56 protein-coding genes and 1 pseudogene (1 of these 57 running past the window's edge) are annotated in these 57,671 nt (G+C 41.5%); 18 read left to right on the top strand and 39 right to left on the bottom strand.

From position 1 onward, the window contains the following. The 11 genes from B151_RS0115175 to B151_RS18960 form a co-directional block, all read left to right on the top strand. Positions 1–4,559: the 3' portion of a LamG-like jellyroll fold domain-containing protein gene (locus B151_RS0115175; RefSeq protein WP_083909921.1), read on the top strand. It extends 2,074 nt beyond the left edge of the window; 4,559 of the gene's 6,633 nt are visible here — the last part of the coding sequence; its start codon lies off the left edge, out of view; its stop codon occupies positions 4,557–4,559. 13 nt (positions 4,560–4,572) lie between these two features. Beyond that, positions 4,573–6,234 carry a carbohydrate-binding module family 20 domain-containing protein gene (locus B151_RS0115170; protein WP_083909920.1) on the top strand — a complete coding sequence of 554 codons (1,662 nt, stop codon included), beginning with the start codon at positions 4,573–4,575 and terminating at the stop codon, positions 6,232–6,234. Continuing rightward, complete coding sequence (locus tag B151_RS19740) at positions 6,231–7,562, top strand: RHS repeat-associated core domain-containing protein (protein ID WP_020404502.1); 1,332 nt, start codon at positions 6,231–6,233, stop codon at positions 7,560–7,562. Before B151_RS0115170 ends, B151_RS19740 begins: the two co-directional genes overlap by 4 nt. Before the next feature lie 5 nt (positions 7,563–7,567). Continuing rightward, positions 7,568–7,834 (top strand): hypothetical protein, encoded by a 267-nt coding sequence (locus tag B151_RS0115160; RefSeq protein WP_020404501.1) that lies wholly within the window; start codon positions 7,568–7,570, stop codon positions 7,832–7,834. Positions 7,835–7,875: 41 nt separating this feature from the next. Next, complete coding sequence (locus tag B151_RS0115155; RefSeq protein ID WP_020404500.1) at positions 7,876–8,367, top strand: Imm26 family immunity protein; 492 nt, start codon at positions 7,876–7,878, stop codon at positions 8,365–8,367. A 105-nt stretch (positions 8,368–8,472) separates the two neighbouring features. After that, entirely contained in the window at positions 8,473–9,819 is a 1,347-nt protein-coding gene (locus B151_RS0115150) for an RHS repeat-associated core domain-containing protein (RefSeq protein WP_020404499.1), read from the top strand. A gap of 1 nt (position 9,820) precedes the next feature. Beyond that, positions 9,821–10,165: a hypothetical protein gene (locus B151_RS0115145; protein ID WP_020404498.1), complete on the top strand. Its 345-nt coding sequence runs from the start codon at positions 9,821–9,823 to the stop codon at positions 10,163–10,165. A 477-nt stretch (positions 10,166–10,642) separates the two neighbouring features. Next, positions 10,643–12,004 carry a hypothetical protein gene (locus tag B151_RS0115140; protein WP_020404497.1) on the top strand — a complete coding sequence of 454 codons (1,362 nt, stop codon included), beginning with the start codon at positions 10,643–10,645 and terminating at the stop codon, positions 12,002–12,004. Continuing rightward, positions 12,001–12,351, top strand: a complete 351-nt coding sequence (locus B151_RS0115135; protein WP_020404496.1) for a PulJ/GspJ family protein — start codon at positions 12,001–12,003, stop codon at positions 12,349–12,351. Before B151_RS0115140 ends, B151_RS0115135 begins: the two co-directional genes overlap by 4 nt. Then, entirely contained in the window at positions 12,336–12,824 is a 489-nt protein-coding gene (locus B151_RS0115130; RefSeq protein WP_020404495.1) for a prepilin-type N-terminal cleavage/methylation domain-containing protein, read from the top strand. Before B151_RS0115135 ends, B151_RS0115130 begins: the two co-directional genes overlap by 16 nt. Further along, complete coding sequence (locus B151_RS18960) at positions 12,824–13,954, top strand: type II secretion system F family protein (protein ID WP_020404494.1); 1,131 nt, start codon at positions 12,824–12,826, stop codon at positions 13,952–13,954. The genes B151_RS0115130 and B151_RS18960 overlap by 1 nt, the downstream gene beginning before the upstream one ends. A gap of 110 nt (positions 13,955–14,064) precedes the next feature. Here B151_RS18960 and B151_RS0115120 read toward each other — a convergent pair whose 3' ends face one another. From B151_RS0115120 to B151_RS20125, 8 genes are all read right to left on the bottom strand, one after another. Continuing rightward, positions 14,065–15,096, bottom strand: a complete 1,032-nt coding sequence (locus B151_RS0115120) for a PfkB family carbohydrate kinase (protein ID WP_020404493.1) — start codon at positions 15,094–15,096, stop codon at positions 14,065–14,067. Further along, entirely contained in the window at positions 15,086–16,237 is a 1,152-nt protein-coding gene (locus tag B151_RS0115115; protein WP_020404492.1) for a hypothetical protein, read from the bottom strand. Before B151_RS0115115 ends, B151_RS0115120 begins: the two co-directional genes overlap by 11 nt. After that, a complete protein-coding gene (locus tag B151_RS0115110; RefSeq protein ID WP_020404491.1) occupies positions 16,227–18,206 on the bottom strand; it encodes an ORC-CDC6 family AAA ATPase in 1,980 nt (659 codons plus the stop codon). The genes B151_RS0115115 and B151_RS0115110 overlap by 11 nt, the downstream gene beginning before the upstream one ends. Position 18,207: 1 nt before the next feature. Next, a complete protein-coding gene (locus B151_RS0115105; protein WP_020404490.1) occupies positions 18,208–19,332 on the bottom strand; it encodes a phosphoribosyltransferase-like protein in 1,125 nt (374 codons plus the stop codon). Then, entirely contained in the window at positions 19,332–21,254 is a 1,923-nt protein-coding gene (locus B151_RS0115100; RefSeq protein WP_020404489.1) for a hypothetical protein, read from the bottom strand. The genes B151_RS0115105 and B151_RS0115100 overlap by 1 nt, the downstream gene beginning before the upstream one ends. A gap of 422 nt (positions 21,255–21,676) precedes the next feature. After that, the gene (locus tag B151_RS20130; protein ID WP_157471070.1) at positions 21,677–21,823 is read right to left on the bottom strand and encodes a hypothetical protein; all 147 of its coding nucleotides are present in this window, start codon (positions 21,821–21,823) and stop codon (positions 21,677–21,679) included. 40 nt (positions 21,824–21,863) lie between these two features. Beyond that, positions 21,864–22,205, bottom strand: a complete 342-nt coding sequence (locus B151_RS20515) for a hypothetical protein (RefSeq protein WP_169332224.1) — start codon at positions 22,203–22,205, stop codon at positions 21,864–21,866. After that, positions 22,199–22,354 carry a hypothetical protein gene (locus tag B151_RS20125; RefSeq protein WP_157471068.1) on the bottom strand — a complete coding sequence of 52 codons (156 nt, stop codon included), beginning with the start codon at positions 22,352–22,354 and terminating at the stop codon, positions 22,199–22,201. The genes B151_RS20515 and B151_RS20125 overlap by 7 nt, the downstream gene beginning before the upstream one ends. A 281-nt stretch (positions 22,355–22,635) precedes the next feature. Here B151_RS20125 and B151_RS18955 point away from each other — a divergent pair. The 4 genes and pseudogenes from B151_RS18955 (at position 22,636) to B151_RS0115075 (ending at position 28,862) form a co-directional block, all read left to right on the top strand. Next, positions 22,636–25,878 (top strand): annotated as a pseudogene (locus tag B151_RS18955) (type ISP restriction/modification enzyme). A 60-nt stretch (positions 25,879–25,938) separates the two neighbouring features. After that, on the top strand, positions 25,939–26,814 hold the full coding sequence (gene tcmP / locus B151_RS0115085) for a three-Cys-motif partner protein TcmP (protein WP_020404485.1): 876 nt from the start codon (positions 25,939–25,941) through the stop codon (positions 26,812–26,814). A 1-nt stretch (position 26,815) separates the two neighbouring features. Further along, positions 26,816–27,547: a DUF5131 family protein gene (locus B151_RS0115080; RefSeq protein ID WP_020404484.1), complete on the top strand. Its 732-nt coding sequence runs from the start codon at positions 26,816–26,818 to the stop codon at positions 27,545–27,547. 79 nt (positions 27,548–27,626) lie between these two features. Then, complete coding sequence (locus tag B151_RS0115075; protein ID WP_020404483.1) at positions 27,627–28,862, top strand: three-Cys-motif partner protein TcmP; 1,236 nt, start codon at positions 27,627–27,629, stop codon at positions 28,860–28,862. A 2-nt stretch (positions 28,863–28,864) separates the two neighbouring features. Here B151_RS0115075 and B151_RS0115070 read toward each other — a convergent pair whose 3' ends face one another. From B151_RS0115070 to B151_RS0115060, 3 genes are all read right to left on the bottom strand, one after another. Beyond that, positions 28,865–29,542 carry a Fic family protein gene (locus B151_RS0115070; RefSeq protein WP_026166695.1) on the bottom strand — a complete coding sequence of 226 codons (678 nt, stop codon included), beginning with the start codon at positions 29,540–29,542 and terminating at the stop codon, positions 28,865–28,867. A 2-nt stretch (positions 29,543–29,544) separates the two neighbouring features. Continuing rightward, the gene (locus tag B151_RS19735; protein WP_020404481.1) at positions 29,545–30,153 is read right to left on the bottom strand and encodes a Panacea domain-containing protein; all 609 of its coding nucleotides are present in this window, start codon (positions 30,151–30,153) and stop codon (positions 29,545–29,547) included. A gap of 167 nt (positions 30,154–30,320) precedes the next feature. Next, positions 30,321–30,704 (bottom strand): DUF2513 domain-containing protein, encoded by a 384-nt coding sequence (locus B151_RS0115060; protein ID WP_020404480.1) that lies wholly within the window; start codon positions 30,702–30,704, stop codon positions 30,321–30,323. 91 nt (positions 30,705–30,795) lie between these two features. Between B151_RS0115060 and B151_RS0115055 the strand changes: the two genes are divergently transcribed. Both B151_RS0115055 and B151_RS0115050 read left to right on the top strand, forming a co-directional pair. Further along, positions 30,796–31,065 carry a hypothetical protein gene (locus B151_RS0115055; protein WP_026166694.1) on the top strand — a complete coding sequence of 90 codons (270 nt, stop codon included), beginning with the start codon at positions 30,796–30,798 and terminating at the stop codon, positions 31,063–31,065. Between the two features lie 97 nt (positions 31,066–31,162). Then, positions 31,163–31,984, top strand: coding sequence for a hypothetical protein (locus B151_RS0115050; protein ID WP_157471066.1), 822 nt, complete (start codon positions 31,163–31,165; stop codon positions 31,982–31,984). A gap of 63 nt (positions 31,985–32,047) precedes the next feature. Here B151_RS0115050 and B151_RS0115045 read toward each other — a convergent pair whose 3' ends face one another. The 28 genes from B151_RS0115045 to B151_RS0114900 form a co-directional block, all read right to left on the bottom strand. After that, positions 32,048–32,314 carry a hypothetical protein gene (locus B151_RS0115045; protein WP_020404477.1) on the bottom strand — a complete coding sequence of 89 codons (267 nt, stop codon included), beginning with the start codon at positions 32,312–32,314 and terminating at the stop codon, positions 32,048–32,050. Positions 32,315–32,345: 31 nt separating this feature from the next. Further along, a complete protein-coding gene (locus B151_RS18945; protein WP_040517166.1) occupies positions 32,346–32,633 on the bottom strand; it encodes a hypothetical protein in 288 nt (95 codons plus the stop codon). Continuing rightward, positions 32,590–33,165 carry a hypothetical protein gene (locus B151_RS0115035; protein WP_020404475.1) on the bottom strand — a complete coding sequence of 192 codons (576 nt, stop codon included), beginning with the start codon at positions 33,163–33,165 and terminating at the stop codon, positions 32,590–32,592. Before B151_RS0115035 ends, B151_RS18945 begins: the two co-directional genes overlap by 44 nt. Positions 33,166–33,169: 4 nt before the next feature. Beyond that, positions 33,170–33,403 carry a hypothetical protein gene (locus B151_RS0115030; protein ID WP_020404474.1) on the bottom strand — a complete coding sequence of 78 codons (234 nt, stop codon included), beginning with the start codon at positions 33,401–33,403 and terminating at the stop codon, positions 33,170–33,172. 20 nt (positions 33,404–33,423) lie between these two features. Further along, complete coding sequence (locus tag B151_RS20120) at positions 33,424–33,735, bottom strand: hypothetical protein (RefSeq protein WP_157471064.1); 312 nt, start codon at positions 33,733–33,735, stop codon at positions 33,424–33,426. 66 nt (positions 33,736–33,801) lie between these two features. After that, on the bottom strand, positions 33,802–34,263 hold the full coding sequence (locus tag B151_RS20510) for a transglycosylase SLT domain-containing protein (RefSeq protein WP_425402418.1): 462 nt from the start codon (positions 34,261–34,263) through the stop codon (positions 33,802–33,804). Between the two features lie 93 nt (positions 34,264–34,356). Beyond that, the gene (locus tag B151_RS0115010; protein WP_157471062.1) at positions 34,357–35,706 is read right to left on the bottom strand and encodes a hypothetical protein; all 1,350 of its coding nucleotides are present in this window, start codon (positions 35,704–35,706) and stop codon (positions 34,357–34,359) included. Between the two features lie 80 nt (positions 35,707–35,786). Beyond that, the gene (locus B151_RS0115005) at positions 35,787–36,365 is read right to left on the bottom strand and encodes a hypothetical protein (protein WP_020404469.1); all 579 of its coding nucleotides are present in this window, start codon (positions 36,363–36,365) and stop codon (positions 35,787–35,789) included. A gap of 1 nt (position 36,366) precedes the next feature. Next, positions 36,367–36,780: a hypothetical protein gene (locus tag B151_RS0115000; protein WP_020404468.1), complete on the bottom strand. Its 414-nt coding sequence runs from the start codon at positions 36,778–36,780 to the stop codon at positions 36,367–36,369. A 2-nt stretch (positions 36,781–36,782) separates the two neighbouring features. After that, positions 36,783–37,559, bottom strand: coding sequence for an O-fucosyltransferase family protein (locus B151_RS0114995; RefSeq protein ID WP_020404467.1), 777 nt, complete (start codon positions 37,557–37,559; stop codon positions 36,783–36,785). An 81-nt stretch (positions 37,560–37,640) separates the two neighbouring features. Next, a complete protein-coding gene (locus B151_RS0114990; protein WP_020404466.1) occupies positions 37,641–38,252 on the bottom strand; it encodes a hypothetical protein in 612 nt (203 codons plus the stop codon). Positions 38,253–38,345: 93 nt separating this feature from the next. Next, positions 38,346–38,849: a hypothetical protein gene (locus B151_RS0114985; RefSeq protein WP_020404465.1), complete on the bottom strand. Its 504-nt coding sequence runs from the start codon at positions 38,847–38,849 to the stop codon at positions 38,346–38,348. A gap of 28 nt (positions 38,850–38,877) precedes the next feature. After that, entirely contained in the window at positions 38,878–46,107 is a 7,230-nt protein-coding gene (locus B151_RS0114980; protein ID WP_020404464.1) for a helicase-related protein, read from the bottom strand. 3 nt (positions 46,108–46,110) lie between these two features. Then, positions 46,111–47,529, bottom strand: a complete 1,419-nt coding sequence (locus tag B151_RS0114975; RefSeq protein WP_020404463.1) for a P-loop NTPase family protein — start codon at positions 47,527–47,529, stop codon at positions 46,111–46,113. A gap of 1 nt (position 47,530) precedes the next feature. Beyond that, complete coding sequence (locus tag B151_RS0114970; protein ID WP_020404462.1) at positions 47,531–47,851, bottom strand: peptidoglycan-binding domain-containing protein; 321 nt, start codon at positions 47,849–47,851, stop codon at positions 47,531–47,533. Further along, a complete protein-coding gene (locus tag B151_RS0114965) occupies positions 47,851–48,243 on the bottom strand; it encodes a hypothetical protein (protein ID WP_020404461.1) in 393 nt (130 codons plus the stop codon). The genes B151_RS0114970 and B151_RS0114965 overlap by 1 nt, the downstream gene beginning before the upstream one ends. Next, entirely contained in the window at positions 48,240–48,923 is a 684-nt protein-coding gene (locus B151_RS0114960) for a hypothetical protein (protein WP_020404460.1), read from the bottom strand. The genes B151_RS0114965 and B151_RS0114960 overlap by 4 nt, the downstream gene beginning before the upstream one ends. 1 nt (position 48,924) lies before the next feature. Continuing rightward, a complete protein-coding gene (locus tag B151_RS0114955) occupies positions 48,925–49,194 on the bottom strand; it encodes a hypothetical protein (RefSeq protein ID WP_020404459.1) in 270 nt (89 codons plus the stop codon). A 2-nt stretch (positions 49,195–49,196) separates the two neighbouring features. Beyond that, positions 49,197–49,520 carry a hypothetical protein gene (locus B151_RS0114950; protein ID WP_020404458.1) on the bottom strand — a complete coding sequence of 108 codons (324 nt, stop codon included), beginning with the start codon at positions 49,518–49,520 and terminating at the stop codon, positions 49,197–49,199. Positions 49,521–49,532: 12 nt separating this feature from the next. Beyond that, positions 49,533–49,955, bottom strand: coding sequence for a hypothetical protein (locus B151_RS0114945; RefSeq protein ID WP_020404457.1), 423 nt, complete (start codon positions 49,953–49,955; stop codon positions 49,533–49,535). Positions 49,956–49,958: 3 nt separating this feature from the next. Further along, positions 49,959–50,972: a transglutaminase-like domain-containing protein gene (locus B151_RS0114940; protein WP_020404456.1), complete on the bottom strand. Its 1,014-nt coding sequence runs from the start codon at positions 50,970–50,972 to the stop codon at positions 49,959–49,961. After that, positions 50,972–51,193, bottom strand: coding sequence for a hypothetical protein (locus tag B151_RS0114935; RefSeq protein WP_020404455.1), 222 nt, complete (start codon positions 51,191–51,193; stop codon positions 50,972–50,974). The genes B151_RS0114940 and B151_RS0114935 overlap by 1 nt, the downstream gene beginning before the upstream one ends. Then, complete coding sequence (locus B151_RS0114930) at positions 51,190–51,618, bottom strand: hypothetical protein (RefSeq protein WP_040517164.1); 429 nt, start codon at positions 51,616–51,618, stop codon at positions 51,190–51,192. Before B151_RS0114930 ends, B151_RS0114935 begins: the two co-directional genes overlap by 4 nt. Then, positions 51,615–52,343 (bottom strand): hypothetical protein, encoded by a 729-nt coding sequence (locus B151_RS0114925; protein ID WP_020404453.1) that lies wholly within the window; start codon positions 52,341–52,343, stop codon positions 51,615–51,617. The genes B151_RS0114930 and B151_RS0114925 overlap by 4 nt, the downstream gene beginning before the upstream one ends. A gap of 153 nt (positions 52,344–52,496) precedes the next feature. Continuing rightward, positions 52,497–52,751: a hypothetical protein gene (locus B151_RS0114920; RefSeq protein ID WP_020404452.1), complete on the bottom strand. Its 255-nt coding sequence runs from the start codon at positions 52,749–52,751 to the stop codon at positions 52,497–52,499. A 386-nt stretch (positions 52,752–53,137) separates the two neighbouring features. Next, the gene (locus tag B151_RS0114910) at positions 53,138–55,453 is read right to left on the bottom strand and encodes a hypothetical protein (RefSeq protein WP_020404450.1); all 2,316 of its coding nucleotides are present in this window, start codon (positions 55,451–55,453) and stop codon (positions 53,138–53,140) included. After that, positions 55,453–56,217: a CHC2 zinc finger domain-containing protein gene (locus tag B151_RS0114905; protein WP_020404449.1), complete on the bottom strand. Its 765-nt coding sequence runs from the start codon at positions 56,215–56,217 to the stop codon at positions 55,453–55,455. Before B151_RS0114905 ends, B151_RS0114910 begins: the two co-directional genes overlap by 1 nt. Positions 56,218–56,229: 12 nt before the next feature. After that, positions 56,230–56,442 carry a hypothetical protein gene (locus B151_RS0114900; RefSeq protein ID WP_020404448.1) on the bottom strand — a complete coding sequence of 71 codons (213 nt, stop codon included), beginning with the start codon at positions 56,440–56,442 and terminating at the stop codon, positions 56,230–56,232. Between the two features lie 586 nt (positions 56,443–57,028). On the opposite strand from B151_RS0114900, the gene B151_RS0114885 reads away from it, so the two are divergent. After that, on the top strand, positions 57,029–57,412 hold the full coding sequence (locus B151_RS0114885) for a hypothetical protein (RefSeq protein WP_020404445.1): 384 nt from the start codon (positions 57,029–57,031) through the stop codon (positions 57,410–57,412). Positions 57,413–57,671: the final 259 nt, after the last annotated feature.

Here is a 57,671-nt window from a genome sequence, read left to right as displayed (position 1 = left end):
TTAACTTTTCTACAGGAGGAGAATATTCAAGGCAACCTGAAATCCCCCCAACTCATTGGTTTTCAAAGTTGACAAATCAAACTCCTATATATGGAAAAATAAAGGAAAACAGGCCTGATGGATCTTCTATTGAAAGGTATTATAATGTAAACCATCTGGATTTCGATTATGGAGTAAATACGGGGAAAACATCTCAACAGATTTTTGATGTAACGTTAAAAAAGAGTGGAGACTTAATTAAAGAAGAATGGTATAACGATAGTCAAGCTTTAGTCAAAAGAACCACACTTAACAGAACAAAAGAGTTACAAGATGATATTAGTACTTTTACTGGATTCGGTCTTTCTTACTGGTTATCCCTCCTTGAAGAAAAAGATGATATGTATTATTCGGGGATAACACTTACAAAATCTTGGGTAGAGAAAGAGTTTTATAATGGAAATGGTTTATTAAAAAACATTGAGGATAAAATATCTGGTAAAAAAACTGAATACGTTTACGCCTACGACCAACCTGTTCCATATAATGCTTATATAAGAAAAAACAATCAGGTAGATCTTTTAATGAGTGTAACCGAAAAAAATTGGCTTGCAGAAACTCAGTACTATGAATACAAGCAATATTATGTTCCATTTGATAGCACAGCACTTCTTAATTATATAAATGTAAGAGAAATAGGAGCTAGTTCTTCTTCTGAATTTAAGGTCGTTGATCTTAATGGCGATTATGACAAATATGGAAACCCATACAATTATACTAACGCAAATGGAATTAACAATTCTATTTACTCAACCTCGAAAGATGGCATTCCGAAAGGTATTTTTAAAAACGCAGATTATAGTAGTACTTTTCTAGAAGATTTTGAAGATAAAGATTATACAAATAACTATAGAGCAGAGCCGACAAGTAGCTTAAGCGGCTGGTACGTTGATTCGGGAACATGGTCAGCAAACAACGGATACTTGGAATACACTGGAGGAAGCAATGGTATAATTTGGCACAATCTGAACTCAGATTTAAATTCTGGCAATCAGGTCATTGAAATGGATATTCACCCAGCTTCAAATGGTATCTATGCACAAGCGATATTTAGATCTCATTCTAGTAATACTGACTACTATAGGGTGCAGATAAGAAATCTTTCTTCAGGTACAAAAGACCTAAAATTATATAAAGACCACACTTTGTTATCCAGTTCTAGTTTATCTTCGATTTTGCTAGACTTTGATGTGCCTGTTCACTTGAAAATTATTATTTCTGGTGGGAACATTAAAGCAATAATAAGTGGAAAAAAGTTAATTGATTACACTGATTCCTCTTATTATGCTAGTGGTGGTATTGGTTTATATGCGGCAAGTAGTTCACCAGATCAAAAATTTGATAATTTAAGAATCTATCCAAAAGATGCAGTAGCGCTTTCGCAAAGCATAGATGCTAAATTTTTGAAAATTTCTGGCGTATCAGATCCAAATGGGATTAGAAATTCTTATAGATACGACGATTTAGGAAGATTGAAACATACCAGGGACGAACAAAACCGGATTAATTCATGGATTGATTATTCTATTTCTGAAAATAATGAAGAAATAGTAACCTATAATGGTTCCTATTCGAGTAACTCTCATATAGGTACATGGAATTTTAGTAATAATTTGATAGGTAAAAGAGAAAATGGAGAATTGATTTATAGTTCTATGTATGATGATAATGGAACCCAATTGAGTGATTCATATTCTAGTCAGTTCAAAGGTGGGGGTATAATTGGGGGTGGATTGAGAATTGATGGGGATGATCCGTACAGCCTTAATCATACACTAAGTCTTGGTGACATTCCTGAATTGGATAGTCCCAACCAATTCTCGATTGTATTATGGTTTAAAAGGGATAAGACAAATTTCTCTGCAACGAATCATAGTATTAGAAATGTTTTAGTTGCCAATTCTTCTTCGGCAAGTAATGATAATATTGAGATAGGTAGCTTTGGCTCGAATATAGAAATTTACATTGATACACCTGCATATGAAGGGAAACAGTATATTTCGGCTGGTTTAGTAAATGATAAATGGTATCACCTGGCTTTAACTTATAACGGTAGTAGTAGTACTCCCACAAAACTTTATTTAGACGGTGAATTGATTAAAAGTTGGAGTAATTTGTATTGGAATGGGAGCTTAGATTATAGTGGAAGTTCTCCTTTAACTTTAGGTAAGGCACGTCCAACAACCCCTTGGGGAGATTTTACAGGCAATATTGATGAATTCCATGTCTTCAATGAAGCTCTAAGTGAAGCTGAGATTAAGGCTTTAGCCCACGTCAATGGATCAAAAAAGAATCTGGACGATAATGGAAACCTCTTGGATGAGGTTTCATTCGGCGGAAATGCTATCGGGGGTGAGTCGATAAATATATCTCACACTTATGACAATATGAACCGGAAGGTATCGACTACCCGACCAAATTCAACAGCTAAAACGGAAACCGATTATTACATTGATCCCCTCAGAAGACCTGAAGAGGTTCGTTTACCAGGTACTGGTGGAGATCTGCCTTCCACGAAAGTAACAAACTATACATACTTATATAACACAAGTTCGGAAACGTTCTCTTCTTTTAAATCATACGGAGCGAATACGTTACATAAAACGATAGTAAATGATCCGAATGGAAAGCAAAGATTAGAATATGTGGATGGGTCAGGTAGAAAAATTGCCTCTGTTGTTGATATGGATAATAATGGCATAAAAAGTTCTTCTGATCTTGTAACAGAGTTTGGTTACGATGATTTAGGAAATTTAAATAGAGTTAAAGATCCTAAAGGGTTTATAACGAAATATGAGTACAATGCATTATCACGTTTAACTCGAAAAAAATTACCTGACCAAGGTAATTGGATAGATTATAAATATGATAACATCGGTAATTTAAGGTTTGTTCAAACGGCTGAACATAAATTAAGTGGCTCTTATTCTTCCCAGGATTTAGGATATTATGGAAACCCTTCTGTTACTAAAACATTATCGGTTGCAAAAACAGGGCTTCTTAAATATCAGTTTTCTATAATTGATCTGTTTTATGATGGGTATGATATTACGCTAAGTGATGATGATCATAATGTTGCATTTTATGAGAAATCGCTACCCGGGGATACTTACGATGTAGAAAGCTCAATGACGGTGTCCTCTGGTATTTATCAATTTCATGGAGAAGCCCAGAATAGTCAGGACCAATACCACGCTACAAGTGGTAACTTCTCGTTTTCTCCATATAAATATACTTATAACAAGTATGATGACTTAAGTCGCATTATTGAAACTGGAGAGTACTTTGGAAGTACATCTTTTACGGCAGCAGAGGCTAATAGTTCCTCATTTCCTTCATCCGATAAGCGTAAATTAGTTGAATATAAATACGGGTATGAAAGTGGCTACAGTGGTGCGAGGTACCTATCTGGTAATCTGTCACAGGTAATTTATTATAATCCCAATAATTTTTCTCAAACCCCAAGTAAAACATATTATAGTTACAATGAAGATGGGTTGGTGGAATGGGTTGTTCAACAACTAAGGAGAGATGATGGCGTGATGCTTTCTAAAAGAATTGAATATGATTATGATGGAAATGGAAATTTGATTGAGCTAAGATTTGACCCTGGGGGGGCTGATAGCTTCTACCAGCGCTACACTTATGATGGGCTAAACCGAGTAATTAAAGCAGAAACAAGTCTAACAGGTAATTCAGGGGAATGGTTAACTTCAGCAGAATATACGTATCAGTCGGATGGTCAGGTTCAACAGTTTATTCTTGGCGAAAAAGCTCAGACAATAGATTACTCGTATGATACCAGAGGATGGTTGACAGGAATTAACAATACAGGAAGTGTTGGGTCAGATCCCCAAGAGGACCGGTTTTTCCAAAAATTGGAGTATTTCGATAGTTCAGTATCTAGCTCTTACAGGCAATATGATGGAACAATTGCCAAGCAAACTTGGGGTTTTGATACTAAATTAATTAATAAACCAGATCAGAGTTATTTATATAGCTATGATAATGTAAATCGTTTAATAGAAGCAGATAGATCTGGTAGCGGGTATTCCAGTTCGGCCTTTGATGTTTACTACATTCAGTATGACAAAAATGGAAACCTGAGAAGTTATATTAGGAATAATCAAAATGGTGATGCTGGTGCAACTGGTTACATGACGATGCAATTCCATTCTGGCAGTAATCGAATTAATTATTTAGAAGAAGGGGCTAGTTATATGCAGTTTGATGTTGATTACGATGCGAATGGAAACTTGATTAAAAATCAGCTTCATAATTTAAAGAAAATTACCTATAACTTAGCCAATATGCCTTTGCGTACAATTGCTGGGTCAAGCTTACTTCAATACCGCTATAACCCTGAAGGTCAAAGAGTGTCGAAAAGTGTATATGGGGGAACCGGAAACCTATATGTACGTGGAGCTAATGGGGAAACATTAGCGGTTTTTGATCAGAATGGTAGTCTACAGTTCCATAATGTTATAGTTGGCGGGGAAATAATAGGGAAAGCAAACTAAAGGGAATAAAGACATGAGAAATTCAAATAAAATATTACTACCAACGATGAAAAAAATATTAGTATGCTTCGCTATAAGTTGGTTTTCAATTGGTACTTTTTCAGCTCAGGCACAAACAGAGATTAATTTTTCTGTAAATCTTAAATATGCAGATTATCAGCAAGGTGATAAGATAGTTGTGAGAGGCAGTATTCCTCTTCTTGGAAATTGGACTGAAGATGGTCAATTAGTGCTTTCCCAGTTTTCGAAAAACGAATCAATTTTTGAAGGAACATTAGAAATACCGGATAATGAATTAGAAGCTCAATACAAGTTTTTGATTCTCAAAGGTGATGGTACTGAGATCTGGGAAGATAGAGCAAACAGGTCTTTATTAGGATTGGTTAATTCAGGACCGGAGACAGTATATTTTTCAGGTAGAAACGATCCGGGTTTAACCTCAACACTTACGCAGGTCACTTTTAGTTTAGATGCCTCAGATATGAAGTTTAACGGTGATGATCCTGAAGGTATTGCTTTAATGGGTAATCGGGGAGAGCTAAGTTTCGGGTTAAATGAAAGGAAAGTGATGCAGGAAGTTCGGCCGGGAGTTTGGTCCACAACGGTTATGCTTCCGTATGGGACTATTCGCGATTTAGAGTTTAAGTTTGCATGGCTCCTAGAAGACAAATGGGAGTGGGAATATATTCCCGGACATGCAAATCACATTGCCTTGTTAGAAATGGACGTTCCCGATCAACAAATTTCTATGAAATATGACCCGGCAAGTGGAAAAATTATCCCTACTGAGGATTTAAAAAGTATTGATAATTATACAGTAGTGCAGGAGCATTTGGGGGAAACTTTTTGGGCTACCAATTATGCTTATGGACTAGCCATGAAGGAACTCAATGATAATAATTTGGACCAGGCAATTAAAACCTATCAAAAATATAAAGCAGTTAATACATATGACTCAGGTATTGATGACTTCCATTTTCACTATGCGAAGCATATCAGTCAACGGGATGGTACAGAAGCTGCTATTGAGTTTATAGAGGCCAAACAAAATGAAGAAGGAATTACCGATAGTCGAAACAGTTATTTTGAATATTTAAAGGGTGAACTATGGCTCAATTCAGGCAAGAACTCAAAAGCCAGGGAATACTTTAGAAATGTTATGGCAAATTATGAAGGAGAAACAACTTTAGCCGGTACTTACAGCGAAGAAGCTTTAACTATAAGTTACCTGTATGATTCCGACGAGGATAGTATTCGTGTTGGAATCCAGCAGGCTCAGCAGAAAATCTATAAGGATAGTACTAAAGCTTATGGTTGGCTAAACCAAATTGCTAATGCCCATAAGCGTTTAAATGATCACTTTGATTATGAACAGACGTTATGGAGGATGTCGCAAACAGGAACACCAAATGAACGGTCAAAAGCAGCCATCAAATTAGCTCGTAAACAGGCTAAAGAACGCAGGTATGAAGAAGCATGGTCAACGATTAATGATATCGACTCACTTCAAGTTTCTCCAAAAGTATTAGAAAATCGTGATTTTTTAAAAGTTGTTGTGTTAGAGGGTAGCGGAAAAAAAGAACAGGCAAGTCAGCTCAAAACTAAATTAAAAGAAAAATATAAAGGCAACGAACGGTTAAAAACATTACACGAAGATGAGGAGGGACCAAAATGAAGTTCTCTTCCCTGCTAACGTTTAGTATATGCCTGCTTTTTCCTTCATTGTTGCTGGCCAACAATGTAACACCGATAGCGGTCATCACCCATGATATAAACCGGGATTTTTTCTTTGACGGGGAGTCGGTCACCTTTGACGGCACCGGCAGCTATGACCGCGATGAATCCGGAAGTTCCATCACCGCTTATAGCTGGACCATTGACGGTTCAATCTACACTTCGTCAACACCAACAGTAACGTTTTCCCTGACCAGTGGCCAGCAAAGCAAAACGGTGGCGGTAAAACTAAAAGTACGGGATGATGAAAATACCTGGTCTTCGGAGATTACCAAGACCTACACGGTTCGCCGCTCCCAGCAGCGATACTTTTATGTGAAAGACCACTTGGGAAGTGTGCGGGTGACAGTAGATGAAGAGGGGGAACCAATTGGCTACGATGACTATTATCCGTTTGGTCTGGTTATGCCCGGGAGGAGCTCAAATGTATCCAATCCGGATGATATGTATAAGTACACCGGCCATGAGCGGGATAACGAGATCGGTTTGGACTTAACCTATGCCGGGGCACGATATCTGGATCCGGTAACGGGAATTTGGTTGAGTATTGATCCAAAGGTAGATGACTACCCGGGATGGAGCCCTTACAACTACTCGTTGAATAATCCGGTTAATTTGATAGACCCTGACGGTGAGGCCCCTACTGATTGGGTGAGAAATTCAGATACAGGGGTTTATGAATGGAGAGATGATGTGTTTTCGGAAGACGATGCTCCTGAAGGGTATGAATATGTAGGAAAAGGACAAGCAGATATTCAGGCACACTACAATGAGAATACTTCATTCTGGGGTAAACTTTTTGGTTCAGGTCCAGAAATTGATGCTTCGAATTTAGGAGCGACAATAATTCAGTTTGATGCAATGAGACATACTACCTCATTGACTGTGGCTAAAAACCCAATGGCTTGGATAGCTGGTGGCCCGGCTGGTGCGGCAGCAAAAATAACTTCTGCTGGTAGGGGTGGGAGAGTGTTTTGGTCTGGAGGTGATATTGCAAAAAACTCAGCTATGAATTTTGCAAAATCTAACGGTATGAAGACCCTTGAAATGACAACAAGTGGGCGTATCATGAATACTATAAGTCCTTATCTACCTCGTTCAGTATCAAGTCCCATTTGGGATGGATTGTCAAGAAATTTTGCAAGAGGTGCAACAGGAAATATAAATGTGTTTCAGAATGCTGCTGGTGTAAGTTTAAGAAGTACTTGGAGGCGAATTGAATACCCGATCCTCAGAAATAACAATATCATCTTTCACACTGTAAAATAGCACAAATGATAACTGAAGATAAAATAAAGGTCTATAAACGATACGATGGCGATATAGATAGCTGGGCAAGAAGCGGCTCAAAGAAAGAAAAATCAATCATGACTGATGAAGATTGGTATGTGATTGATGGACTCATTCAAGATATCTCTTTGGTGAAAAAGGGACTAGCTTCTTCTGGTTTCAGTGAAACTTTAAATGTTAAACTCAAAGAAACGTGCAATAATGACTCCACTGTTAATCAACTTCAGAAATTAGCATTGACTTTATTATGATTGGACTTGAAGAGTTTATCTAAAGTTATGGTATAAAGTAAATGACAACAAGACAAAGAATAACAAAAGGTGATGTTTTTGAAGTACCTCTTAAAGGGAATATTAAAGGGTATTTTCAATATATGATGATAGACGAAACTCAATTAAATAGTGAGGTGATAAGAGTTTTTAAGGATAAATTCGAAATGAATCAAACAATTAATTTAGAGGATTTACAGAAAAGTAAAATTGATTTTTATGCACATGTGAATATTAAACTTGGTATAAAAATGAGTTTATGGTGTAAGATAGGAAATCTAAAAATCCCCACTAATTTAGAAAGACCCCGGTTTCGTGATAGCTTGGATTATGGAAATCCTGAGGTTACTACTTCAGAAGAATGGTATATATGGGAATTAAATAAAGATTTTGAAAAGGTAGGAATACTAAATGATGAACAGAAAGGATATGACATTGGTATAGTAGTCACACCCCCCGATATTGTAGAAAAGATGAATTCTGGCAAATATAGTTTTGTATATCCTACTTATTAGATTTTGATATTTGAGCTTGTCTTAAAAAGAGCATTAGACTACAAATAATTATTTAAATCAAGTATATCCCTATAAGGGTTTGATAACAATCATACATTACAAATAATGAGATTATACTCAACAATATTGATTAGTCTGTGCCTGTTTTTCCCGGCCGTTTTATTGGCCAACAATGTAACGCCGATAGCGGTCATCACCAATGATATAAGCCGGGACTTTTTCTTTGACGGGGAATCGGTCACCTTTGACGGCACCGGCAGTTATGACCGGGATGAATCCGGAAGTTATATTACCGCTTATAGCTGGACCATTGATGGTTCAACCTATACCTCATCTACCCCAACCGTTACATTTTCGCTTACCAGTGGCCAGCAAAGCAAAACGGTGACGGTAAAACTAAAAGTACGCGATGATGAATATACCTGGTCTTCGGAGGTTACCAAGACCTACACGGTTCGCCGCTCCCAGCAGCGATACTTTTATGTGAAAGACCACTTGGGAAGCGTGCGCGTGACGGTAGATGAAGAGGGGGAGCCTTTGGGCTACGATGACTATTATCCGTTTGGTCTGGTTATGCCTGGGAGGAGCTCAAATGTATCGAACCCGGATGATCTGTATAAATATACTGGCCATGAGCGTGATAACGAGATCGGTTTGGATTTAACCTATGCTGGGGCACGATACCTGGATCCGGTAACGGGGATATGGTTGAGTATTGATCCGAAGGTAGATGACTACCCGGGATGGAGCCCTTACAACTACTCGTTGAATAATCCGGTTAATTTGTGGGATCCAGATGGAAAAGCTCCTTCTAGTTGTTGTTTAACTTCACAGATGTTTGGTGGTATTGGTAGTATTGTTGATGTGGTACATGCTACCTTGGGAGACCGGGCGGCGCAAAGTCGGGTAACAGCAAGACTTGCCTATGCAACAACTACAACAGCAGTTACAGTTGGAGCTGTTTATGCAGCTCCGTATATAGGTTCAGGATTAGTAACTTCAAGTAATGCCGCGTTATCAAATCCCGGGACAACCACAACTGTAGTCGGTACAACATTAGGTGCTCTTGATCCTAATCCAGGAGCAGACTACATCCCGGGTCCTGTAGATAATGTAGGGAATTCTCTTGGCCAGGCGGTAAGAACTCTTGGCGATGATGCTACACGTATACCACTAAATCGTTTAAATCATATTTTTGGAAAATCAGAGCACGCGCTAGAAAGTTTAGTCATGAAGTTTGGTTCTCAAGAAGAAGCTTTTAAAGCAGTACAAACTGTTGCTAATGAAGCATTGAAAGCAGGAAAATTGACTCCAAATGCAAGAGGTATTCTACCGTCGGGAAATTTGGGAAATATTATTAATGTTAGGGGAATGGATGTTCGACTTATTGGTGGTAAAGTTGAGGATGGAAAGGTTATTCTGTCTTCATTTAGTAGAAAAGGATTAGAATAGAATGGACAAACTAAATAAACTTGAACTGGCAATTCTTGAAAGGCTTTCAAATAAGTATCCATTAATAAAGAATCACATTCCCTTTCTTAAAGTTGAGAGTAGAGAAAATACTGGTGTTGGAATGTATATAAATATTACTTATTGCATTGAAGCCGGAAAAACTTTGGACCTTGAAATAGAAGATGGTTCTTTAGGCTCTGATGAATCAGTACAAATGAATGGTTTAAAACATGGACTAGCATATGAAGTAGATGTAAAAAAAGGTAGGTTAAATTTTATAGAACTTGTTTCATATGGTGAAGAATGGGATGGGAAGGTACGTGATGATTTTATTTTTATAAAGTAATCACAAAACAAAAAACGTTCCATGTAAAGAGATATAGGAAATATAATCATATAAGAAACAACATATTAGAACATGAAGTTTAGGCAAACATTGAAGGGAGATGACGAGGGAATAAAATGAGATATTTATCCATTCTTATGATTAGTCTGTGCCTGTTTTTTCCGTCTGTTTTATTGGCCAACAATGTAACACCGATAGCGGTCATCACCCATGATATTGAGCCCCTCCCCATTTATGTACCAGTTAAAAGTAGAGAATCGGACGTTCCTAACGACCCCGTTGGGAATGCCTTAACGGACCTCCCGGTCCAAGTGAGGTGAATAGGGATACAGTAATGGAAACTTTCCTTCATTGCAGGTGGCTCCTCTTCGCAATGCCATATGAAGGCTATACAATGCCTTTGTATTATGATAAAACATTTTCTTAAAGCAACGGACCAAAAACTGCAATTCGGTAAATTTTTAGTACTTTCAGCCCATGAAGTACTTTTCTTTTCAAATACAAAATGAAGAAGGTTCGGCTCTGGCCTCTGTTCTCATAATCATCGTAATTATCAGCCTTTTTATCGGGGTAGTTCTTTCCGGCATTTATTTACAGAATAGGTTTATTCAACAAGACATCAATGAAGTCAAAGCACGGTATGCTGCTGAAGCTGGGGTTTACTCTTTTTTGAATGCGTATCCTTATCAGTCCGTAATAAATGATACTACATTTACATTCCAGGAGCAGGATAGCACAGAGATTACTATCAGAGCCAATGTTTATGGTGGTTTTATGGATATTCATTCTACTGCCGAAGTACAGGGAAAAAAGAAAATCATCCGCGTACTTGCAGGAGATGGGAAAATTGATGCATTTCAAAATGCGGTTGTATTAGGGGATACCAATTCGGTACTAATGCTGACCGGATCAACACAACTAAAAGGAGATGTCTTAACCGGGCAAGAAGGAACCCAAACTACTGATTTCAAAGGCAGTCCCTTCAGTGGAGATGTGGAAGGAGAATTAAATCGAGAATCCGGATCTTTGTTGCCGTTGTTTGATGCTAACTTTCTTGAGCACCAGAAAACACATTTTATCAAATTACTGGAAAACGGGCAATTACGGACTTTTCTAAGTAATTACGACGGGATGGCAGAAGTGAATGCAGAACCCAAAGACACGCTTTTTTTTGACGAAAGTATATCCTGGTCTTCCCGGGATTCTATATCCTTTCCCAGGGATCTTACGATCGTTATAAACGGGAATGCAACCATTAATGGGAAATATCACTTTGGAGTATTCTCAAAACTCATTGTCAGGGATACGTTAATGGCCGGAGGGAATATTTCAGGAGAAAACATGCTTATATACGCGGGAAAATCACTTCAAGTAGGAGGGGGTGCTGAATTAAGTACCCAGGCCATTTCCGGAAATGATATTATTATCCGTGACAACGCCTATTTAAGATATCCCAGTATGCTATACACCAGTCAGGAATTTTCAGCAGAACGACAGGAGCTAATTATTGATGTACGAGACCAAGCAAAAGTAGATGGCACGATTATATATCCGGTTCAATCCAGTAATTTTACTTCGGGCTTATTTCGTGTGAGAGTATCTGATCAGGCGGTGGTACGGGGAGGTATGTATACCCTGGGACAAACAGAACTTGAAGGGAAAGTATCAGGCAGTGTGCTTACACATCAGTTTTATTTTTACGAATCTCCTTCATCTTATATAAATTGGCTGAAGGATGCGGAAATAGATATTTCAGAAAGGCCGGAGAATTATGTAATCCCGCTTGGTTTTACAGAACAGCCCCAATATCACATCTTAGACTGGTTTGAGGTGCAATGATTAAAGAAGAACATGGTTATAGTTTGGTGGAAACATTGGTAGCATTGGCTATTCTGTTAGCCGTGTTGGTGCCGGCGGCCATGTTTCTGGGCGTAACCGGGAATAATCCATTAGCAAGAGAAAAAATCACTTCATTTAACCTGGCTAAAACCGCGATGGAACAGTCACTAATTACCCGGAAAGAGGCTTCTTTTACTGCATTGAAAGATTCAACATGGTGGGTAAGAACCACGGTAAGCTCAGAAAATGAAGTGTTATATACAATTGAAGTATCGGTTTTCAAAGAAGACACCTTGCGCTCACCGCATATAACACTGAAAACCAAACGGCTATGGTACGACGAATAATACATTCGGAAAAAGGATATACGCTGGTAGAAATAATGGTCTCGCTGGCTGTTCTGTCGGTAGTTGTGAGTTTGGTCTCAGTAACCTTTCTATTTGTAAGCGGAAGAATGGCTGCCTGGAGTGATCAAATATCTTTTTATAATGATTTTCAGATGGTAAATGATCAATTGTACAATGATTTAATGAGGACAGAATCTACGGTATATACCGATACAACATTAACCGTGTATCTTGAAAGAGGGGTTAGCAGACATTATGCCTGGAAGGAAAGAAAGTTAACCATCAACGGATCCACATTATTGGCTCCACAGGATAGTGTGGGCATTTTTATTTCCGAACGTCAGGACGGCGAATCGAATGTCATTGCCTATCATTTCTTTCTAAAAAAAGGTGCCAGGGAAATGCAAGATTCTGCATTTATTTATGTGCGAAAACCAACTTTGTGGAAGTCCATGAAAGGCGAGGAATTATAATGGCAAAATACCCAGCATCCATAGAAAAGCAATTATCCGGGAAGTCTTCCGACAAAAGCCTACTCAAAAAAGACATAGATATTCCCTTTATATCCAGGATCCCGGAAAAGGAAATCATTGATTTCACACGGAATTTAGGGGTAATGCTAAAGGCACGGCTGCCTCTTATGAAGGCTTTAGAGACGGCCGAAGCACAAACATCTCATACTAAATTTAAAGAGATCGTTTCGGGAGTTCGCAAATCGGTCAAAAAGGGGAATAGCCTGGCAAAATCATTTGAAAAACACCCCAGGGTATTTGACGATATCTACCGCCAGCTAACTAAAGTAGGAGAAGTCTCAGGTACTTTGGATGAGGTCATGCTGCGCCTCTCTTCTTACCGGGAAAAAGCCTACAAACTGAAGCAGCGCATTCGTATGGCCTTAGCCTATCCGGGGATGATAATTGGGGTAGCCATTGCAGCGGTTAGTTTTCTGCTTATTTTTGTCGTTCCCACGTTTGTGGATATGTACCAGGATTTCCAGGCGGAACTGCCCGTCCCCACCCAGTTAATTCTGGCAGTCAGCAATTTTCTGACAAATAATGGAATCGGTATCGGCATTGGACTTATTTTAATCGGGATAGGAATCAATTATGGGATCAAAACCCAAAAGGGTCGGACGTTTGTAGATCGCCTGCTTTTTCGAATCCCGTACTTTGGCGATTTGTATACCAAAAGTTTAGTCAGCCAGTTTACCAAAACACTATCGACGTTGCTGCATAGCGGAGTTACCTTGTCCGATGCGTTGAATATTTTAAAAGGATCATCCAATAACCTGATTCTTCAAAAAGAGGTGGGAATCATGTCTTCATCCATTCGTAAAGGAAAGAGTTTTAAACAATCCTTATCCGGGAGTGTCATTTTTCCGGAGATGGTTATTCAAATGATCAATGTAGGTGAAGAAACAGCCAATCTTGATGAAATGCTTTCCCAGGTGGCCGATCTTTATGAAGAAGAAACGGACATCATGGTGGAAGGGCTTACCTCAGTAATAGAACCCTTCTTGATCGTTTTTATCGGCTTGATTGTAGGTGGAATTATTGTGGCTCTATATCTACCAATTTTTGAGCTGGTGAATGTGATTGGGTAGGAGTGCAGTTAAAAATAATCGAATGACGTCTGCTAGTTGATATAAGGGCGTCGGCTTCCCCAAAATTGGGTCGTTATACTTTCAATCTCTAACAGGAAGGTAGCTACTTATCAATAGTATAAACTTTTAATACTAGTTTTTTTGTCAAGTTTAATCAACCTCTCCTTCTCGTATAAATTTAAATCATTAAGACTAAACTGTTCTTCTTTTAATAAAGTCTCATCGAGCTGATTTGAATTTAAAGAATACATTAGCCCCCTAGCTCCATCAAACATACAGTTTAATGCACCTAAAACTTGGCCAAATCTGATTGCCCTATCAATGCTATTACCGTTTAATTTTTTGATATTAAATTTATCTTCAGCGAATAATAGGCTGATTATACCAGCTGAACACCAATCACCTGATCCGGCACTATCTTTAAAATCTAATACTTTCATTGCTTTTTGAGTTATCCACCCGGAGGATTTTGTACCCCTTTTATATCTATAGATAATGCCTTGACTACCCCTTGTAATAATTTCTATAGGTACTTTTTGTTTTTTTTCTAAATGATCATCAATTCTATCTTCAGAAAATTTTAAGATATCTGCGACATCTAAACATTCGTTAAACATTTTAAGATTCCTACCATAAGAAGATGGTTCGAAGTAAATAACCGATCCTTGTTTTTTATAATGCTTAGCAAAATTAATTGTCGACCTACTTATCTTGTCAAAGAAAAATACTCTTGGGCTTTTTTCATTGTTCTTATTTACAATTCTTTCCACGTCTTTACTAAGGACAGGTTTATATCTGGGCAGCCAATTTCCGTTATCAGGATCTTTAAACTCAAACCTATGAGTAATTTTATTGTCTTTTTTTATAATTCTATGAATTATAATTGGTGTATTACCAGACTCACTAGCTTCCACTAATGTTGTGTCTACACCATTTTTTTTAAGATCCTCAAGAATTTTATTTGACGCATCATTTAAACCTAATCTGGCAATAGGAATTGTTTTCCAACCTAAGAAAGCTAGAATTGACAGAACATTTCCGCAAGTACCCCCTGTAGAGATTATAGGTTGTTTTTCTTTACTTCCATTTAAAATAATATCTAAGGCTACTAAACCAGCCCCGACACAAGTTTTATTGTTCATAGGGTGTTCCATCTACCCACAGTGTATTAAGTTTTTCATTTTCCTTAGAATAATTCTTGAGGTATTCAGAGTCGATATGGTATTGACTTCCTCCAACATGAATAAGGCCAACTGATTCATCATGTATCCGATAAGAATCGTAGCTAACTAATAATGCACCAATTGACAAGAGCTTACTTGAAAGTGATGATATAGCTATTTTACACCCTCCTAGGGATTTAAATGCATCGATATACCTTGTAATTGATCGAAATAGTAGTCTGTACAATTGAAATGGATTTGATTCACTTGCATAGATTAAATTCTCATATTCAACTCTGAATCTATCAAACAATAATTCTCTGTAATCTATTAATAAATCATCAGTCCTTCTTGGATTAATTGATGGAAATGGAATAACTGGGCTTATTTCATCAGGATTGACAGACTCATGGATTTTTTCGAGTTTTGGGTGTTGTTTTTCACCTAAAATTGGTATCCAAATTTTAGGAATGCTAATCCCAGCTTTTAAGCTAAAGTCTGATGACTTTTCTTCAAAGTGTCCTCCAAGTTGAGGAATGAATTCCGCTTTATCATCAACCCCCGAACTTGAAATTTTCCTATCTAACTCTGGGTTTTCAACAACATTTATAAAAACATTAACTCGATTGCCCTTTCTATTTTCCTTCCTTGTTAAGTCTAAAATAGCTGAAATTAAAGAAAAATATATAGCCCTTGGCATTGAACTGATATCAATAACAATTGTATCGTAATTATCAATTAAACCATTACCAACTATTTCTTTAACTTTTGTAGGTCCAATTCGAGTCTTTGAATTCTGCTGCGTTTTCCACATTTCCACAGGCTCAACATCAATCTCTATATTTTTTGAAGAAAGAATAGGCTCTAATTCATTCCAATTTTTATCTGTTAAGTCTTTATTAGGTCCATCTTTTCCTTCAATATCTAAAACATGAAACTTAATATTAGATTTTAAAATATCCTTTAGTTCAATAGGAAAAGAATTCATCCTTGGATCAAAACCCTTCGCCATTATGTAAATAATATTTTGGTTGTCATTTACTATATCATCCCAGAGCCCAGGAATACTCTCTCTATCCGCGTAGTAATAAGGGTCCCAATTCATCGAATCAATTTTCATATATACTCTTTGTTTGGGTGATTTCCCCATCATATCCATGTTTAACCCACCTACCCATTTGGTCTAAGTTAATCGTTCTCCATCCTGCGTATGAAAGAGGTAAGTCAAACTTTAAACATATCCACCTATTCAAATAAAAAAGTGTCTTTGGGGGGGCTCCTTTAGTACCCTGTTTTCTATTATTCACTACCTCTAACAAATTATTTGCAATTGCAACACTTAAGGTTTGAGTAATATCTTCATAAAAGGGGCTATTTTTCCAATTGTCTCTGTTTATTAGGTTATCTTTATCAATTTGCTCAATACCGATTCCAGTAACACCTGAATAGGGAAAACCATCCTTATCATTTTCATTTCTACAAAACTTAGCAATTGATGTAAGTAAGTTGAGAATCCGTTCATGGTTAGAAAGCCTAGTAATATCATCCCACCTTCGTTGTGCTTCTTTTTTTAAGATTTGCTCTTGTTTTGCGGGCATTATGGAAACATTTCGACTTAAAACTCTATTGGAAATGATTTCTTCAAATAGTCTTCCTGACAAAGCTAAAAATTGTTCTATATTTGAGCTTGATAAGTCAACTAATTTTTCAAAGCCAAAGTAATAAGGGATACCTAATTCTTTAGAAACTAAATACTCAGGAATCCATTTAGTAATTGACTTTTTCCTTTGTTCAAACTCTTCAACTGTTAAATCGAAGTTAAATAAACTTAAATTACGTTCTGGCTTTTTCTCATTCCTTTCAATTAATAATTGAGCATATTTTAGCTCTAATAATTTATTATAAATACTCATTTCTGAATTGTCTATATAGCTTAGCCAACTTCCATATATATCTTCTTTAACAGGAATTTTTTTTATTGATTTTACAATTTTACCATAGCCTGACTCTAATCTATCTTTAGGAATATCAGGGTTTTTTTCTAGACTTCCGGGAAATGAAGAAATATTAATGTCACGAGCCCTCTCAACCCGTTTCTGAGCCACACTATTTGCAAAATTCTTAAATGTGTTCGTTGGACCTCTGTATAAGTCTTCTATGTTAATAGATTTTACAAAGTCTCTACCCTCAGTAACTGATTCATCTGTCAACATTTCATCCAAACTCATCAAGTCTAATCTCTCAGCAAACCAAACACCTACAGATGGTCTTAATTCAAGCAGGTTTTTCACTAATAATTTTTGCTGTTCAAATCCAAGTTTTTGGACATCATCAAACATAATGGCAAACCTTTTGGGAAAATGAATTTCACCTGAATAATGCACTTGGCCATACTCAAGCAATTGAACAGAATATAAGCTCTCTTGGATGAGCTCGTTGTTGTCTTCATTCTCAAACCCATCTATTTCTCTGTAAATGCTTTTCTCTAGCTTTGCACACCAATTATATAGCTCAAAGCCGTCCATATTAAGATTAAAGGATGATGGAACACTAGTATTTGGTGAAACATCAAATTTTATTTTAGAAAGTTCGGTTTCTGGATTACAATCAGGGATGTACTTCTTAATGTATTCTAATGATGTACGTAGAAATGAAATTAATATCCTAGCATTTATTAATGATAGAAAAAGTCGATTTTTCTTTTGCTCATCTATACCCAAATTTATAATACTATTATAATTACTTGCACAAGAATTATAAACACATAAAGCCCCTAATTTGTAATCCTTTCTTATTGCATCTATCTCTACTAGTTTTTTTAATAATCCTTTTAAATCCTCATTTGATTCGACACTTGATTCAACAATTTCTGGTATCCTAGTTAATATGCTTGGATCAAAAAGTCTAAGAAGTGAAGTTTTTCCCCCACCTGGTGAACTTTGAAATCTGTAAAATTGATTCCACAAAGAATGGCCTTCCAAATTTTCAATTATCAAATCTAGACTATTAGGGCTAAAAAGGCTTATAAAATCATCGTCATTGTTTATCCTTTCAGCTGTTCTTAATAAAAATGGATTTCTTTCTCTCATATTAAGTTTTATGTCTACTTACTCTAGGAAATAATCCAACAAAACCACCTGATCCATCAGTACTTCTTTCATTCCATAAAATCGGCAAAGAATTGTTAGGCGTATTATGATGTAAAATTAAAGGCAGCCCACATTCATCAAATCCTAAATATGGATGATCATGTTTTCCTTTTTTATAACTGTTTGTCTCAATAGAACTGTCATAATATTCTTTTAGAACTTCACAGGTTTGGGTATCGCCAGCAACAATCTTTATGTCTTTTGGTAGTTCGTATACTGCCTGAAAATTGATTCTATTATATATTTTCCCATTCTCTTCCTCCCAGCTCTTTATAGCATCATTTATAACATTTATTGCATGCGATGTGGATATATATATAATCAAAAATATATTCAGCTTATCGAGGTTAAATAAATTGCGAAATTTATCCTTTCCAGAAATCTTGTTAAGAATTTTGTTAACCTTGCCTCGGAATTTGCTTCCATCAAACTTAAAGTAGCTTGTCCCACTTGCAGTAAAGTCATCTAATAATACAAGGTTATGAAATTTGTTATCATCATTTTGAAACAGCTTAGAATCAATTTTATCAAGATCTAATTTTAACTCTTTTAATAGTTCTTCAATCTTTTCGTCTGGCACCAAATAAAATGGTAACAATTGTTCATGAGATATAAAGGGATTATATCGACGAATTACATCAGTCCTCGCACCATCACTAAGCCCAAGAAATAGTGTTTTTCTTAGATTAAATCTAAAATCATTTGTGTTGACTATTTGATTAATGGAATATTTTGACTTCCCTAATTGATTAGCAACAACATCTATAAGGTGATGCCTAAGATTATCAGGATACACCTGAGAAACTAGCTCATTCATCTCTTTGTTAGAAATGTAGATTAGTTTATTAAGAACTAACTCTAACATTTTCTTTCTTTCTTCAACCGTTCTAAATTGATTTAGCCAAATTGCCAAACTCTCGGTAAATCTCATTCCCGGAAAAAACTGCTGATACTCATCATACTTTAGACGAGACAACATTTCTATATTAGCTAGATTCTTTGATACATCCTCGGGCTCCCATTCTAATACCTTTGCAAGCAATTTATCTGCAAGTTCTCGTCTCATTATAATTTGATTTTAAAGTAACCCGAATAATACTTTATTCTATCTAAATAATAGTGAGTAGCATCTACCCCTTTAACATATCCATCAGCTAAATACCAACATCTGTCGGTAATTGAATTTGTATCATCAACACTCAAAGAATATTTTGAATTTAACAAATCAAAATCATTACCTGGATATTTACCTTGATCACCCAACATTAATATTTCATTTTCAGAACTAATTGTATTCAATCTATTAATAATACTCAACTTACTAACTTCCTTTGGTATTATATCTATTGAATGTGATGACCAAACCATTTTTAAATCATCGAATTTTCGAATAGAATCTTGAATTAAACCAATAACCCACTCTGAGTTTTTCTTGTACTTTAAGTTAATTGACAACTGAGTTGGTCTTAATTTAAATAATAAATATTCATCAATTTCTGGTATTAGAGATATTTGATCTTTCAACTTTGCTAAATTAGCATAAGTTTTAATTTTAATGTTTGGTATACCATCACTTAGCTTTCCAATTATGCTGCCATTGTAGTAAGCAATTAAAACTCTATCTTGGTATTCTTCATTAATAATTTTCTTTAAATCATTATGTACAGATTTCCCCCTACCTGTGGCAACCCCAACAATTAGGTCATTATCTAAAATTTTATTTAGATAATTTTTCATCGATTCACTTGGCCCTAAATATCTTCTTTGAGAACTACATAGTGTTTCATCATAATCAAATACTATAGCCTTAAATTTTGTTGATCTAATCTTATTTAAGTATTCTTTATAATTATTATACCAATACTTTAGTATTGAGCTTTTTAAAGAATTAAGATCCACTACATTCAATTTATTCTGTAAAGCATATACTTCTTTTTTTTTGAGTTTTACTTCATCGACTTTAACTCTATTAAATTCTTTTAAATATTGGCTTTGGAAAGCTAGATTATAAATCTTTCTTCCAAATTTTGGAATACCTGGTCTACCAGGGTCGATACCTCTTTTTTCACCTAACAAATTCACGAGATGAAATAAAGGTTTTAGTAAATATAAATTCTCATCAACTCTATTTTCACCAGGATTCAATAATAATTTTGGTATTGAGTCTGGAATTTCTTTGATAGTTTTTTTTGCAATTGCTAAATCTTGACCACTTATTATAGACAATAGAACGGTATTATTTTTTTTCTTATCAAACCAGTTATGTCTTCCATGAGCAAAGTTTCTAACATCACTTATTTGAGGGTTAAATAATCCTGCTTCAACTAGTTTTGACTCAAGATCTGTTGCAATAGCTTCATATTTTGCGCTATACAAAAGTGAAATAGTTTCAACTTTTTCATCAATTTTATTGGCAAAATTCTCTACTTCTAAAACTAGTTTAGACTTTAAGAACTTATCTTTTTTGAGGATATAATTCGCATCATGAAAATCACTATATGCCCTCAATATGATTGTAAAGTAGGCAACTAAAGAATTGACTGACAAGAACCCATCTTTCCCGTATGAAAAGTTATAAGAAATATGCTTTGACCTTGTATAAGGTTTAATTTTTTCTGCTAATTTATTTTCACCTGTCAAAGTTAAAGCCAAGATTTTTTTACTCTGAGCGATCATTGCTAATTTTGTGGCAAATAATATGTCGTTGTTCCTGCCACTTGCACTTATTAAAACAACTACTTTATTAATAATTTGATCTTTTCTTTCTAGTAGCATAAGAGGAGTTACTGCCTCAGCATTTCCCCCTATATCATTATGGCAGGTGCTTATTAGCTTTGCTACACTAAAAGAACCTCCTGACCCGACTATCAGTAAATCTTCTCGAATATTTTCACTAAGAGCTTTTTTTAGTATAGAGATATCTATTTCCAAAGCTTCAACTAATGTTTTATCTATTTCACTTAGTTCTGTTTTAAATTCTCTTCCCAAGGTCTGATCTATTTAGCATTGTACAAGTAGTTTCTTTTCTAATTTAAGAGAATGACATTATAGTTTAAATTAAATTTATTTACATAGTTGGTGTACATATATTAAACTAAAGTAATTTCCCACAAATGTATGCGAATCTGTAGTCAATATATAATTCTTTGTACTTTAGATATTCCTGAAACAGTATAACTTTTTTAAAAAAGGACAATGTCAAGGTCACGTAGTTTCCCCACCATAGTTGTTACGTTCTCGTTAAAATTTAAGAGTTCTACCGGCGTCTAAATATCTTTACGGGCTTGTTCGCAACATATTTGTCGGTACTGTTCCGAGCCTCGGAACCATCCCAGTTTTAAAGCCGAACCAATAACCCATGTCCCAATCAAACAATGCGAGCCTGACTGCCCTTCAGGGTAGCCGCTCTGTTATGCGCGCGGGCTTATGGGTTGTGGCCAGTAGGTTTGGGTGGTAATTCGGGTCATCCTGCCTTTAAATCCTTTGTAGGCTTCGTCCTTGCTGAACATGTGCCATACGATCTTGGCCAGCTCTTTGCCGACTAACGTACGAGCCACATGCTTGCCGCTTCGCCGGGTTACTTTCTTATAAAATCCTTCACCACCGGGTAATCCCGGTAGGCGATAATAGCTGCCTGATTGAAGGCGATCCGCAGGTAGCGGTAGCCATCTTTGTTCCTGATACGGTGGCGCTGTTTCCCACTCGAAGCTGGGCGCGGGTGAGTTCGCGAAGATCGCGCCGATCTCTATGGCACTGACGGGCCTCGGGAATCAAGCCAACTCGAAGCAACTTGGCTAGCGTGCGAGCATCCACCGATTCGGTCTTTACCTTGGTATGGTTGATGGCTTTGAGCATCTTGGCGTTGGCGAGAGTTAATGGCACCTTGTTGGCATCACACCAGTCGGCGACCCAATACCAGTAGCTGGTGCATTCTACCACGGCCTGCACGGGATCGGTAAAGCACCTGAAGAATTGGCCGAGGTTAGCAGGGTAGTGGTTAGCTTTTCCTCAACCAACAATTTTCCGTTGTCATTAATGGCTACAAGTGTCATATTTCGGCTATGTAAATCGATTCCTACGTGAATCATGGTGTCCTCCTTAGTTTGAGTTGTTGGGGAATAACTAATCTAGGTGGGGAAATCCAATTCCTATTCCATTGAGGAAATATAAATTATAAAGCATGATTGTGAACATGTTCTACTTGTTACAAAGTCACTAATGAAATATGCTGAAGAATTACTTTCAGAAAAAAGTGCCGAGTAAAGTTTTAGGATTCTTCTAGAATAATCATCTCTTTTGCTTGCATGAACTAATCATTGTCTTTAAGCCCTGATTTTGTTAGCCTAAGCGCCAACCAAATTGTTTATCTATGACCATTCAGGAATACGTCGATCAGTTAAACCTAAGATATAAAGCAGGTATTTCGCGGGAACACAGTTACAGAGGAGACCTTCAAACACTTCTTGGTGATTTATTACCCGGCCTGCTCATCACCAATGAACCCTCAAGAACAGATGTTGGAGCCCCTGACTATATCCTCACCAAAGGCAAAATTCCAGTTGGATATATTGAAGCCAAAGACATAGGCGATCCAGATCTTGAGGGTAAGAAGAAGAATAAGGAGCAGTTTGAACGCTACAAAACCGGTCTTCCGAATCTGATCTTTACTGATTACCTCAATTTCCGTGTATATCGGGATGGAGAATTCCTGACCTCCGTTGATATTGCTGAAATCAAAGATGGTAGCATAGTTGGGTTGACTGAGAATTACGACGAGTTCGAAAACATCATCAAAGATTTTGGGACTCATGTCGGGCAAACCATCCGCAGTGCCAATAAGCTGTCGAAGATGATGGCCGGTAAAGCACGAATCCTCGCTGATGTAATTGAGAAAGCCCTGAATGCCGATGAGGAAAAGCAGAAAGATAAGGTAAACGAGTCAGCTAACAATACTCTGCGGGAACAATTGACTGCCTTTCAGAACGTCTTGATTCACGATATCAGCGCTAAGGAATTTGCAGATATCTATGCACAGACGATTGCATATGGTATGTTTGCAGCTCGATTACACGATTCGACCTTGGATACCTTTGATCGACATGAGGCCGCTGCTCTTATTCCAAAAACCAATCCATTCCTTCGTAAGCTCTTCCAATACATTGCAGGTTATGACCTGGATGATCGTATTGTATGGGTGGTAGATGGGTTAGCTGATATTTTCAGAGCTACTGATGTAGATGGTCTTCTCAAGAACTTTGGTAAAGCTACACAGCAGCAAGACCCCATCATTCATTTTTATGAAACGTTCTTGGCTGAATACGATCCTAAGCTTCGGAAAAGCCGCGGAGTCTGGTACACACCGGAGCCGGTGGTGAACTTTATTGTACGAGCGGTCGATGATATTCTAAAAGACGAATTTGGACTGAAAGACGGGCTGGCGGACACCTCCAAAACAAAAGTGAAGGTAAAAGTGCCCACCCACGACAAACGCCACAAAGACGGTATGGTGGAAGAAGAACGCGAAGTGCATAAAGTGCAGATTTTGGACCCCGCAACGGGAACCGGTACCTTTTTGGCGGAAGTGATCAAACAAATCCATTCCAAATTTGAAGGACAGCAAGGCATCTGGGCTACTTATGTGGAAGAGCATCTCATTCCTCGACTGAACGGATTTGAGATCTTGATGGCTAGTTACGCAATGGCCCACCTGAAACTAGATTTGCTGCTTCGCGAAACTGGTGTAGAGCCAAGTGGTAGTCAACGCTTTCGCGTGTATCTCACCAATTCTCTGGAAGAACACCACCCTGATACCGGAACCCTCTTTGCTGGTTGGTTGAGTGAAGAAGCCAATGAAGCCAACCATATCAAACGCGATACTCCGGTGATGGTGGTTTTGGGAAACCCGCCGTACAGTGGAATTTCCTCAAATATGGGGGAATGGATTTCTGAACTTATTGAAGACTATAAATACATAGATGGAGAGCATTTTGGTGAACGAAAACACTGGCTCCATGATGATTATGTGAAGTTTATTCGCTACGGACAACATTTTGTCGAGAAAAATGGCGAAGGTGTTTTAGCATTTGTAAATAATCATAGCTTCTTGTTTAATCCCACCTTCAGAGGAATGAGGTGGCAATTAATGAATAATTTTGATCTAATTTATTGCATTGATTTAAATGGAAGTGCAAAACAAGAAGTATTTTCTGGTGATAATGTAAATGATGAAAATGTATTTGATATTCAGCAGGGTGTATCTATTAATCTTTTCATAAAATCGAATCAGTTGAAAACTAATGGGGTATTTCACCATAGTATTATTGGAAAAAGATCACATAAATATTCTGAACTACTCAATAATAATATTGAAAGTTTTGATTTTGAAAAGTTAGAACCGAAAGAACCTTTTTTTCAGTTTAAACCTGCCAATAATATTGATAGTAAAGAATATTATTCCGGCATAGCCCTGGTCGATTTATTCAAATTAAACAGTGTTGGAATACAAACATCAAGAGATTTCCTCGTAATTGATTATGACAAAAATACTTTACAAGAGAAGATCGATAGATTTAGGGATTAGAGTAAAAGTGATGAATATATTCGTAATGAGTTTTTTGGACACAAAAAGGCAGGAAAGTATAAGCAGGGTGATACAAGGGGTTGGAAAGTAAGCGAGGCAAGAAAAGCTATATCTGAACATTCAATAGGAGAAAATATAGCAAACTTGAACTATCGTCCATTTGACAAGCGTCCAGTTTATTATAGTGAAGAAATGATTGATTGGCCACGACCTGAAGTGATGAATCAACTTTATAAAAAAAATAATTTAGCTTTGCTTGCTCCGAGACAATTGGCTGGCAATAATTTCTATCACATTTTTATAACTGATTCAATTGCTGAAATGTGTGTCATTTCCAATAAAACAAAAGAACAAAATGTAGTATATCCACTCTACCTTTACCCCGAAGAATCTACCCAACAAACCCTCGATGGTCAGACCGAGCGCACGCCCAATTTAGATAAGAAGATCGTTCAGGAAATAGCGAGGAAACTCGGGCTAAAGTTTGTACCTGAGAAGGAATTAACCGAGGGCACGTTTGCCCCTATTGATCTGCTCGATTATATCTATGCTGTATTGCATTCCCCAAGTTACCGCGAGAAATACAAAGAGTTTCTGAAGATCGACTTCCCAAGAGTACCTTACCCAAAAGATCCCGAGCTTTTTTGGCAACTTATAGAACTTGGTGGAAAGCTGCGCCAAATTCACTTACTGGAGCATCCAGTTGTAGAAGAATTTATAACCACCTACCCCATTGCAGGAAGTAATGTAATTTCCAACCGGCTTACAAAAACCGATCCCGGTTTTATTCCGGAAGACGATGATGAAACCACCGGCAAAGTGTGGATTAACGAAGAACAGTATTTCGGCAACGTACCCAAAAAAGCCTGGGAGTTCTACATCGGAGGCTACCAACCTGCCGAGAAATGGCTCAAAGACCGTCGTGATCGAGAGTTATCTATAGATGAAATTCGCCATTATCAAAAAATCATTGTGGCGCTGATGGAGACTGACCGGTTGATGCAGAAGATTGATGAAATAAAAGTTAACTAATTTGAATATATGTACAATTTATGTTTACTTTGAAAAGTAGCGTCAAACAAATATTTACCAATGTCAAAATCTAGCAAGAAAGAATGGGGCGGACCTTGGACTAATCAGAAGTTAAATGCTTTTGAAAATTACGTTAAGTCTTATTTAACCATTTTAAACAAGCAACCAAGGTGGGGTAAGATATATTTTGATGGATTTGCAGGTGACGGTCAAGGAAAAAAAATAAAAAGTGAGATACCTCTTTTTCAATCAATTACACAAGAAGAGCAGTTTGTTTATCGAGGTGCAGCTGAAAGGATAGTCAGCTTAAAAGCACCTTTTAATTTTGACTACTATTATTTCATAGAATTAAGTCAACAAAGATTGCAAAGTCTGGAAACTAAACTCTCCCAAATAAATAATGATGAGCAAAAGAAACTAATTTTTAGAGCAACAGACTGCAACAAAGAACTCCTAAAGCTTGCCAATGTTCTAAAGAAACATCAACACGTAGCATTGATCTTGTTAGACCCGTTCGGGATGCACATTAATTGGAAAAGCATTGAAAGGTTCTCTAACACAAGGTCAGATATCTGGCTACTGTTACCAACGGCTGTTATAGTAAATCGGTTGCTTGATAAAAAAGGATTATTAAAGAATATCAAAAAGTTGGAAAGCTTTTTTGGAATGAAAGAAGACCAAATACGAAAAGAATTTTATATCCAAACTGGTCAAGGCAATTTTTTTAGTACTAACACAGAGGTAAAAAAAATTGTTGATCCCATTGATAAAATTTCATCTTTGTACATTAAAAGGCTTAAAAGTGTTTGGAAACATGTAACCGAACCTGCACTTAGACTTGATAATAATTCTGGTGCACCTCTATTTCATTTTATTTTTGCCAGTAATAATAAAACCGCTCACAAAATCGCTAATTACATAATTCAAAATTCTTAGTATGGGAAAATCTTCAATTGAATGGACAGAGTTAACATGGAACCCGGTTACGGGTTGTAGTAAAGTTTCCCAAGGATGTAAGTTTTGTTATGCAGAAATTATGTCTCAAAGGCTAAAAGCTATGGGTGTAGACAAATATAAAGATGGGTTTAAAGTCAGAACTCACCCCTCTACCTTAGAGGAACCATATAGTTGGTCAAAATCCAGAGTTGTATTTGTTAATTCTATGAGCGACTTATTTCATCCGGAAGTTCCATTAGAATTTATCCAAAAAGTATTTAAGGTTATGAATGACAATCCACAGCATGTATTTCAGGTTTTAACCAAGCGTACAGAGCTGCTATTGGAATATGATAATGCTAATGAACTCAATTGGTCTGAGAATATTTGGATGGGAACTTCTGTAGAAGATCAAAGAGTAATGGAAAGAATTGACATTCTGTCACAGACAAAAGCTAAGACTAAATTTCTATCCTGTGAACCATTAATTGGACCTCTACCTGAAATGAATCTTGGTGGGATTGATTGGGTAATTGTTGGTGGTGAGAGTGGAAGAACACCAAGACCAATGAAGCCAGAATGGGTTCTTGATATCAAGAGACAATGTAATAAGGCTAACGTTCCTTTCTTCTTCAAACAATGGGGAGGTACAAATAAGAAAAAAGCTGGAAGAAAGTTGGAGGGTAAGACTTGGGATGACATGCCAAGTATGCCTGTTGAGTTCTCTATATAAATTATAAATAAGGGTTAGTTTTTTATTAGTTTAATATTTTTTATTAAAATGATGTAAAGTCATTCAAATAAAGGGGCTAATGAAAAATGATAAATATGTTTGGCATTCCTCGAGTACAGACTATCCCAAAATAGATGTTCACAGCATCCGGAAGCATGAAGTACTTAAAGAGTATTTAAGGATATATGTTGAAATCGTTGGGGGGTATCCATACTCAAGCATGCTTCGATTAAATTTAGTTGATGGCTTTGCTGGGGGAGGGAAATACATAACCTCTTCAGGGGAAATACATGATGGCTCACCACTTTTGATGATTGATACTATAGAGACAGCTGCTACTGTATTATCATTGCAAAAAAAATTTAAGCTACATTCTCGGTATTACTTTGTAGAAAAGGAACCAAGTTCTGCAGCTTTTTTAAGAGATCAAATACAAAAAAAATATAACTCGAGACTAGATAGTAGCATATTTGTTATCCAAGATACTTTCCAAAATAGGATAAACGAAATAATTAGTGATATTAAGAAAAAGGGTCGAGCTCATAGGACTATATTTTTTTTAGATCAATATGGATATTCAGAAGTATCGATTAAAGTCCTCAATAAAATTTTTAGAGAACTTCCAAAAGCTGAAGTCATTTTGACTTTTAACGTCGATTCATTGATTGACTATATGTCCAATACTCTAGCGTGCCGGAGTATATTAGATAAGCTAAATTTAGATTTTGATTTGGCATCTCTGGACGAGCAAAAGAAACAAAAAAGGTGGCGAGAGAATATTCAATTTGCCTTATATAAAGATTTTAAGTCAAAAACTAAGGCAGAGTATATGACGAACTTTTTTATAAAATCCAGCGAAAGTACTCGTTCATATTGGTTGCTACACCTTTCAATGAGTCCAAAAGCAAAAGATGAAATGCAAAAGCTACATTGGCAATTCAAAAATCATTTTGTAAGTGAAACTAAAACTGGTTTAAAGGTTTTCCCAAGTTATAATCCCAAATATGATATTGATTATACAAGGCAGAGTACTATGACTTTTAGTAGTGAAGATGAAGTCGACAATAAAATTAAGCTATTATCTGAAATACCGCAGAATCTATCTTATACCCCTATTAAAGCAAAAGAATTCTTCCTTAAACACATAAATGATACTCCTGCTACAAAAGATATGATTTATAACTCTATCAGTGATTTAAGCCGCAAGAAAGAAATTAAATTGACTACTAAAAATGATAATCCAAAAAAGAATAAAGACAGAATCAATGATGATGATTTAATCTTTATACCAAGACAGCAAATCTTCCAATTTTAATTTCACCTCTCATCCTCATCTGAAATATCATACACAAATTTGTAGCAAACTTTCGCCCACCACTCAAAATGTTCTTCTTTCCCGGTGTCATGATAGTAGTTTAATTTTCTAAGAAAATTTCCTTTGTCTTGCAGATTTTTCCAATCAATGAATTTTCCATTAGCAAGTAAATACAGGTTCACAAAAAGCCGAGCGATTCTTCCATTCCCATCATAGAACGGATGTGTAAAAACGAATTTTTGATAAAATCGAAGAGCATTGTCAACGGGAGTATAGCTCTTAAGGTCTATGATAAATTTAAATGCCTCCTTAAGATCATTTTCAATGTTCTCAGGTCTGGAACCGGTAAATCTTGGTTTAAGCTCTTGCCTTTTTTGTCCGCCAAAATATACAGAACCGGAACCATCATGGGCTGAATTTCTAAATTCCCCATTTATTGAAATTATTTCTTTGAAAATTAGTGTATGGAAAGACCCACAAAGCTTAAGATAAATGTTTACAGAAGGCCGTGCATCGCCTGTTTTGAAAACACTAACCAGATAAGGAATGAGCTGATTATCCAAAGCATCAAAGCGAGTCCGGGCTACTCGGTTCGCTTCTTCAACATCATCCATTGAGTACTCGGCAGGAAATAGCTCGATTAGTTCCCGTAGTTGCTCTAACTCAGCACTATCACTCAAAATCAGTTAATCTGATTTACAAGGAATGTATAGTCTTCAGAAGCTTTTGAAAAGAGACTTTTGTATTCCTCGATAGAATCAAACATTACTTCCGCTGCTTTATCCGATTTGTCCATATCAAAAATAAAGGCATAATGGGAAATCGTATTGGGGGGATAATAACCCTGATTCTTGGTTAACGGGAAGTTTTTAGCAAATGATTCATAGGTGTAATAATCCAGAATCTCCTGATCGGTAATTCTACCATTTACTTCTCTCTTGTTAATCCAGGGATCTTCAGCGTGAGTTGCTTTAGATAGTGTAATAGCGTTATAGAAGCCATAGCTATCCAAGATAAAATCCACCACTTCCTTTTCCTCTTTAGAAAGTGGGTTGAAGTTCGGAGTATCTTCAATAGGCTTATTTTTGTACTCTTTATACTCGTGGTAAATACCAGGATTAACCGGCCCATGCTTCCAAGCAAAGAATGCATCAGAAGATTTGATCATTTTCTGATCCGCTACAAGAGTCCATACCTTTACATAGTACAGAAGCTTTTGGAGCTTCATCGGGGTGATTTCTCCCGGGTATTTATTCAGGATATAAGACGCTATGTTGTGTAAAGAATGCATTTGTTGATTTTTTAGGAACACCTAATATAACAAAAGTAGCAGTTTCTTATTACTCAAACGTATTAAAAATGTTCATCATTTCCATATTGGGTAATATGAAATTCTATATTCGTTATTAATATAAGGCGCATAAAATATGGTATAAAAAAAATGATGAGATAGGTTTCTCAAACCCCAAATTCATTTTTCGCTATAGAAGTAAGAACTTCGGTTGCAATTGAAAAAGGAATCGAACCACCCTTTTCTACAACTTTTACTTTGAATTTTTCCCAAATATTTTGGTTACGAGCGGCATCAATAAATTCCTGACCTTTCCATTTGATTTCATTTACTTGAACGTGTGCAAAAGAGCCACCTGCTGTCTCATTGGTTGTGATATCTAAATATCCACCATCTCCAAGGAGCCAAACATGGTACCCAATAGTTTCCTCGTTATATCCCTCTATTTCAACTGGTCTAAATCTAACTTCCTCCGCAGGCTCATTAGATATTTTAAATAAAATAGCGCGAATTAAGTCAAGATCTCTTTGCATTCGAAATTGATTATCCATGAGTTTATTGGTATTTGAAATTTAATTTGAGTATTTAAAACTGATAGAAACTACTTTAATTCAAATGTTGAATCACAATTCGGGGAAAATTATGCAAGTACTAATCATTGTATATGAATTACATAAAGAGCCAACCAGTGAAGACTATAAAAAAGTATTGAATATCATTAAGAGTTACGATTACATAAAAATTGGTGGTTCAGAATACTGTATTTATACTAATGATTCTCCACAAACTGTATCCGATAAACTAACAGCATATTTTGACGCAAATGATAGGCTATTGGTAATTAAAGTAACAAACCCCAAACAAGGTTGGTTAAGTAAGGATCAATGGAAATGGCTTGATGATCGTTTGTAATTACGGTTCTCAAACATATTAAAAAGACACTTTAGAACTCGATGATGGACAATTGAAAGGTCGGATCGTCAGTAGTAAATTAATAGAAGTAATAATTATGCGAATAATAATTTCAATTATAATAGCAGTTTTTTATTGCAGCAGCAGCCATTCTCAAACTATTCACAAAGATGATCTTCGAGACTTTTCGGCAGTTTTGGTTACAACCCCAGTGAACAAACCTTCTGATTGGCCAAGTGATCAAAAATTTGAAAAGAATAAACCTCTGGAATCACAATTCCATGAATTTTTTATTGGAAAAAATTCTCGAGAGCTTCAGAATAAGTTTCCTGGGTGGAATGGAACCTCTACATCTACATACTCAATTATTTCAATCCCGAAAAATCAAAGATTTAACTTTGTACTTAATATTCCCGAAGAAAAAATACAATTAGTACTATTTAGGAATAATCAATTTGAGGGGGGGACAAATTATTTAACCATATGGAAAGTCAAAGGAGATAGTCTTGAATTCAAATACCTTTCAGATCAACCGATCTATTCAGGGAATAGAATCAAGGGATTACGTTCTGATTACATGATTAACGGCTCTCGTGAAATTTACTTAGTAACTGAAATGTCGAATGGATACGACTTCATCGACGGGTTAGAGTTTACCTTTTATCAGCTACCTCAGAGTTATGAATTAACTGAAATATTAACAGAGTACTCACGATATACTCTACCGAGTATAAATTCAAAGGATGGTTATTATGAAATGTTTTCTTATGAATTTATACATCCTTATTACCTAATGACCCATTCCTCAAAAATGACTGGAACAAAAGTACAAGATGAGCAACTTGGTGAGTATTTTGAGTTTAAGTTGGACAGCACAAAATCAAATTTATTGAATCTTAGATCTAAGGCTCAAAGATAAAGCAATTTGTCGTAAGGCGGCGACTTGCGAGCAAAATAAATAGTTGCCTTTACAGACTCATCGTTAAGTATTTGGGTTTGCTTGTGCACTTCCTGCTAACAGAGCAATCACGCCATACACATATCCAATAGCTTCAACGATAGCGAGAATAATAAGTACCGTCTCATCTATTTCACCGGCATTAATTCGCCCAGTAGTAATCATACCGGATATACCTAAGCTGGTTAGCCCGCTTTTAGCAATGTCTTTTCCTTCCTGCGGGGTTTCTTTTCTGAATAAGGTGATAAGTGTTGGTACCGATTTGATGACGTTTCTAAGTAGTTTTTTCATGGGTAATAAGGCTAATTTAGGGTAATACCGCTTATTCACTCCCTCGTTCAAGAGACTGAATGCGTTGTTCGTGATTGGTTAGTTCCTGGTCGGTTTTACTTTGGTAGGACTCGATAGACTGCTTCAATGATTCCAGGTCCACACCCTGAATCTTTTGCTCGGCCCGGATATTGATCATTAGCTCATACCACCGTTTTATTTCAGCGGTCTGGTTATTGATCGAGTCGTAAATGCCAGTCAAAAAAAGGCAAATGATGGTCGTAATGATCAGCTCTTTATACTTGCTGAGGTAATGCTCGGGCTTTGGTGATTTGCTCATAGCGTTGCTCGTAGTCCTGAATGGCTTGTTGAAGCGTTATGGTTTGTTTGTTCTGTCGGCAGTAAAACCGTCCGGTTTTCGTCGACTGGTAGTAGTAATGGTCATCAATCCGGAGCCATCGCAGGGGCCGCTCGTTGATTTGTTTGCCACTCCACCCGTCCACATGCAGGCCAATAGCCGGAATCTTCATTAGGTTCAGTTTATGTGTGAACTGCCAGTCGAAATACAACCCTACCCCCTGAAAGGGCCAGGTGGTTGCAAGCAGCCAGTGCTGAAGCGGGCTTGCCTGTTTGGTAAGCCATTCGGTAAACAAAAGGCAGTCAATGGCCAGACCTTTACCGTGAGATTTCGGGTCTCCATCTCGCCAAGCGGAAGTGATCAGGGTTTTGGTTCCTGACCAACCTCTCCATGCTAAAAATGAGCGCAGAAAATCCATATCCATTCGGGTGATATCCCCCTGGATTTCAAAATCGGACAAGGAAAAATAGCCCCCATAGCTTTCTATAAGGGCAATGTAGTCGGCTCGTTTCATGGGGCTATTTCTTGAACTTTAGCCACAGAAAACCAGCACCAAGGGCAATGGCAGCGGCTTTGTACTTCATGGGCACGTCGCCGTTGATGTATTTTTTGGCGGTATCCACTAAGTCCGTTTTGGTGTTTTCGGCTTCGGCGTTTTTAACGTCCACTACGGGAGAAGAACCGATTCCGGCTCCGTTGCAACCGCAGCCGCATCCAAGGCCGGTATCAGAGGTATAGCTTGATTTACTCATGGTTGGTTTTCCTTGTTAGGTTAGCGTAAGATTTTAAAGAGGATTCCGGCTCCAACAATCCCAGCACCGGCCAGCGCGATCATTTTCTTGTTGATCGGTTTTTTCTGGGTTGCCACAGGCTCGCTTTTTGCATTGCTCGGTTTGGTAGCCTCTTTAGCTTTTTCACTCAAATCTTGAATAACTGGTTTTATTTTAGGCAATCTTGGACGAAAAGGAGTTCTGATTCTTGGAGGTACACCTGCAACAATGGAAGGGCTGTTTCGCCTTGTGTTTACAGATAAAGTTGGTTGGATGGCGGTATTTAATTCGGTGGGTAGATTCGGATCAAGCATTATGTTTCCCAAACCGGGAGAGCTTTTCTCGCTGTATATGTATCCGGAAGATGATTTCATGGTGGTTTATTGAGAGTTAAAGATTTGGTAGGAAATAAATCCTGTGATGATTAGTGGCAAAAGTACCATGCTGGCCGTGGACGCTTTGGAAATGCCCATAACCGATTCCACGATTTCTTGGCGGTGAAGCACATCGGAGGCGTAATTTTGCCCGGTGGTAACCAGGTTCGGATCGATGCCGGCACTAATGGTATTTCTGACTTTAGTGTATCCCGCGTTGTAAGCGGACACAGCTGGGGTGAGCTTACCGCCAAACTTGCCGATCAGGTCCGCCAGGAACTTGCTGCCATAGTGGATGTTGGCGCGGTGGTCGCTGTTGGCATGGGAGCTGGTAAAGCCCGAATGATACCTCCGGTCAATTTGCATGATGCCGATGCCATTGCCATTATCGCCCGTCCAGTTGCTATCGAGGGCTAAGCCCATATGGCTCTCCCTGGAGGCGATGGCCAACAGCAGGGAAACGGGCACGTTATGCACCCGAGAAGCCTCATAGAAATGCCCCAGAATGCCATTGACCCGAAGATAGCTGAGCTGGGAGGATATGGACAGCGCACTACTCACTTATACAATGGCCTTGCAGTTGAAAGTGACCTTAGCGGTTTCACCTGCTCCGATTGTAAACTGATCGACCGGTGCCAGCGCTTTTCGAGCTAAAAGGTGTGGGGAAATATTGCTTGAGTTGTTTTTATTGCCAAACAAGCCAATTTCACGAACGGTAATTGGTGTTGTGCCCCGGTTTTCAAAAATGCGTTCCACCGGGAAGTATACCTCGTTGGCCACATCATCGATCACCAGCTCTCCGATATGCGTGCCGTGATGCACTAGCTCTCCATCGCCATACCCGTGAGGAATGCCATTGATTTCAGCGCTGTCAGGGGTAAGCGACTGGTCGGTCATGGACACAAATTTGTTGGACTCGCCTACGCGAACGCCAAATTGCCAACCATGTAGATTTCGGTCGTAACTAAAATTCACACCCGTACCACCGCCTCCTAAACCGGCGGTAAAGTGAAACTCGTTTTCCCAGTTGTACTGGGCGCTGGGATTGGCAATCCGGTGCAGGATGTACATAAAGTTCTCGGTCCACCCGCCGTTAGTGCCACCAGCATCGGTGTCCTGGTTGAAGTTCTCAATCATGGAGATAATCTCGTAATCCAGCGACAAGGTGGAGGTGTCTCCAAGGCTAATCGGGGCCCCTAATACGTCGCGAGCCATTAGCATATAGGCGCTGCGGTAATCACCGGACATGATCCCAATTTCCTTAATGTCCCGAATAGCTCCAGACATGTTCGTGAACGGTCGCGAGAGCGTAAACTTGGAACTTTCCTGGTCGGTAATCAGCGAAGTAATGGACACAGCACCTTGGGTGCACCCCCGCTTGAAATACCCAGGAAGGCATAAATCTGAGGCTTTCACGGCCTGATTGCTCATGCCAATAATGGGATTCCAGTTAATTGGCAAGTGATAATCATTAGACGCCCACTGGATTCGGTATTTAGCCGCTATTGAAACTCCTGAATTTCCATCCCACACCCCGGTCAGGTGTGGAACAATTCCGCGAATGTAATACTTGTACCGGCTATGGCGGTCAAGTGGAAACGGTCCCTTGGTGTTGTCGTGATAGTACACCCCGTTTAATCCCTCCAGACCAATAACTCCCTGAATAGTAATCAGGTCGTGATCCACGGTGTTGTATTCGTGGTAATCGGAAAGCTCTATAATCAAATCATCACCGGAAACCACGATGCTAATGATATTGGCGATGAGCTTTCGGGTATTATAGCCATCCCAGTACTCGTCCTGATTGGTTTTACCCATTTGAATGCGCATCCATTTGAGCAGGTTTCCAACAAAGCTTTCACATTTCATGCGGTACAGGTGCCGCTGTTCCAGGGAGAGGTCGCAGTACATGTCAAGACCGCTTGCCGTTTTTCCGACGTTTAAATCCGTTGTGATGGTTTTCATGGGGGTTTGTTTATGCAAATATGGGTTTATGTAATGGTATAGGTGATTCTGGTGGACAGCGAGCTGTTAGTATCCGGACTCGCTGTGGCGACTTTATCCAAGGCAGACGGCTCGGTGTTTACATGTTCAATCAAGGCAGGTTGCCCCGAGGCAATGGGCTCGGTTCGGTAACCCGACAAAGAGGTGACTGGAAAGTTCGTGCAGTCAATATTGGTGGCTTTGACCAGCACCAGTTCCAACTCAATCTCAGTAGCCATTCGGCCCCGGTTTTTTATGTCCAGATCCGGAGGAACCACGACCATATAGATATCCGAGATTCCCGATTTACCGTGCTCTGTTCGCGAGCGAACGCGGAAATAATGCCGCTGATCGACCAAGGTTTGTGGAAGGAAGAGCTGGTGATAGCGCACCATTTCTTCCGGTTCGGCGTGAACTTCCGGTGTCTGAAACGGTACTGAATCGTCCCAGCCCCAGTCAATCTGGCTCGATGCCGGTTCTCCGGTGGCCCACGAGATCAAAATGGAGCCGTCCACAAGCATTCCACTCACGACTCGCATTTTAAAAGCCTCGTTAAGGCCAAATTCCTGACCGCTAATTTTGCTCATCTTAGCTCGTCCAAAAGATTTCGGTTACCAGGGCTTTGGATTCGGCTCCGGGATTCGTGGCTTCATCCCACAGACCCATAAAACCGCCTTTGTAGAGCTCGCCAAATCGGCGAAGATCAAAGTGCAGTGTTTCACCAGCTCGCAGTTTGAAAGTGTAGTACTTGTCCGAGATCCGCTGGCTATCCATGGCAATCATCAGCTCGCCTTCGCTGCTATTCTGGATAATCACCCCAAGCCGGTGCGGGTTTTCGTTGACCAGGCGAACGGGCTGCTCGCCCTGTTTCATTACCGGGGATATGGAGGAGGCAATCCGCGCCTGGCTGGACTGTGCGCCTTGCGTGTTTTGCAGGTTTTTTACCAGCGCTTCCACGTTGGCAGCCAGCTCGCAGAGTACTTTAATCAGATCGTTTAGCATGATTAATCCGCTGGGGTGAATCCGGTTCTCGGCTGCACGTAGCTCTCGCAGAGGAAACTTACCTCAGCGGGCTGGGCACCGTAGTTGGAAGCGTACACGTCAAAGGGCACGTTCGATCCCACCACAAAAGGCACGTTGATGTACTTGTCGTTGAACTCGTCGTTCACCTGTTCCAGGAACACTTCATCGCGAACCGTGGTGTTGTACACTTTCATCGAGGCGGTAATGGCTCCGGGCTGGTTGCTGCTCATGGCCATGCGCCGAACCTGCACGTCCACGCTTTTGCTTTTCACGCCCAGATCAATGTTGAGCCCACCAGCTGGAACCGTGCTATGGCCATACAGGAACCGGGGCACGGGAACCGAAGCTCCAACCTGCTGGTAGGCCGCGCTGAGTTTGGACAGGGCAAACTGGTCATAGCCCACAAGCTGAATGTTGACAGTTTGTTTGACAGCACCGGTATTGGTGAGTTCAAACACGATATGGTTGTTCTTCTGAATGATGAAGGGAGCAAATAGCCCGTCTATGGATCTGAACAGGTTGTGCACGACAGAAAGCTGGACATCTCGAAACAGGTAGAGGTCTTCATTCAGACGAGCCGAAATCAAAATGGTATTCATGTTGGCGCTGAACGGAAGAATCTTTCGGATGCCGTAGCGCTCTCCACCCATGCCGTTCATAGTCAGGTGAGCCGTTGCACCGGGCTGCACATCGACCGATTTGGCCGGATTGTAGGCCGAACTTTCTTTAGGAGGGATAAAATTGGATATAATCTTCATGGCTTGCTTAGTGGTAGAAAAGATTTGCGTTAAAAAAATCCCGCCGGAACCAGAGAACCGGAACCGGCGGGACGGGATGGGTTACTCAACTTCTGCCACTACCAGGGAAGCCCGGAGCCATAACTCTCCCTGACCGGATTGATTCCAGTTTTCGGAGGTAGGAAATACCGAAGCATCATCAAAATGGACGGCAAGAGATACCGTTTGATTGATGGCCAGGTCAAACGGGTCGGCCAGGCGGTACTCACTTGCCGACTTCATGGTTACCAGTCGTCGGTATTCGGCCAAGGCGTCAGCGGTGTTGTTGGTGGCTGAGGTAAACTGAATACCTGTACCGGAAAAATTGGAGAACTCGCTCATGGGGGCACGGAGGAATTCCTTGTTGTCGTTGTCCGCCTGAAGCAGGATGGCGGCGTCTTTGAGCCCGTTTACAATGGCACGCGCGTCGATGCCGTTTGCGGCGTCGTCTTCGATGAACTGCTTGGTGAGTTCAAAGGACAAGCCCAGAATTCGGCGCTTCATGGCTCCGGGAAATGGATTGCTCACATAGTTGTCCCGCGTGAGCTTACGGTCAGCATTTGCTGGGAAAAAATTAAGGACGGATTGGTTTTGTTGCACTTTTCGGGTGTCAAAATAGGTTTTGATACGGGCTGTGGCAGGAACTAGGGCTTTTTTGGAGATTTTGTTGCTCATAATGGTGTGTTAAAAGGTTTAGAAGTTGGCGGTTTGCCGTTTCGGTATTACCAGTACCCCTTTTGCAACACAGAGCTATGAGTGTGGGTCACGCTATACTTCGATGGTGTTATCAACATCCAACGAGTTTTCTACGTCTTCAACGTGATGGGTTTTTTCCTGGATTTCAGGCAGGCTGTCATACACGTAGCTGGATCCGTCCATCAGGCCTTGCTGGGGCGTCCAGTCGGGCATAATAAATTTGATGACTTCCATTACGCCTTGCACGCCCATACCCATGGCCAGTCCTCGAACGTGTTTGTTCTTAGACATCAGGGTCAGGAGTACACCGGCAGTGAGCGGAATGCCCGCTCTGGTTGCTTGTTGAATGGTAGCCGAAGCGTTGCCTGTCAGCATGGGGACGGCCAGGGCATTCATCTGGGCGGCCACCGCTTGTCCACCAAGAATGTATCCGGCGGTGATAGCCTGCTGCTTGAATTCAGAGACCGCCTTCTCGGTAGTGATTTTGCTTTCTTTTGTCATGGTACTGCGTCGTTTATTTGGGTTTTCGATGATTTGTAGCTCGGAAGGGTTCTTGGCGAACACGCGTTCTTTCATAGGTGCCTTCGTTGTTCTGGCGGGTGGTTCAATTAAGAATGCCCCTGCCGTCTATGTTGACGTTAGCGATGATGTACACATCACCGTATTTAAACACCGGTCGCTTGCCCGCATCGAAGTAGTGGAAATAGTGATTGTCTTTGCCTTTTTCGTCATCGGCGTAGATAATCTTATCGCTCACATACATGATGCGGTCAGCGTAACCGGCACTGATCAGTTTCTCACCCGCAGGCGGAAACAGCTCATAATCGTAGTCGTCTGCCGGGAAATGATGAAACTCCTCAAACATTTCAGCGGCTTTCGGGTTGTTGTAGGCTCCCTTGGAGAGCCTCATTAAACTGGTTGGAAACACATAAATAGTGGTGCCTTTGGCGTTTATGATCATGGCCAGATCATCGGATTCGGCCTGGATGCGCTGCATGTAGCCTTTGGCGTCGATGTACTCCAGCTCTTTGACGATGCCGGAATACACCAGCGGTTCTTCGTAGAGGGTTTTGAGTACGCCATGCCGTTTTGGCGATGTTGCTGGAATCGTATCTGCCTTGTTTTCGCGAAGCTGGGGCGAACCTTTGGGGGCATTGCCTTTCAGCGCCCCAACATCACGGACGGTAATAATCTTTCGGATCTTGTATTTCGGGGCGATGCGGTTGATTTCTTCGTAGAGCTCGTTGCGGTCATCGTAACTCACCGCCACCAGCTGGTTGACCACATCGTTGAGTTCGATCACGGTCTTCTGGTTGTTCTCCCGAGCGATTTTGGCCGCTTCCAGCTCGGTTTTGGTACCTGCCAGCACCTTTTGAAGTTCGGCCAGGGTTTTCTCGGTTTGCTTTAGCTCAGTGCTAAGCAGTTCCATGCGGCTCTCAGAGGTTCTGATCCACGCTTTTTCGAGTTCCAGGAATAGCCCAGCCAGTTTTCTGGTGATAATCGGCTGCCACTTTTTAATGGTAAACATCCCGGCGGTTTCTTTGATGGCCTTGAAGCTTTGCTCGTTTCCGGCCTCGTCTTTTCGGGCTTTTTCGGCTTCAATGTCGATGCCGTACTGGTTGTAAAAATCTTCCTCCGTGGCAATGATGTTGCCAAGGTTGCCGGAGATGGATTTTCCTTGCCCGGTCTTTTCTTCCAGCGTCCACCCAAAGGCGTTGCCAAGCTCTTTGGAGGCCATGCGCTTGATCGACCCCCACGTCTGCTTGTTGTAAAACGAGCGGTCAGCGATATTGCTGTCCGGGATCAGGTGAAACCACACGCGCCCATTGGCGTTGTTTTCGGGCACGTCCAGGACTGTTTTCATGCGGTAGCCGGAAATGCGTTTGGAGTCGGCGCTTAGTTGGATATCAAGCTGGTACGGCTCGCCGTTCCACCCGTACTGCACGTCAAACAGGTTCTCTTTGAGGGCTATATCAGCGCTTTCGGGAAGCTTCGAGTTTTGCAAAGCCGATTCCCGCTCTACCACACTTTTCATGCGATCCTGTCTCGTCTGGATATCGGTGGTCGCCTGCGTTTGGCTGGCCTGTAGTCGTTGTACTTCAGATTCCAGGTTGTCAATCCGGTCATCGAGTACGTTCTTTTGAGCTAAAGCTTCGAAAAATTGTTTTACTCGCGGATCGGAGTTGGTCGCGGCGACCATCTGCTCGTATTCCAGTGACTCTGAGTCGCCACCGGTAGAGACTTCACGCCCGGTGCCAAAGAACAGGTCATCAATCCAGCTTTGCTTTTTGGAGACCAGTTCGAGGCGGTACTGATCAAAGGAGTCCTGCATCAGGTAGTAATGAATCTGTACTTCGGGGTACTGGTTCCCCTGACGAAGTCCGCGCCCATTGCGCTGCTGGATTTGCGAAGGCGTGTAGGGCACGTCCATATGGTGCATGTCGGTGGTCCACTTCTGAAGGTTCATGCCTTCGGCAATGGACTGGTTGCCAATGACCACCCGGTACTTGCCCTGGTTAAAATCATCCTGCACTTCTTTCTTAAGCGCTTCCTTGTCGTCTTTGTTGCTCACAAAATAGTCTTTGCCGTCTTTGCCGGTGCCAATGATTGCCCCGTTGATGATCGCAATCTGTTCTTTGGGGATTCCAGCTTTGACCAACTCGGATTTGATGAGCTGATGGAAGCTCCCTCCCTGAGATTGATGAAGGCTGATCCAGTCGCAGAAAATAATCTGGTTGCGAATGGCAGGGTTATTCGGGTTGGAACGGCTGGCTTTAATCTGCTCCCATTCTTTGTTGAGCTTTTGGGCGCGCTGGGTAGCTTCTTTTTCGCTGCCAAAGATGCCTTCGCTCCATGTGTGTTCTGATTTTTTGGGCTCCAGTATATGCCGGGGCTGATAAATTTCTTTCTTCTCATCCCATACCACCCAATAGCCGCTTTTTTCTTTTACCACGCCCTTGCTGGTAATGACTTCAATATGGGATGGGTTCTGGCGCAGGTGCGGAGGAGTGACAGCTATCTGTCCTCGTCCAGGCCGGTGAAAGTAGTCGCCGTACACATCTTCCGGCACCAATTCGGGAGCCGGATTGGAACGGGCACCATAAGAAGCGGCCACGTTTTCAACCATCGCTCCAAGCTTGAGGTAGGAGCGATCAATACCTTCAAAATCCTTGTCGTACACCCGCAGGTCGGTCGCAATCTTGCTGCCATCACCAGTAATTACGAGGAAGTTGTCGCGGGTCTCACACTGCCGGTCTTTCATGCAGGCAATGACCTCGTTGGCTCGGAGGATAATGTCATCAAAAAGCAGCTTATGCAGCTCGCTGGGTTCAATAATCACGTTGCGAGTGCTGGCCTTGGGGCGCTTGAATTTGGGCTGGAGCACCTTGGGCTTTCCGTCTTTACCATTGACCGTGTTTCCGGATTCGTCCTGAATGTAGTCGGGAAACTCTTTGTAGAATCCGATGAGCTGATCGTAGCTCTTGATGTCCATCACCTCGTCAATGATCTTGCGCATTTCAGGCAGGTTGTAGTACCCGGCCACCACGCGCTCGGAGCGGTATTCCCCGTTGGTCTTTTTAACGATCTTTTCTTCTTCCCGGACAAACAGGTTAATGAAGTTGTCGAGGTTTTCGATTTCGTACTTGGCGAGCAGATCCGGGGCGCACAGGTTAAGCATGTGCCACACTTCGACCGGGGAATTCACCACGGGAGTGGCGGTAAGCACAAACACGTTTTTATGGCCCACTTTGCTGAACAGCCACCGCGTTTTTTGCAGGGCGTCTTCAGCGCGCTGGGAAGGTTTATTCGCCGAGATTCCCAATTTGGCCGCTTTAGCCGATCCCAAAGCGTTTTTATAGAAATGCGCCTCGTCAAAAAACAGGCAATCCACGCCCAGCTCGTCAAAGAAAATATCGGTTTCAAGGCGTTTGGCGTGGGCCACATTGCGAAGCTTGGTTTCCCACTGCTCCATCTGCTTTTCCATGCGTTTCATCATGGAGGTTTTAGCCGCTTTCGAGATAGCCTCGTCTTCCTCAAGCAGATCCTCGAAATTTTCCAGCATCTGGTTGAAGTAGTCGATGCGCTCGGTGTAAACTCGGGCCTGCTCAGCTGGGGATAGAGGAAGCGATTTAAACGCGTGGTCGGCGATAAAGATGGCGTCCCAGTTGTAAATCTGGGCCATTGTAAGTTCTTTGTGTTTGTCGCCGGAGGCCATTTTCATATTGAGGACGTTGGCGTCGGGAAATAGCATCAGGTATTCCTCTACCCATTTTTCCTGCACTTTGCCGGGCACGACAAACATGGGCTTTCGAGCGGCTCCCTGCTGGAGGAGTACTTGAGACGTGATAATAGAGGCCAGTGTTTTTCCCGCTCCCACATCGTGGCAGTTGGCACCCTTGCCGTTCCAGACCAACTTTTCGGCAATAGCGCGATTGTGCTTGTACACGGTGAAGTCTTTCACCCCGTAGAAGGTATCGCTCATGCCGCGAACACGAAGGGTGCGCCCGTCAAAAGGTGGATTGATTACGGCGTTATAGGTCTGGTTGTAGGCGGTTTCGATCAGGCTCCGAATTTCAGATGAAGCTTTGGTGCGCACCCAGTTGTTGAACTTTTTGGGCACGTGCGTGAGCATCCGGTTGTTGTTCTGGCGCTGTATTTTTCGCGCCCGTTCAATAAGCATCTGGCCGCGTTCGCCTTTCATCGACTGGGCTTCTTTGAGCGTCATCGAGGGCATCAGGGTATCGTCCTCATCATAGAACTTAAGCGGAAACGTGCTGTCCTGAATGTAGGAATTGATGATTTTGGTGAATGGCGTCTCGCCCCAGCCGAGGTTAATGTCGTCTTGCGTTTCATCACCGGGGGAAATATACCGGCCCCATTTTCGCAGCTTCATGTAGAACCGGTTGCCCAAGTCTGCTTTGTCTTTGACCAGACCGGTTTCCACCTTATCATAGTTCATTTCACCAGCAATCCACTCTTCAATGGCTTTGGCAGGCAGGTAGGTAAACACGTGCTGCGGGTCCACGGTAATGTTGTACACGTCGATCCATTCAGGCACGACCGCTTGCAAGGCTTCGATGTTCTTTTCCAGCTCGTGCTCCTGGGCCAGTTGCAGTTTTTCTCGCACGTTGCCGGAAAGGTACTGGTAGCGAAACTCGTGGTTTGAAGTGGCCGGATTCCAGTAAAAATCGGGGTGATCTTCCAATGCTTGTTCCAGGTCTTCTTTGCTGGATGTTCCCCCTTTGTACACCGACTGGTAGAAGTCAAGATCTAAGGTCTCGCCAATACTGCGCCCGAACATGGCCAGCTCAGCCAGATCGTCCGAATCCTTTACCGCTGGTACGTAGTTGCGGTTGAACATGGAATCGGCGTCGATAATGTCGGCGTAAACCAGTTCCCCGTTAAGCGGGTCTCGTTTCACCAGGGTCGTGAGCTTGTAAAGCCGGTTGTCAAACTTGAACATCTTGCGAATGTCTTCGTCTTCATCGGGAACCCCGTACTGCTCGATGTGACCCGATAAAAGCTGCTTGAATTCTGCTCGCAGGGCATCTTTTTCGCCCGTTTCCTGCGCCAGTGCCGTGATATAATCGTCGTATTTATCCAGCAGCAGGCAAGCGGAGGCAATTCGGGCCTCCAGTCCGGTGCCGCCTTTGAGGGTAAGTCGCTTGAAAAACCGTCGCTGCTTTTCGTAAAAATGGTTCTCGTGGAAGACGATATTCCCCGGATGGTAGGGTCGTGTCAGCTCGAGCATAATGCCATCATCGGGAATGTTATAGAGCGGCATTTCGCCCGGAAGCGCGTAAGGAAAGCTTAGACCGTCAGAAAGCACTTGTTGAATAAGGTTTTCGGAAAGCTCGCCTTTAACGCCCATACGGGAATAAAACTGTACATGATGCCCCTGAATATGTTCGCCTAACACATGCTCGGGATGCTCTTTGAAGAAGGGATTGTAAAAAGCGGTATAGGTTTCACCATTATAGGATACCTGACTTTCAATCAGATCTTCCTGTGCAAAAAGTCGGTTGAGCTTGGAGTCCACATCCGGATGGATTGCTCCTTGGTGCTCCCCATACTTTTGGAAAAAGAGAATATCGGTCGTTACGGTGGTATCGGCGTTGTCTTTAAACGCCGTGGAAGGCAACCGGTAGGCCCCGACAAAGCGGGCACGTTGTATCATAGCCTGCCGAATGGACGGGTCTTTTTTGTCCATTGTGCCGGTTGAGGTGATCACGGCCAGAAACCCACCGGGCTTCAGAGCATCCAGTGATTTAAGTATAAAGTAGTCGTGAATGCGGGGGCTAAGCGGAGCCAGCGGGTCGCGGGTGGTATGAATTTTCAGGTCGCCAAAAGGCACATTTCCAACCACACCGGTAAGGTTGTACAGGGAAAGATCGGTGTCCGCAAAATTCTCGTGTCTCACGGTCTGCATCGGGTACAAAAGACGTGCTATGCGTGAGCTGATGGCCGATCGTTCGATCATAACCATGCGGAATTTCTCGCGGTCGGGAAGGAATCCTGCAAAGTTGCCCACGCCAGCTCCCGGCTCTAAAATATTGCCTCCCGTAACGCCCATCTGTTGAAGCTTGTCCCAAATGAGTTTGACCACGGTGTACGAGGTGTAGTGCTCATTTAGCAGGCCACGTTTGGACTGCTCGGTGGATTCGGTATAGCCTAAACCACCGGCCCCGGTGTACGAACGTAGCACCTCGATATCGGATTTGGTAATCGCCCGGTCTTCTTTTTGAAGTACAGCGATAGCCGCTTCGTTGGCCTTGCGACGCTCGGAAGCGGTTAGCTTGATGGGCGCATAATCGGAGAGCTCGGTATCGCTAAACCTAAAAGTTGATTGGGTTGATTTCTTTTTGGGTTGCTTTGATGGCTGCAATTCTTTGGAAGAGGCTCGATTAAATACCCCGTCAAAATCGACGCCGATGATGCGACCGTGTGCCCGAAATAGTTCCAGGGCTTCCTGCATATGCTCCGCCGGAAACTTGTCCAGCTGAAACGCCAGTGCCAGTTTGCCTATGGTCTGCTCAAAATCCGCCTGAAGTTGCTGAAGTTCTCCACTTGGATTGGATCGAAGAGTAAGCTGGGTTTCAAGGGCTTCCAGGTCGGCCAAATACGGCTCCAATTTCTTCGCTGATTCGGCGTCGCCCTGGTCGGCTTTCCATGCGAGTTGGGTCAATTCTTCCAGTAAGGCTCCGTTAAGCTGGCCCACTTTATAGGGCTGGTGCGAGGCCGCCGAAATCATGGACATGCGTTTGGTTTTTACCTGGATTTCGACCGGGTACTGCTCGTCCACTACGAGGATAAAATGATGGGCGCGGTAGCCATTGGCCGGATGTTTATATTTGTCTTCGTGTTCCCAGACTTCACCTAATTCGCCCGAAAGTATGCGCTTCACAATCTGATCCACCTGCTCCTGCATTTCAGCAATCGCCATACAACCCGCCACATCGGTCAGGCCTGTGGTGTATTTTTCTCCAGACTTGGTGGCTATTTTTTCCGTAAATGGAAACCGCTTGCGAATGAGTTTACCCAAAGTGGAATACACTTCTTTAATGCGCCCCTTGACGACAATAGCTAAATTCATCCCGATAAGTCCGTTCATAACTTTTTTCAGGGCTGGGATGTAGTTGTTTTTCGCCTCAATCACTGCCTTGATCTGCGGGGCCAGTTCGGCCTCAGAAACCGGGGCAGTATCGCCCGGAGTAAGCGGATTGGGATCGTCAATATTGACAATCCCGTCGGCGTCCCAGTCGCCCAGCCAGTGATCAAAGTCGCCGGTGGACAGGTGCGTAATCTGGTCGATATTTGTTTTAACTGCTGGCATGGCTTAGCTAAGTACTTTTTCTAAAAAGGCGTCGAGTTTGGCCTGGCTTTTTCGGGCCGCTTCCAGATCCACTTCAGCCTTTGGAGTGGCCTGCTTCTTAGGCTTAGGTGCCGGTTTGGATTTCTTTGCCGCCGATTTTTTCTTAGCCGTTTTCTTCTTGGGCGGAGTAGGCTTTCGCTTGGGTTTTTTCTTCGTCTTGGCCTTTCCTGCGGGAGGACAATCAGTAGAGCTTCCCTGAAGCTTTTCTTGCCTGCGGTATTCGCGAGCGCCCAGTACTTTTTTGGCGTGATCCTGGGCCAGAATCTGCACTTCCAGGTTGCCATGCTTTTTCACCAGCTGAGCCCACGATGCGGCAAACCCGCCTTTGGCCCCCTCGGTGCAAATCTGTGTTTTCAGCTCTCCGTCAATAAGTAGCTCCACGATATAGCGTTTGTTGTAGTAGTCGGACACATAGCGAATGCTGAGCGTGGCCCGTTCGGATTCCCCGGAGTGCTGTTTGGCGTAGCACGGCATCTTGGAGCCGAGCAGAGAGTTCACCCGTTTCCACGAGCGAAGCTTGTGGAGTTTGTCGATTTGCTTGAGTGAGATGGTAAAAGGGAGCTCGACAGGATTATTTCGGGGCTCAGCATGCTTTGGATTCATTAAATAGGTTCCTCGCTTTGATATCCAATGTGTAGCCTGTTCGAGGGTTAAGCCAATTTCATCCTGGAAAAATTGATGAAGCTCATCATCGGTAGCCGACTCGTTTTTGGAAAGCTGATCTTCCACATGCTTATGCTGCGCCTTCGTTAGTGCAGGTAGGGATGACTCGGGTTTATTATCTGCGGCCGCTCCAAAAGGAACACTAATAGCATTTAACATCTGATACCGGTTTTTTTCGGTTTCGGCGAGTCCCTCTTTAGTGACTCTGATTTCAATGTCACACTCGTGGGCAATGCTGGTATTGCCTTTGTACTTTCCGTCTTTGGTCGCATGGGCCACCATAATGAACCCAATACCTTGCTCCCGGCACCATTGGGCCAGTTCCACCGTGGATGCATCTTTAGCATCGATTACAGAAATTGAATCCAGTACGCAAAAGGCGGACCTGTTTTTCAGCAGGGTTTCCTTCAGCGAGGTGAGCGATTTCCATTTGGTGAAGTTTAGGCTATCGTGGGTGGCGTTAAGACGCTTCACACGATCTATCAGCGTTTTCCCAAAATGCTCTTCGGCGGGGATGTATTCCACTCGTCCGTGTTGGGCTAGAGCATTAGCCAAGCCTAAACTAAAGGTGGATTTGCCAGCTCCTTTCTCACCCCAAATAAAGATCACCGCATTTTTCTCAGGTTCCCCTAAGAGTGTTCCATAGGGTCTGGCAATCTTAATGCCCTTGATGTTTATTTTTGCAAGCTCTTTGGCGCTCACGGTCTGTTGGTTGTCCATGTCAGCGACTCCTCATTTTTTTTACGAATACAAATAAAGCTCCGATGGCAATACCTGTTGCAATAGTCTTTATCAGTATGGTTTTAGTAGGTGCGTTTGCTCCTTTGGGTGTATTGGATATGCCGAGTTGGGACAATAACTGTGCATCTGCTACTCCGGTAACCGGAAGCGAAAATCGTCGCTGGGCTTGTTTTACAGCCGATTCTGTTTCAGGCCCAAACTTTCCGTCAATACCATATATAGGTAACGAGATTCCCATTTTTTGCAGCCCTACTTGTAATCGTATGACCGACTGGCCTGAATCTCCTTTTTTGATCGTCATTATTTTGTTGATGAGTTAAAAGTTCGATGTACAAGCACACCTATTATGATACCGATGAGAAGCGAAGAGCCATACTTTACCAGTGTTGATTTAGCTGAGCCAGATAATGGTTCAGCAGAAGCAAGTTTCTCTGACAGGGCTACCAAATCTACATGCTCGAAGTAGGCGTCAATGACTCCGGCGTTCTGCTCATATACCCCGTTGATGCCCGCTTTACTGGTAGTCAGGTTGGCCAGGTTGAGTCCTATGGTGGCGAGCTGGCCACGGCGTCCGCTGGTGGCGTCCTGAAGCTTACCTGCAAATAATTTTAAAGCATTCTGCGAGGTGCGCTTCAGGTAGTCGTCCATTCCATGTAGGCCGGAGCTGGTATCTAATACAAATTCAGACCTCATTGCTTAACTCCTTTAGGGGCAATCGCTTTAATACCAGCCCGAAGTCCCGGAAGCATAGGCGCTACATAAATCAGACTTGCCCCAATGCCTCCTAAAATGAGTATACGCTTGAGTAGTTTATTTACTTCGTTAATGGTAGAACCAGGATTGATATCTGGAATTTTGTACCATGACTCTGTGGGAGGAGAATACACCCCGGACTGCTGGCCGGTTTGTTGGTCCAGGTCAAGGGAAACAGGAGCAGACTTTTCGATCAAATCTGAGTCAGATAGCCGGTCCAAATCAATATTGTCGGGGTACACTTCAAAAATTACTTTGTGGCCGGAGGTAGGAACAAATGAGCGGTCAAAGATAATGCGACCTTTTGCGCGACAATTATCCATCATCGACGTTCGGAACCGCTGAAAGCCTAACACCGATCCGGTTTGCTCAGAGCGTACTATCACAAGGGCGTCAGGGCATTGCCCCCAGCTCGCCATAAACGGTACAAATAGTACTTTGGCCCAATTGCGGAAGGTTTCAATTTCAAGGTCAAGCGAAAACGGAACCCCGCTGGGCGGGTTCCCCGAGGCGGGGTTACGCCCGATAATGCGAAGTTCTACAGCCTCGGAGCTAATAATATTGCTGGACAGGCTGAGCTGCCCGAGCCCGGTGTCAATATATCCTGATTGCGCGTTCATCTTACCTCCGTAGCAAGCGGTAACCTACATACAGGCCACCTGCGAATAGTAAGTTGTTCTGGTTATCCCGAATCCACTGCAAAAGGGATATCGGCTGCTCCTGAAGTCGCTGGCACAGTTTTTTGGCTGTTGGCACTTCACCTTCACCCACTTCAATGACCTGCATATCAGGCTGTTCGTAGGAAGTGTCTTCTACCTCTGGCAATACCATTGGGACATGGCCACCTGGAACGCCACCATCCAGAAATGTTGAAATTCGTCCGGCTTGCATACTTACTTCTTCAGCACTTTGAGTAGTATAATGCCACCGCCTATGGCGATGCCTGCTATGCCTGCATACTTAATTAGGTCATTCGAACCATTGGAGATCGGTGCACCTTGGCTTGGATATAAAACGGTCGGTTGTCCGCCACCGGACCTGTTGCCGCCTTTATTGACGACCCCGTCTATGGTCACAAAGGTATTGGTCGCCGTCTTAAGTAGGTCACTGATAGAGGTTAAGGCCGAACCAAATTTGGTTTGAGTGGGCTGGGTAACAGTTGCCGCTTTCTGGTTGAGAAGATCAAAACTGGTATATCCGCTGGGTTGGTTGGTCATAAAAAAGCCTGCTTAGTTAGAAGATTTCTTTTTTCGTTTCAGCATTAAAACCGCCAAAGCAATAGCTCCGGTAAGAGCAACACCGCCCACGGCAATGCCTGACTTCATGGTTGAATTGGCCGTTTGTTGATGCTGGGCAGTCGTCGTGATATTGGTCTGGAGCGCCTGCATCATTTCCTCGCGCTGACCTTCCCACTGGGCTTTCTTTTGTAAGGAAGCTTCGTGCGCTTTGCATAGCGCCTGACTCTTTTCGCGCTGGCGACGGCAGCTTTTCAGCTTGCCGAACATTTTGCCTTTACAGCTTTGATTGGTGTACCGGCACGGGTCGGTTTCTTCCCAGTTTCCGAGTCCGGGACTAATGGCCACGGCAATAACCGCGTCATCTTCACCAATTACAGTATCCTCTAAGGGAATGATAAATCCACTTTTACTCATGGTCTATTTGTTTAGAAGCATATACCCGCCACCAATCAGAACCAGGGTTCCAATGGCAATGCCGGCATACAGCCCCATTTTTTTGGTTTTATTTGCTGCTTGTTGTTGAGTAACCCAAACCGGGGAAAGTTGCCCGTAACGGTTTAGTCGCTGAACCGCTGGGGCACCAAGTTCATCTATAATCTGCGCGTAGCGTTGGAGGGTGGCATTGTCTTTTTGGGAAAGACTGATCACCTCAGACTGTACGCCCCGCTGCATGAGGTAGTCTCGCAGTGCTCCGCGCAATTGACGCTCATCCTTATCTTTGGCTCCAAATATGTTGGACAAGGTATTTTTGAGTGTCATCCCGGTACTGGCCATTGTGGTAGCCGTGGTAAGTAGCGTAATGGGATCAAACCCCAAACCTTCTGGCATCTGGTTGGTGACGTGCCTGGATTTTTTAATGAGCCGTTCGTCAAACACGTAACCGGGGTATTTCAGTACCGTTGTGTCGAATGACTTCCAGCCGGTAGGTGATTGGTACACCGCGTAAATATGTTCAAAGTGGCGTCCGGTTCGCGATACAATGCGAAAGCCTGTTTGAATACCTAAGCTTTGCAGGAGCGCTGCCCCTAAAATGGCATGATCGTCACAGTCTCCGGCCCGTTGGGTTATGGTGACAAAGGGCGATTGAATACGCTCGACATCCCACGGGTCCCGCACGTAATTCACGTTGCGTACCATCCATTTGTATATGGCAGTGGCAATAGCGTCAATGTTTCGCAGGTCGGGTTGGCCGGTAAGTCGGTGCCGCCGGATCGTGCTTGTAATTTTGAGGGCCAGTGAGCGAATGCGTTCGTCGCCGGTATATTTGGTAACCAGCCTGCTGGCCGCCGAAAGCACGCCTTCCACACCAGGATACGCCTGGCGTCGGGTAGAAAGAGGTACTGTGGATGCTCCCAAAGAAGCATCCACAGCCCGTGCTCTGGTGTATTGCTGCTGGGTATCTGGTAATATATTGACGTAGGAGCTCTGCATTACCCGAGCACTCCTTTGGTAAGTTCTGTTATGGTATGAACCGGGTTATCTAATACTCGTCTTCGACGAAGGGCAGCCCATTCTGAGGTAGATTCACCACAAGTGATTAAAACACCTATAAATGCACCATTGCGGGTAACTGCTGTGATACCTTCAGTTCCGGCAATAGAAAAAAGGCTATTACGGACTTGAGAAATAGTTTTTGTCTCTACCTTGCTCATAGGTTCACTTTGTTTCGGATGAGATAAATTTTTTGGAGTTCGGCGATTACATTGACTAACAACATTCGCTCCTCGGGTCTGATGGATCGGAGGGTTCCTGTCCAAATCAATAAAAGATGGGTAGCAGCACCGGCAGAGAGTTTGGCGTAGCTTGAAAATTGCCTTGATCCATCCACAAGGGGATATATGCTTTCTGCAATTCGTTTTGGGCCAATATCTCTCTCCAGTGCTTGTCTACCCAACTCAATAGCGATTTTTATCCAGTCTGAAACGGTTAACGATCTTTTTTCCAGTTTTTCAATGATCTGAATTTGATTTTGAATCGTGTGGACATAGCTAATGTATCGGGAGGTAGAGGGCGCATCCACATTCATAAAGTCTAAAGCAGACCGTATTAGATTCATGTATGGTTGGTGAGTAGTCATTGCTCAGATTTTGCGGTTTCCAGATTCTCTGTTTGTTCGTTTTTTGCAGCCGGATCATCGGTGGTTGATGAGTGATCATTGTGGAGATCAGTCTCGGCAGAACCGAACTCGGTAGCTCCTGAGGCATATTCCCCTCCGACATCAGAAGTAAAAGGGGTTGAGCCAGGCGTCATTGGAATAGGTCCCATTCCATGGCGTTGTCCGGAAATGATGCTGATAATACCCCCAATAGCGTCAACAAGGTCAGGGGATTTCTTTAATAAATGCTCGGTAATCTGGTTACCAGGAGATTGTTGGGAGGCTTTATATTCCAAATCTTTTCTGAACTGCTCGCGATCTAACTGATCGATAGATTTCTCCAGTTCACTTACTTTTGAACTATGAGCTTCTTTAAGTCCATCCATTTTATCCCGGAATTCTTCTTTTAGCCGGGCAATTTCATTTTGATGGGCTAAAAGTAGTTCTGTTTTATCCTGGGAAAGGTCTTTTCGGGCTTGAAAAAGCTCATCGGTGATTTGCTGGTTTTTCCGATTTGCATCATTCAACTGACCTTCAAGTTGAAGACAGCGCTCATGGTAATAATTACCAGCTATTGAATAATTTGGATTCGAGTGTAAAGAGCTGGAATAAAACTCAGCCGGAGGCCGACCAGGAGTCGCTTTAATAGCTCCCCCAACTTTTTCATCGGGAAGGGCCTCACGTACATGTTCTGAATGATCTGCCATCTGTGTTCTGTTTGGTTCGAACACAGAATAGGCAGGAAACCAATGGCTTTAAATAGCCCCTGGAGGAATAGAAGAGGATGTGAGCAAGAAATAATTTTCAGTAAGCACAAAAAATTGGAAAAAATTTATTGAGCAAAATGGAATGGTGCTTTCTTACTCAATTTGTTTTTTCATGCTGAATATTACCTGCTCGACGTGTTCTTTGGCCACTACAAAGTGAGCCGGTTTGTTGGTTCGGTGATTAATAGCCATGGGACGCGGGAATAACAGAGGGCGCACGCAATCGTAAAAGAGGCTGCTTTTCATGCCGGTTTTTTCTTCAACGTAAACCTGGGCTTCTTTGATGGTCATTACTTCACGGTCAATAACTTCTTGCCTGGATGGATTGGTTTGCATGGGATTTTTCATGGGTGATGGTTTTGTACTGATTTTCCGGTAAAACTCATTTTATTCCAAAAAAATGTTTCAAATACCTAAAAAATGTGCCTGCATATGATCAGAGGGCGATTGTTATGAAACATTTGCTGAAACAGTCCTGTTTCACGCCGATTTGTAGTTAATTTTTGGGTAAATAATTTCAATGGTTTAGATAAAATGCTCGTGAAACACAGATGAAACATTCCAGTTTCAGAAAAAAGAGGGAATGTTTCATGGTGTTTCATAAATGTTTCAGCAAAAGTTTCATAAAAAAGTGTAGTTAAAGTATCATAGAGTGTGTTTTTAGTATCTTGAAACATTGAAACATATATTTTCTTCTTTTTCGGGCTTTTCTATTCTATGGATAAAAAAATAGCTCACGCCGAAGCTATTTCTTCTCGGGCCGGCTGGGTGTTTCCTGTCCAGGGCTGGCTTCCGGCTGGTTTAAAACGGTCCCAGTTAAAAGCATTGCGAAACAGTTCTTTCTGTACTGCATTTGGGATGTAATACCCTCTTTGCCGGATTGTATCGGTCTTCAGGTTAGAATATTGGTCAACAATGGTCCAGTTGACTACCTTAAGTTCGCCCTCCGGAGTCAGATCGCTTAAATCTCGCAGCTTCTCGTCCACAATATCCCGGCGAACCATACCATCGGTGCCTCTTTTTTCATACTCATAGATGTCCCAGATCGCCTTGGCCCAAATTTTGAGCGTGCCGTCCTTGGTCCAGTTGAAGTGATGAATGGTAACCTTTAAAGATTGAATCAGCGTGCCAATCGTTTCAATGAATTCAGTAAGTGGATCCTGGGAGGAGTAGCGGATGGCGGTTTTAACGACTTCATCACGGGCAAAAAGGAAAAGCTCCTGCCCGGTAACCGAGAGGAGCCGTTCATCATTACGTTCCTTTGTGAAGTTTCGGTAGTGATCGTCATAAATGGCTTTGTCTTTGATCACTTCCAGTTCACATATTACACCGGAAATCATGCCTCTATAGTCAGGATTGAGCCAATAGGAAACCGTAACAAGCGAAGCAAACTGGTTAATTTGCCGGTCTTGAAGCACAACATCTTTCATTTTATCGCCCAGCTCGTTTTTTACCGCTTCTTTGAGCTTGAGCCTGATGCGTTCCATATCCCGAATGAAGTCTTTTCGGTTGAGAAGATGGTAGTTTTTTAGAAAAGAAAGCATCAGCCGCTGAAGAGTAACCCGGTCATTAAGCAGTTCCTTTACGTGATCTTCAGGCCCACGCGTCTTTTTGCTGTAATGAATGATCAGCGAGCGGCTAAGCAGATGATCGGTGGCTGGGAGAAAGTTACTGCAAAAAAGAGGCATGGTGCGCACCACTTTATGCTCCTTGCCCCATTTGTTGCCTTTTTTGATGTTGGTAGGCCGTGGCTTGAGTTCAAACCAGGAGTTCCAGATCTGGTCTTCAATCTTGGCTTTTTTACCAGGGACTTGGGGAACGTGCTCGTCAATCCATTGGGGAATATGGGATTTTTGCTCCAGCGCCTCATCGACCGAACGAGCCGGTGGGGTATTCAAACTATCCAGGTGATTGATTCCAAAAAAATCCTGAATAAGCTTGGCCATTTCACCTTTACCCACGTTTCCCTCACCATACAGGTAGAGGAAGATGATGTGTTTATGAAGGGCATATATCTCATCGAAAAAGACAAAAGAAAACACGTAAGCTACAATGATCTTTCCCCAGTTCCTGAATTCAGTGTCGCCACCGACCATACCACAAAAATGGTATTCTATTTCCAACAGTTTCTCGAAAAATTCTTGGTCGTCGTACAAGCTCTCCTCAGCACTTTGGAAGAATCCCTCTGAGTTGGCAAACCCGAGCTCGTAATGGGGGAGATAAATGGCGTCTTCAGGAGGCTTTAAAAACTTATTTTCACCCACGGGAAAAGCCCCGTCTCGTTGAGCAATAAGTTTAATACGTTCAGAAGTTTTTTTGGGAAAGCTTACCAGCACATTTCCAGCCAACAGATACCGGGTTTTTTCAAAAGATATTATGCCAAAGTGGTCAAATTCCCGAACAATACGGGGTTTAAATTCTATGTTCACATGCAGCCAAAAGCTTCGCATGTCTTCGTTTTTCATGTTTTTCACCTGAAGCACATCTTTATTCCATACGCTTTTGGAAAATTCTTCGACACTGTGCGTTTGGCTGGGCTCAAAATTAAAGGGTTTGTACATGGGTATACCTCCCTGGAGGTAACGAAGCTGTCCCACATAGGTACGTTCCCATTCTTTCTTCTCAGGATTCCATTTTTCGATAATGGATTCAAGAATAAGGTCGAAGTCAGTGACCGGGATTTTTTCTCCGCCACGCTTGCGTACCCATTGGTAGTTATCGAAATCTCGCTCATACTCTTTGGCCGCATTTTCCTGGAATTTTTGTGCCAACCACCGTTCGTAGTCAACTGCCAGGGCCATTTCAACATACTGTCGTTCGCAGTCTTCTTTTATGGCAATAAATTCAACCATATTGAATTCATTGCTCTCTGAATCTCTGCAGATTTCCGTGTCGAGGTTTAGGGTGAGAAAAGAATCGGGATTGTTTTCACTGAAAATGTTCGGGACTTTCTCAATAATGGTGGTTGTATCTGCTAACTGGGCAAACTCTTTAAATTCATTCCGCAGATACCAACGCCAAAACTCAGCGTTGAACAAGGGGTTTGTCATTATCTATTTTTTTCTTTGAAATTATCTGTTGCATAGGTGATGTATACAGATCTGGCTATGTTATCAGGTATCCCTGCAATAAGCTGTATCACATCTTTCTTTGTTATAATTTGGGTATTCTGAGCAGAGCAAAAGTCCACCCAGTCCATTTCCTGGAATTCAGCGGAATTATTTGGAATAGCGAAAACCTCCAGACCGGCGTTTAGTGCGGCCTCAAAGGATGGTTTGAGTATGTTCCAGGAAGTGTCTTGAGCCACAAAAATGATTTTTTGAGCTCGTTTCTTAACCAATTTTGCAGCATCAAGGCTTAGGCTACCATTTATAAAAAAAATTGGGGTGAAAGGTGCATTACCTTGCTTAAATGCTACATAAATTTGGTTGGTCTTTAGAATTTCTGATTTTAGGACAGAATATCCTGGAAGAATTTCGTCTTCTTTCTGAACGGTTTTTTGGTACTTTTTTCTATTGGTTGTTGAAATTTGAATGTGATATTGTTGTGCTAGTAAATAGATCGTTTCAGTAAAACTTAATCCATCAAAGAGTGAAACAAACCTAATGGCATCGCCTTTTGCTGAGCAACCAAAGCATTTGAAAAAACCTTTTGTGCTGTGTACAAAAAATGATGCCGTTTTGTCCTCATGAAAGGGGCAACAAGCCGAGAAGGAATGACCAGATCTTTTTAAAGAGATTCTTGCAGAAACGAGATGCACAATATCATCTCTGGATGCCTCTCTTATATGAAGTACTGCCTCATTGAATGTCAATGTAGTATTGATCTACTGTAAGATCACTCGGTTAAGTTGTTGATGAGTTTTCGAGAGTATCTTTAAGACCTGTCTTAAATCGCTATTTTCTTCACGATGATAAAATTCTGAAAAACTTTTTAATTCTTTGCTGGATACAATCAAAGCCGCAAGCCCTAATATGTTTAGCCTATTAATTCCATTTAATTCAGACTGAGAGAGCTTTCTTATTTTTTCTTTGGCCATCTTTCCAGTTCTGAAATATGAATAAAGTATCTTTTCCCAATTTTTTTAGCGTTTTTGATCGTACCCTTTCCTACATAATTGCATACAGTTTTATGATTTAAAGTTGATCTATCTGAAAATTCTTTGGTATCAATCCATTCTCCAGTAGGAACCTCGTCAATAAGTAGGGACCTGACGTGATCAAGTTGGGTTTCAATGCCACTTATTACTTTAAATAATTGGTCCTGTTTAGTTTGCGTCATTTTTTTCGAATAATTCCTCCCAAATGTTAGGGTAATTTTTACTGGTTTCTTTTATAGTTTTGTGAATCACACTTCTGATCCACGGTGTTTTTTCCTTTTCCTGAGCTACTCTGATTAGTGCTTGGTGAGAGATCCCTATCGTGCCATCAGGTTTTACTAAACTATTAGCGAACTCTTTGATCCCTATTCTCCTCACTAACAGAGCTACCTTTAATTTGTAGTGTGTATCTGTTATTTGATTCGACATGGCTATATTTAGTTATTTACTTACTTATGTAAGTAAATTATTTTTAATTAATTATCTATAAGTTAACCCTCGGCATTAATACAAGTCAAGTCTACAAATGAAAATCCCAATCGCTGAAAGAAATATTTTAATTAGCAATAGTTACGATTCTGCAACAGATTTTTTAAAGAAATGTGGTATTAACAACTATTCGTTAATTACTGATTTAAAAAATGAGTGCATCAAAAAGTCAAGATCAGAGGTACTCGCTCGAATTGTAATTGGTACCGGATGTAATGGAACTTGGCTACTAACTGGAGAGGGGGAGCCATTTGAGAAGGGAGTTAAGGATTTATCAAAAAGAGAGAGGGCAGAGTTGGCACTTAAAGAAATCTTGGATTATCAATTTGATGAATCTGAAGAAGGAATGAAGGAAGCATCCGACATACAAATCAAGTTAGCTGAGACTCTAACTGATTTTCTAAAAAATAGAGGGAATTAATTTTGAATTGAGCTGAGAATAATCCCTATATTTACTTCCCTAAGTAAGCGACTAAAAAGGAATGCAAGTCATCATCTACACAATCAGAAAAAATAACGCCAGCAGTCAAAAACTGCGTAATCTTGGTGTACAAAATCTCTTTGGTGTACGTCTTGGTGTACATGAGCTTTCATGCTCAAAGCAATTCTTGGGTAAATCGTCGTTTAATTAACTAAAGGGCCCGTAGCTCAGTTGGTTAGAGCAGTCGACTCATAATCGA

Source organism: Gracilimonas tropica DSM 19535, from assembly GCF_000375425.1.
GTDB lineage: Bacteria > Bacteroidota > Rhodothermia > Balneolales > Balneolaceae > Gracilimonas > Gracilimonas tropica.
Note: the sequence above shows the minus strand (reverse complement) of the source record. Positions and strands in the feature narration are given on the sequence as shown.

What these genes read in the sequence shown, in the direction of transcription:
- B151_RS0114940 (WP_020404456.1), bottom strand. Translation starts at nt 50,972, where the DNA reads ATGCAGAGCTCCTACGTCAATATATTACCAGATACCCAGCAGCAATAC.
- B151_RS0115060 (WP_020404480.1), bottom strand. Translation starts at nt 30,704, where the DNA reads ATGGATAATCAATTTCGAATGCAAAGAGATCTTGACTTAATTCGCGCT.
- B151_RS0115035 (WP_020404475.1), bottom strand. Translation starts at nt 33,165, where the DNA reads ATGAAACGAGCCGACTACATTGCCCTTATAGAAAGCTATGGGGGCTAT.
- B151_RS19735 (WP_020404481.1), bottom strand. Translation starts at nt 30,153, where the DNA reads ATGCATTCTTTACACAACATAGCGTCTTATATCCTGAATAAATACCCG.
- B151_RS0115115 (WP_020404492.1), bottom strand. Translation starts at nt 16,237, where the DNA reads ATGAAAATTGATTCGATGAATTGGGACCCTTATTACTACGCGGATAGA.
- tcmP (WP_020404485.1), top strand. Translation starts at nt 25,939, where the DNA reads ATGTCAAAATCTAGCAAGAAAGAATGGGGCGGACCTTGGACTAATCAG.
- B151_RS0115145 (WP_020404498.1), top strand. Translation starts at nt 9,821, where the DNA reads ATGGACAAACTAAATAAACTTGAACTGGCAATTCTTGAAAGGCTTTCA.
- B151_RS0115005 (WP_020404469.1), bottom strand. Translation starts at nt 36,365, where the DNA reads ATGAGCAAAATTAGCGGTCAGGAATTTGGCCTTAACGAGGCTTTTAAA.
- B151_RS0115075 (WP_020404483.1), top strand. Translation starts at nt 27,627, where the DNA reads ATGAAAAATGATAAATATGTTTGGCATTCCTCGAGTACAGACTATCCC.
- B151_RS0114900 (WP_020404448.1), bottom strand. Translation starts at nt 56,442, where the DNA reads ATGGCCAAAGAAAAAATAAGAAAGCTCTCTCAGTCTGAATTAAATGGA.
- B151_RS0115080 (WP_020404484.1), top strand. Translation starts at nt 26,816, where the DNA reads ATGGGAAAATCTTCAATTGAATGGACAGAGTTAACATGGAACCCGGTT.
- B151_RS0114970 (WP_020404462.1), bottom strand. Translation starts at nt 47,851, where the DNA reads ATGACGATCAAAAAAGGAGATTCAGGCCAGTCGGTCATACGATTACAA.
- B151_RS18945 (WP_040517166.1), bottom strand. Translation starts at nt 32,633, where the DNA reads ATGAGCAAATCACCAAAGCCCGAGCATTACCTCAGCAAGTATAAAGAG.
- B151_RS0114930 (WP_040517164.1), bottom strand. Translation starts at nt 51,618, where the DNA reads ATGACTACTCACCAACCATACATGAATCTAATACGGTCTGCTTTAGAC.
- B151_RS0114910 (WP_020404450.1), bottom strand. Translation starts at nt 55,453, where the DNA reads ATGACAAACCCCTTGTTCAACGCTGAGTTTTGGCGTTGGTATCTGCGG.
- B151_RS0115055 (WP_026166694.1), top strand. Translation starts at nt 30,796, where the DNA reads ATGCAAGTACTAATCATTGTATATGAATTACATAAAGAGCCAACCAGT.
- B151_RS0114885 (WP_020404445.1), top strand. Translation starts at nt 57,029, where the DNA reads ATGAAAATCCCAATCGCTGAAAGAAATATTTTAATTAGCAATAGTTAC.
- B151_RS0115140 (WP_020404497.1), top strand. Translation starts at nt 10,643, where the DNA reads ATGAAGTACTTTTCTTTTCAAATACAAAATGAAGAAGGTTCGGCTCTG.
- B151_RS0115105 (WP_020404490.1), bottom strand. Translation starts at nt 19,332, where the DNA reads ATGAGACGAGAACTTGCAGATAAATTGCTTGCAAAGGTATTAGAATGG.
- B151_RS0114995 (WP_020404467.1), bottom strand. Translation starts at nt 37,559, where the DNA reads ATGAAGATTATATCCAATTTTATCCCTCCTAAAGAAAGTTCGGCCTAC.
- B151_RS0114980 (WP_020404464.1), bottom strand. Translation starts at nt 46,107, where the DNA reads ATGCCAGCAGTTAAAACAAATATCGACCAGATTACGCACCTGTCCACC.
- B151_RS0114925 (WP_020404453.1), bottom strand. Translation starts at nt 52,343, where the DNA reads ATGGCAGATCATTCAGAACATGTACGTGAGGCCCTTCCCGATGAAAAA.
- B151_RS0114955 (WP_020404459.1), bottom strand. Translation starts at nt 49,194, where the DNA reads ATGCAAGCCGGACGAATTTCAACATTTCTGGATGGTGGCGTTCCAGGT.
- B151_RS0114920 (WP_020404452.1), bottom strand. Translation starts at nt 52,751, where the DNA reads ATGAAAAATCCCATGCAAACCAATCCATCCAGGCAAGAAGTTATTGAC.
- B151_RS0114990 (WP_020404466.1), bottom strand. Translation starts at nt 38,252, where the DNA reads ATGAGCAACAAAATCTCCAAAAAAGCCCTAGTTCCTGCCACAGCCCGT.
- B151_RS0114960 (WP_020404460.1), bottom strand. Translation starts at nt 48,923, where the DNA reads ATGAACGCGCAATCAGGATATATTGACACCGGGCTCGGGCAGCTCAGC.
- B151_RS0115160 (WP_020404501.1), top strand. Translation starts at nt 7,568, where the DNA reads ATGATAACTGAAGATAAAATAAAGGTCTATAAACGATACGATGGCGAT.
- B151_RS19740 (WP_020404502.1), top strand. Translation starts at nt 6,231, where the DNA reads ATGAAGTTCTCTTCCCTGCTAACGTTTAGTATATGCCTGCTTTTTCCT.
- B151_RS0115130 (WP_020404495.1), top strand. Translation starts at nt 12,336, where the DNA reads ATGGTACGACGAATAATACATTCGGAAAAAGGATATACGCTGGTAGAA.
- B151_RS0115155 (WP_020404500.1), top strand. Translation starts at nt 7,876, where the DNA reads ATGACAACAAGACAAAGAATAACAAAAGGTGATGTTTTTGAAGTACCT.
- B151_RS0115150 (WP_020404499.1), top strand. Translation starts at nt 8,473, where the DNA reads ATGAGATTATACTCAACAATATTGATTAGTCTGTGCCTGTTTTTCCCG.
- B151_RS20125 (WP_157471068.1), bottom strand. Translation starts at nt 22,354, where the DNA reads ATGATTCACGTAGGAATCGATTTACATAGCCGAAATATGACACTTGTA.
- B151_RS20120 (WP_157471064.1), bottom strand. Translation starts at nt 33,735, where the DNA reads ATGCTTGATCCGAATCTACCCACCGAATTAAATACCGCCATCCAACCA.
- B151_RS0114945 (WP_020404457.1), bottom strand. Translation starts at nt 49,955, where the DNA reads ATGAGTAAAAGTGGATTTATCATTCCCTTAGAGGATACTGTAATTGGT.
- B151_RS0115000 (WP_020404468.1), bottom strand. Translation starts at nt 36,780, where the DNA reads ATGCTAAACGATCTGATTAAAGTACTCTGCGAGCTGGCTGCCAACGTG.
- B151_RS0114950 (WP_020404458.1), bottom strand. Translation starts at nt 49,520, where the DNA reads ATGACCAACCAACCCAGCGGATATACCAGTTTTGATCTTCTCAACCAG.
- B151_RS0115135 (WP_020404496.1), top strand. Translation starts at nt 12,001, where the DNA reads ATGATTAAAGAAGAACATGGTTATAGTTTGGTGGAAACATTGGTAGCA.
- B151_RS0115010 (WP_157471062.1), bottom strand. Translation starts at nt 35,706, where the DNA reads ATGTACTGCGACCTCTCCCTGGAACAGCGGCACCTGTACCGCATGAAA.
- B151_RS18960 (WP_020404494.1), top strand. Translation starts at nt 12,824, where the DNA reads ATGGCAAAATACCCAGCATCCATAGAAAAGCAATTATCCGGGAAGTCT.
- B151_RS0115045 (WP_020404477.1), bottom strand. Translation starts at nt 32,314, where the DNA reads ATGAAAAAACTACTTAGAAACGTCATCAAATCGGTACCAACACTTATC.
- B151_RS0115110 (WP_020404491.1), bottom strand. Translation starts at nt 18,206, where the DNA reads ATGAGAGAAAGAAATCCATTTTTATTAAGAACAGCTGAAAGGATAAAC.
- B151_RS0114965 (WP_020404461.1), bottom strand. Translation starts at nt 48,243, where the DNA reads ATGAGGTCTGAATTTGTATTAGATACCAGCTCCGGCCTACATGGAATG.
- B151_RS0115030 (WP_020404474.1), bottom strand. Translation starts at nt 33,403, where the DNA reads ATGAGTAAATCAAGCTATACCTCTGATACCGGCCTTGGATGCGGCTGC.
- B151_RS0115050 (WP_157471066.1), top strand. Translation starts at nt 31,163, where the DNA reads ATGCGAATAATAATTTCAATTATAATAGCAGTTTTTTATTGCAGCAGC.
- B151_RS0114975 (WP_020404463.1), bottom strand. Translation starts at nt 47,529, where the DNA reads ATGGACAACCAACAGACCGTGAGCGCCAAAGAGCTTGCAAAAATAAAC.
- B151_RS0115120 (WP_020404493.1), bottom strand. Translation starts at nt 15,096, where the DNA reads ATGAACAATAAAACTTGTGTCGGGGCTGGTTTAGTAGCCTTAGATATT.
- B151_RS0114985 (WP_020404465.1), bottom strand. Translation starts at nt 38,849, where the DNA reads ATGAAAGAACGCGTGTTCGCCAAGAACCCTTCCGAGCTACAAATCATC.
- B151_RS0115170 (WP_083909920.1), top strand. Translation starts at nt 4,573, where the DNA reads ATGAGAAATTCAAATAAAATATTACTACCAACGATGAAAAAAATATTA.
- B151_RS0114935 (WP_020404455.1), bottom strand. Translation starts at nt 51,193, where the DNA reads ATGAGCAAGGTAGAGACAAAAACTATTTCTCAAGTCCGTAATAGCCTT.